The 57,671-nt window shown below is 65.1% G+C and carries 43 protein-coding genes and 2 pseudogenes (1 of these 45 running past the window's edge); 26 read left to right on the plus strand and 19 right to left on the minus strand.

Going from position 1 to position 57,671, the window contains the following annotated elements:
- From RT2_RS17430 to RT2_RS17440, 3 genes are all read right to left on the minus strand, one after another.
- On the minus strand, positions 1–398 hold a 398-nt coding region (locus RT2_RS17430), incomplete at its 3' end, for an acyl-CoA dehydrogenase family protein (RefSeq protein ID WP_174556726.1).
- Positions 399–445: 47 nt separating this feature from the next.
- Positions 446–1,261 (minus strand): SDR family oxidoreductase, encoded by an 816-nt coding sequence (locus RT2_RS17435; protein WP_072846067.1) that lies wholly within the window; start codon positions 1,259–1,261, stop codon positions 446–448.
- Positions 1,262–1,380: 119 nt separating this feature from the next.
- Complete coding sequence (locus RT2_RS17440; protein WP_072846068.1) at positions 1,381–3,180, minus strand: acyl-CoA dehydrogenase; 1,800 nt, start codon at positions 3,178–3,180, stop codon at positions 1,381–1,383.
- A gap of 114 nt (positions 3,181–3,294) precedes the next feature.
- Between RT2_RS17440 and RT2_RS17445 the strand changes: the two genes are divergently transcribed.
- Positions 3,295–3,927: a TetR/AcrR family transcriptional regulator gene (locus RT2_RS17445; protein WP_072846069.1), complete on the plus strand. Its 633-nt coding sequence runs from the start codon at positions 3,295–3,297 to the stop codon at positions 3,925–3,927.
- 89 nt (positions 3,928–4,016) lie between these two features.
- On the opposite strand, the gene RT2_RS17450 is transcribed toward RT2_RS17445, so the two are convergent.
- Together RT2_RS17450 and RT2_RS17455 are read right to left on the minus strand one after the other, a co-directional pair.
- Positions 4,017–4,754: a polyprenol monophosphomannose synthase gene (locus tag RT2_RS17450; protein ID WP_072846070.1), complete on the minus strand. Its 738-nt coding sequence runs from the start codon at positions 4,752–4,754 to the stop codon at positions 4,017–4,019.
- 153 nt (positions 4,755–4,907) lie between these two features.
- Entirely contained in the window at positions 4,908–5,321 is a 414-nt protein-coding gene (locus RT2_RS17455) for a hypothetical protein (protein WP_072846071.1), read from the minus strand.
- 202 nt (positions 5,322–5,523) lie between these two features.
- Here RT2_RS17455 and RT2_RS17460 point away from each other — a divergent pair, with 202 nt between their 5' ends.
- The 4 genes from RT2_RS17460 (at position 5,524) to RT2_RS17475 (ending at position 10,634) form a co-directional block, all read left to right on the plus strand.
- Positions 5,524–7,161: an amidohydrolase gene (locus RT2_RS17460; RefSeq protein ID WP_072846072.1), complete on the plus strand. Its 1,638-nt coding sequence runs from the start codon at positions 5,524–5,526 to the stop codon at positions 7,159–7,161.
- Positions 7,162–7,486: 325 nt separating this feature from the next.
- On the plus strand, positions 7,487–7,969 hold the full coding sequence (locus tag RT2_RS17465; RefSeq protein WP_072846073.1) for a hypothetical protein: 483 nt from the start codon (positions 7,487–7,489) through the stop codon (positions 7,967–7,969).
- Positions 7,970–8,152: 183 nt separating this feature from the next.
- Complete coding sequence (locus RT2_RS17470; protein ID WP_072846129.1) at positions 8,153–9,316, plus strand: 3-ketosteroid-9-alpha-monooxygenase, oxygenase component; 1,164 nt, start codon at positions 8,153–8,155, stop codon at positions 9,314–9,316.
- A gap of 679 nt (positions 9,317–9,995) precedes the next feature.
- Entirely contained in the window at positions 9,996–10,634 is a 639-nt protein-coding gene (locus RT2_RS17475) for a GAP family protein (RefSeq protein ID WP_072846074.1), read from the plus strand.
- Positions 10,635–10,676: 42 nt separating this feature from the next.
- Here RT2_RS17475 and RT2_RS17480 read toward each other — a convergent pair whose 3' ends face one another.
- The 3 genes from RT2_RS17480 to RT2_RS17490 all read right to left on the minus strand — a co-directional run bounded on the left by RT2_RS17480 (position 10,677) and on the right by RT2_RS17490 (position 12,410).
- A complete protein-coding gene (locus tag RT2_RS17480) occupies positions 10,677–11,231 on the minus strand; it encodes a TIGR03086 family metal-binding protein (RefSeq protein ID WP_072846130.1) in 555 nt (184 codons plus the stop codon).
- 273 nt (positions 11,232–11,504) lie between these two features.
- Positions 11,505–11,984 carry an SRPBCC family protein gene (locus tag RT2_RS17485; RefSeq protein WP_072846131.1) on the minus strand — a complete coding sequence of 160 codons (480 nt, stop codon included), beginning with the start codon at positions 11,982–11,984 and terminating at the stop codon, positions 11,505–11,507.
- 96 nt (positions 11,985–12,080) lie between these two features.
- Positions 12,081–12,410, minus strand: a complete 330-nt coding sequence (locus RT2_RS17490; RefSeq protein ID WP_072846075.1) for a UBP-type zinc finger domain-containing protein — start codon at positions 12,408–12,410, stop codon at positions 12,081–12,083.
- Between the two features lie 65 nt (positions 12,411–12,475).
- On the opposite strand from RT2_RS17490, the gene RT2_RS17495 reads away from it, so the two are divergent.
- Positions 12,476–14,074 carry a Na+/H+ antiporter gene (locus RT2_RS17495; RefSeq protein WP_072846076.1) on the plus strand — a complete coding sequence of 533 codons (1,599 nt, stop codon included), beginning with the start codon at positions 12,476–12,478 and terminating at the stop codon, positions 14,072–14,074.
- Between the two features lie 46 nt (positions 14,075–14,120).
- Here RT2_RS17495 and RT2_RS17500 read toward each other — a convergent pair whose 3' ends face one another.
- Positions 14,121–15,101 (minus strand): LysR family transcriptional regulator, encoded by a 981-nt coding sequence (locus RT2_RS17500; RefSeq protein ID WP_072846077.1) that lies wholly within the window; start codon positions 15,099–15,101, stop codon positions 14,121–14,123.
- A 124-nt stretch (positions 15,102–15,225) separates the two neighbouring features.
- On the opposite strand from RT2_RS17500, the gene RT2_RS17505 reads away from it, so the two are divergent.
- Positions 15,226–16,497, plus strand: a complete 1,272-nt coding sequence (locus RT2_RS17505) for an MFS transporter (RefSeq protein WP_072846078.1) — start codon at positions 15,226–15,228, stop codon at positions 16,495–16,497.
- A gap of 68 nt (positions 16,498–16,565) precedes the next feature.
- Here the strand turns inward: RT2_RS17505 and RT2_RS17510 are convergent, their stop codons facing one another.
- Positions 16,566–17,852, minus strand: a complete 1,287-nt coding sequence (locus RT2_RS17510; RefSeq protein WP_072846079.1) for a PucR family transcriptional regulator — start codon at positions 17,850–17,852, stop codon at positions 16,566–16,568.
- Positions 17,853–17,986: 134 nt separating this feature from the next.
- On the opposite strand from RT2_RS17510, the gene RT2_RS17515 reads away from it, so the two are divergent.
- From RT2_RS17515 to RT2_RS17525, 3 genes are all read left to right on the plus strand, one after another.
- Positions 17,987–18,238, plus strand: coding sequence for a hypothetical protein (locus RT2_RS17515; RefSeq protein WP_072846080.1), 252 nt, complete (start codon positions 17,987–17,989; stop codon positions 18,236–18,238).
- A 128-nt stretch (positions 18,239–18,366) separates the two neighbouring features.
- Positions 18,367–19,716 carry a spinster family MFS transporter gene (locus RT2_RS17520; RefSeq protein ID WP_072846081.1) on the plus strand — a complete coding sequence of 450 codons (1,350 nt, stop codon included), beginning with the start codon at positions 18,367–18,369 and terminating at the stop codon, positions 19,714–19,716.
- Between the two features lie 32 nt (positions 19,717–19,748).
- Entirely contained in the window at positions 19,749–20,609 is an 861-nt protein-coding gene (locus tag RT2_RS17525; protein ID WP_072846082.1) for an alpha/beta hydrolase family protein, read from the plus strand.
- 164 nt (positions 20,610–20,773) lie between these two features.
- On the opposite strand, the gene RT2_RS17530 is transcribed toward RT2_RS17525, so the two are convergent.
- Together RT2_RS17530 and RT2_RS17535 are read right to left on the minus strand one after the other, a co-directional pair.
- Positions 20,774–22,282 (minus strand): carboxylesterase/lipase family protein, encoded by a 1,509-nt coding sequence (locus tag RT2_RS17530; protein WP_072846083.1) that lies wholly within the window; start codon positions 22,280–22,282, stop codon positions 20,774–20,776.
- The gene (locus tag RT2_RS17535; protein ID WP_217635628.1) at positions 22,279–22,872 is read right to left on the minus strand and encodes a TetR/AcrR family transcriptional regulator; all 594 of its coding nucleotides are present in this window, start codon (positions 22,870–22,872) and stop codon (positions 22,279–22,281) included. The genes RT2_RS17530 and RT2_RS17535 overlap by 4 nt, the downstream gene beginning before the upstream one ends.
- A gap of 188 nt (positions 22,873–23,060) precedes the next feature.
- On the opposite strand from RT2_RS17535, the gene RT2_RS17540 reads away from it, so the two are divergent.
- Together RT2_RS17540 and RT2_RS26530 are read left to right on the plus strand one after the other, a co-directional pair.
- Positions 23,061–24,572, plus strand: a complete 1,512-nt coding sequence (locus RT2_RS17540; protein ID WP_072846085.1) for a long-chain-fatty-acid--CoA ligase — start codon at positions 23,061–23,063, stop codon at positions 24,570–24,572.
- Positions 24,547–24,822 (plus strand): annotated as a pseudogene (locus RT2_RS26530) (acyl-CoA dehydrogenase family protein); the annotation flags it as partial. The gene RT2_RS17540 and the pseudogene RT2_RS26530, both read left to right, overlap by 26 nt.
- 307 nt (positions 24,823–25,129) lie before the next feature.
- On the opposite strand, the gene RT2_RS17550 reads toward RT2_RS26530, so the two are convergent.
- Positions 25,130–25,771 (minus strand): hypothetical protein, encoded by a 642-nt coding sequence (locus RT2_RS17550; RefSeq protein ID WP_169888425.1) that lies wholly within the window; start codon positions 25,769–25,771, stop codon positions 25,130–25,132.
- Here RT2_RS17550 and RT2_RS26910 point away from each other — a divergent pair.
- From RT2_RS26910 to RT2_RS17580, 6 genes are all read left to right on the plus strand, one after another.
- Complete coding sequence (locus RT2_RS26910) at positions 25,770–26,147, plus strand: RipA family octameric membrane protein (protein ID WP_425439076.1); 378 nt, start codon at positions 25,770–25,772, stop codon at positions 26,145–26,147. The two genes, RT2_RS17550 and RT2_RS26910, sit on opposite strands and share 2 nt — an antisense overlap.
- 341 nt (positions 26,148–26,488) lie before the next feature.
- The gene (locus RT2_RS17560; RefSeq protein WP_072846088.1) at positions 26,489–28,243 is read left to right on the plus strand and encodes an FG-GAP-like repeat-containing protein; all 1,755 of its coding nucleotides are present in this window, start codon (positions 26,489–26,491) and stop codon (positions 28,241–28,243) included.
- Positions 28,244–28,255: 12 nt separating this feature from the next.
- On the plus strand, positions 28,256–28,708 hold the full coding sequence (locus tag RT2_RS17565; RefSeq protein WP_072846089.1) for a HEAT repeat domain-containing protein: 453 nt from the start codon (positions 28,256–28,258) through the stop codon (positions 28,706–28,708).
- 84 nt (positions 28,709–28,792) lie between these two features.
- On the plus strand, positions 28,793–29,677 hold the full coding sequence (locus tag RT2_RS17570; RefSeq protein WP_072846090.1) for a GlcNAc-transferase family protein: 885 nt from the start codon (positions 28,793–28,795) through the stop codon (positions 29,675–29,677).
- Positions 29,674–30,303 (plus strand): 2OG-Fe(II) oxygenase, encoded by a 630-nt coding sequence (locus tag RT2_RS17575; RefSeq protein WP_083577453.1) that lies wholly within the window; start codon positions 29,674–29,676, stop codon positions 30,301–30,303. Before RT2_RS17570 ends, RT2_RS17575 begins: the two co-directional genes overlap by 4 nt.
- Entirely contained in the window at positions 30,300–30,581 is a 282-nt protein-coding gene (locus RT2_RS17580; RefSeq protein ID WP_072846092.1) for a hypothetical protein, read from the plus strand. The genes RT2_RS17575 and RT2_RS17580 overlap by 4 nt, the downstream gene beginning before the upstream one ends.
- Before the next feature lie 114 nt (positions 30,582–30,695).
- Here RT2_RS17580 and RT2_RS17585 read toward each other — a convergent pair whose 3' ends face one another.
- A complete protein-coding gene (locus tag RT2_RS17585) occupies positions 30,696–31,196 on the minus strand; it encodes a hypothetical protein (protein WP_072846093.1) in 501 nt (166 codons plus the stop codon).
- Between the two features lie 144 nt (positions 31,197–31,340).
- Complete coding sequence (locus RT2_RS17590) at positions 31,341–31,697, minus strand: hypothetical protein (RefSeq protein ID WP_072846094.1); 357 nt, start codon at positions 31,695–31,697, stop codon at positions 31,341–31,343.
- A 1,025-nt stretch (positions 31,698–32,722) separates the two neighbouring features.
- Here RT2_RS17590 and RT2_RS17600 point away from each other — a divergent pair.
- Together RT2_RS17600 and RT2_RS17605 are read left to right on the plus strand one after the other, a co-directional pair.
- Positions 32,723–33,975, plus strand: a pseudogene (locus tag RT2_RS17600) (IS3 family transposase).
- A gap of 373 nt (positions 33,976–34,348) precedes the next feature.
- A complete protein-coding gene (locus RT2_RS17605; RefSeq protein WP_083577454.1) occupies positions 34,349–35,821 on the plus strand; it encodes a cytochrome P450 in 1,473 nt (490 codons plus the stop codon).
- Between the two features lie 740 nt (positions 35,822–36,561).
- Here RT2_RS17605 and RT2_RS17610 read toward each other — a convergent pair.
- Positions 36,562–40,881: an NACHT domain-containing protein gene (locus tag RT2_RS17610; protein WP_139191303.1), complete on the minus strand. Its 4,320-nt coding sequence runs from the start codon at positions 40,879–40,881 to the stop codon at positions 36,562–36,564.
- Between the two features lie 773 nt (positions 40,882–41,654).
- Between RT2_RS17610 and RT2_RS17615 the strand changes: the two genes are divergently transcribed.
- The gene (locus RT2_RS17615; protein ID WP_072846096.1) at positions 41,655–42,383 is read left to right on the plus strand and encodes a hypothetical protein; all 729 of its coding nucleotides are present in this window, start codon (positions 41,655–41,657) and stop codon (positions 42,381–42,383) included.
- A 137-nt stretch (positions 42,384–42,520) separates the two neighbouring features.
- Here the strand turns inward: RT2_RS17615 and RT2_RS17620 are convergent, their stop codons facing one another.
- Both RT2_RS17620 and RT2_RS17625 read right to left on the minus strand, forming a co-directional pair.
- The gene (locus tag RT2_RS17620) at positions 42,521–42,763 is read right to left on the minus strand and encodes a hypothetical protein (RefSeq protein ID WP_072846097.1); all 243 of its coding nucleotides are present in this window, start codon (positions 42,761–42,763) and stop codon (positions 42,521–42,523) included.
- A gap of 438 nt (positions 42,764–43,201) precedes the next feature.
- A complete protein-coding gene (locus RT2_RS17625; RefSeq protein WP_217635629.1) occupies positions 43,202–47,782 on the minus strand; it encodes an NACHT domain-containing protein in 4,581 nt (1,526 codons plus the stop codon).
- A 667-nt stretch (positions 47,783–48,449) separates the two neighbouring features.
- Here RT2_RS17625 and RT2_RS17630 point away from each other — a divergent pair.
- From RT2_RS17630 to RT2_RS17645, 5 genes are all read left to right on the plus strand, one after another.
- The gene (locus RT2_RS17630; RefSeq protein WP_139191305.1) at positions 48,450–49,196 is read left to right on the plus strand and encodes a helix-turn-helix domain-containing protein; all 747 of its coding nucleotides are present in this window, start codon (positions 48,450–48,452) and stop codon (positions 49,194–49,196) included.
- A 691-nt stretch (positions 49,197–49,887) separates the two neighbouring features.
- Entirely contained in the window at positions 49,888–50,703 is an 816-nt protein-coding gene (locus RT2_RS25965) for a hypothetical protein (protein ID WP_169888426.1), read from the plus strand.
- Complete coding sequence (locus tag RT2_RS25140) at positions 50,700–52,685, plus strand: integrase catalytic domain-containing protein (protein WP_169888428.1); 1,986 nt, start codon at positions 50,700–50,702, stop codon at positions 52,683–52,685. Before RT2_RS25965 ends, RT2_RS25140 begins: the two co-directional genes overlap by 4 nt.
- Positions 52,682–53,698, plus strand: coding sequence for an AAA family ATPase (locus RT2_RS17640; protein WP_083577457.1), 1,017 nt, complete (start codon positions 52,682–52,684; stop codon positions 53,696–53,698). Before RT2_RS25140 ends, RT2_RS17640 begins: the two co-directional genes overlap by 4 nt.
- Positions 53,695–56,283, plus strand: coding sequence for a TniQ family protein (locus RT2_RS17645; RefSeq protein WP_072846101.1), 2,589 nt, complete (start codon positions 53,695–53,697; stop codon positions 56,281–56,283). The genes RT2_RS17640 and RT2_RS17645 overlap by 4 nt, the downstream gene beginning before the upstream one ends.
- Before the next feature lie 244 nt (positions 56,284–56,527).
- On the opposite strand, the gene dnaB is transcribed toward RT2_RS17645, so the two are convergent.
- Positions 56,528–57,671: the 3' portion of a replicative DNA helicase gene (gene dnaB, locus RT2_RS17650; RefSeq protein ID WP_072846102.1), read on the minus strand. 248 nt of this gene lie beyond the right edge of the window; the window shows 1,144 of its 1,392 coding nt (coding positions 249–1,392); its start codon lies off the right edge, out of view; the stop codon is at positions 56,528–56,530.

A 57,671-nucleotide genomic window follows, 5' to 3' on the forward strand; every position in this document is an offset into this window, starting at 1 on the left:
GACGCCATCGTCCCGTCGAGCAGCGGCTTGAGGTACTTCTCGTGGTGCTCCTCGGTCCCGAAGAGCTGGAGCACCTCCATGTTTCCGGTGTCGGGGGCATTGCAGTTGCACGCCTCGGAGGCGAGGTGGCTGCGACCCATGATCTCCGCGAGGGGGGCGTACTCCAGGTTGGTCAGGCCGGGCCCAACCCCGGGGTGCGGGTGGAAGAGATTCCACAGCCCACGCCGGCGGGCCTCCGCCTTGAGCTCCTCGAGGACGGGCGGCTGGAAGTGCGGGTCACCGGACTCACGCATCTGCCGCTCGTAGACCGCCTCCGCCGGATAGACGTGCGTGTCCATGAAGTCGAGCAGGTCAATCCGGTACTTCTCTGCACGGTCGGAAATGTCGAACATGGACATCTGAACTCCTTTGGATGGAAGGAAAATTCGGCGAGTGGCGACGGCGGTCAGTCGCCGAGCAGGGTCTGCTGGTAGCGCCGCATCCCGCGCAGCCACCGGTCGTAGTCGGCGCCCTTGTGTCGGTACATCTCGAGCACCTGCTTGTGCGGCAGGATCAGGAATCGCTCGTCCTCGACGGCGGCAAGCACCACGTCCGCGACGGCGTCGGGTTCGAGCACGTCGCCCGCGGCGGTCACCGCCCGCGTGGCCGCCATCCCCAGCGCGTCCCCGGATTCCTGGCCCTCGTAGAGGAGCTTGGTGTTCACGCCCATCGGGCACAGGCAGCTGACCCGGATTCCCCGGTCGCCGTAGGTGACATTGAGCCACTCCGCGAAGCCGACGGCGGCATGCTTGGTCACCGAGTAGGTGGCGGAACCGATCTGGGTGAGCAGCCCGGCCGCCGACGCGGTGCTCACGAAGTAGCCCTCCCCCCGGTCCAGCCACTGCGGGACGAGCAGCTGGGCGGCACGGATGTGTGCCCGCAGGTTCACGTCGATCGACAGGTCCCAGTCGCTCTCGCCGGCATCGAGTCCGGTCGCCCCGGTGATGCCGGCGTTCGCGAAGTACATGTCCACCGGGCCGAACTCGGACTCCGCGAGGGCGATGAGCCGAGAGATCTGGGCGGTGTCCGAGACGTCCGCGCCCGCGCTGACGGTGGTGCCCGGGTGGGCGGCGTTGACCTTCTCGGAGACCGTCCGCGCGGCCGCCTCGTCGAGGTCCGCGACCACGACCTTCGCGCCGTCCGCGGCCAGCCGGGCGACCAGGGCACCGCCGATGCCGCCGCCACCGCCGGTGACGATGGCAACCTTCTGCGCGACCTTCATGAGATGTCTCCTCTTTCGCCGTCCGCCGGAGCGCTCAGCTCTGTATAGTTGAATCCGCCGTCAAGTTCAATAGATGACCGGTCCTGGGCCCACGCCTTCGCGAACCAGGCCCCACCGCTTCAGAACCAGGCGGCCTCCATGTCCAGTGTGGTGCGGTCGAGGCTGTCGAGCAGGTCCAGCTGCGGGCCCGCCTTGGGCAGTTCGTAGCGGTAGAAGAAGCGCGCGGCCTGCCGCTTGCCCTCGTAGAAGTCGCCGTCGGCGCCGGCGGCGGCCAGCACCTGCTCGAGCCAGATCCAGGCGATGACGATGTGACCGGCCGCCTCGAGGTAGATCGACGAGTTCGCCAGTGCCACAGCAGCGTCCCCGTCGGCCCAGAGCCTTTGGGTGGTCCCGACAAGTCGCTGCAGCGCACTCGAGAGTTCGTCGGCGTACCCGGCGGCGTCACCGCCCGCCGCGCGGGCGCGCTCGACCGTGGCACCGATCGTCTCGGCCAGCAGCGCCAGGCCGGCCCCGCCCTGCATCACCACCTTGCGGCCCAACAGGTCCAGGCCCTGGACGCCGTGCGTGCCCTCGTGGATCGGGTTGAGCCGGTTGTCGCGGTAGAACTGCTCGACGTCGTAGTCGCGGGTGTAGCCGTAGCCCCCGTGTACCTGGATCGCGAGGCTGTTCGCCTCCAGGCACCACTGCGACGGCCAGCTCTTCGCGATCGGCGTCAGCACGTCCAGCAGCAGCGTCGCCCGGGCCGAGTCCGCGGCGTCCGTGGCCGTGTCCTGCTCGTCCACGAGCTTGGAGCAGTACAGGCCGAGCGCCAGCGCGCCCTCGACATACGCCTTCTGCGCCAACAGCATTCGCCGCACGTCCGCGTGACGGATCAGCGGCACCGGAGGCGAGGTGGGGTCCTTGTCGTCGGCGGCCCGGCCCTGGGTCCGGGTGCGGGCGTACTCGACCGACTGCAGGTACCCGGCGTAGCCGAGCGAGATGGCGAGGAAGCCGACGCCGATCCGCGCCTCGTTCATCATGTGGAACATGTAGGACAGGCCCTTGTTCGGCTCCCCGACCAGGTGGCCGACCGCACCCGCCCGGCCGCCCGGCGTGTGGGTGCCGTCGCCGAAGTTGAGCAGGGTGTTGGTGGTGCCACGGTTGCCCATCTTGTGGTTCAGGCCCACCAGGGTGACGTCGTTGCGCTCCCCCAGCCCACCCTCGCCGTCCGGCAACACCTTAGGCACGACGAACAGCGAGATGCCCTTGACGCCGGCCGGCCCACCCGGGATCTTCGCCAGCACCAGGTGCACGATGTTCTCGGACAGTTCGTGGTCTCCGCCGGAGATCCACATCTTGGTCCCGGTCAGCCGGTAGCTGCCGTCCTCCTGCGGCTCGGCCCGGGTGGTGATGTCCGCCAGGGACGAGCCGGCCTGGGGCTCGGACAGGCACATGGTGCCGAAGTAGCGGCCCTCGAGCATCGGACGCACGTAGGTGTCGATCAGCTCCTGGGAGCCGTGCGCGACGATGAGGTTCGCATTGCCGACCGTCAGGAACGCGTACGAGGAGGTGCTCGCGTTCGCCGCCTGGAACCAGGCGAACGCGGCCCGTGCGACCACGGTCGGCAACTGCATGCCGCCGAGAGACTCGTCGAACTGCCCGGCGACGAGCCCGGCCCGCCCGAACACGTCCAGCGCCTCCTTGACCTCCGGGATCAGCTCCACGGTGCCGTCCGGCCGCATGGTCGGCTCGTTGGCGTCGGACTTCTTGTTGTGCGGCGCGAACTGCTTCGTCGCCATGTCCGCGCACAGGTCCAGCACCGCGTCGAAGGTGTCCTTCGAGTGTTCCTCGAATCGCGGCCGGGTGGTCAACCCGGTCACGTCCAGCCACTCGTAGAGCAGAAAGTCGAGATCTCGACGCGAGAGGGCGGGCGTGGTCATGGGGAGGTCCTTCCGGCGGCGGGTAGCTGTCCTACTAAGCGCTTACTTAGTATCCCTGCGTGGTGCATGATGTCAAGAGATCACCCACCGCCACGATCACCGAGGAATTTCGCCATGACCCCAGGACCGGCCCCCGCCGCGAGCCTCGACGAGTCCGTCGCAGCACTGTTCCCCGACGTCACCTCGGACGTGGCCCGGCGCCTGATCGCGTCCGCCGTCGACTGCTTCGCCACCCGCGGCTACCACGGCACGACCACCCGGGACATCTCCGAGGGCGCCGGCCTGAGCCCCGCCGCGCTCTACGTGCACTTCAGCACCAAGGAGCAGGTGCTGTTCCAGTGCAGCCTGGTGGGCCACCAGGGGGTCCTCACCGCCATTCGTGCCGCGGTCTCGGAGCACACCGCCCCCGCCGACCGACTGCGTGAACTGGTGCGCGCCTTCACCCTCTGGCATGCCCGCTACCACACCATGTGCCGGGTCGCTCAGTACGAACTCTCGGCCCTGACCCCGGAACACCACGAGACGGTCGCGGTCATCCGTCGCGATACGGAACGGTTTGTGCGGGAAGAGATTCAGCGGGGAGTGGACAGCGGGGACTTCGTCGTTCCCGAGGTGTCCAGCGCTGCGCTGGCGATCCTCTCGATGGGCATCGACGTGGCCCGCTGGTTCCAGCCCGGGCGGGCGGATCCGGCCACTCTCGCCGATCACTACGCGGCGCTCGCCACCGCGATGGTCACCGGGACCTGACGTCACCGGGCTCTCCAGACGCCGAACGGGCGGTTACCGGGGAGGCCTCTCGGCCGCTGTCCCGGTAACCGCCCGTTCGGGGTGGTCGATCAGTTGGTGCGCTTGCCGAACCGCAGCTTCCACGGCACCAGCGCGGACTCGAGCTGCACGCCGAGGCTCATCTTGGACACGCCGATGCTGCGCTCCTCGAACTTGATGGGGACCTCGGCAATGGTCATGCCGTGCTGGACGGTGCGGTAGTTCATCTCCACCTGGAAGGCGTAGCCGTTGCACTGCACCGACTCGACGTCGATCGCCCGGAGGGTCTGCGCGTGCCACGCCTTGAAGCCCGCGGTCGCGTCCTTGACGCCGAGACGCAGGATGGCGTTGACGTAGAAGTTCGCCCACGCCGACAGCGCCTTGCGGTGCCACGGCCAGTCGCTCGCGACCGCGCCGCCCTCGACGTACCGCGACCCGAGCACCACCGCCGCGTCCGTCGTCGTCAGCTTCTCGACCATGGCCGGGATCGCCGTGGTGGGGTGCGAGAGGTCGGCGTCCATCTGGATCACGATGTCCGCACCCTCAGCCAGCGCCCGGCTCATCCCGGCGACGTAGGCGCGCCCCAGGCCGTCCTTGACGGTCCGGTGCAGCACCGCGACGGGAATCGGACCCTCGGCCGCGAGGGCGTCGGCGACGTCGCCGGTGCCGTCCGGGGAGTTGTCGTCGACGACCAGGACATGCAGGTTCGGGAGCCGGAGCGCCGCGAGCAGGTCCACGATCTTCGGCAGGTTGTCGCGCTCGTTGTAGGTCGGCACAACGACGGTGATCTTCGGGGCGACGCTGTTCATACCAACCTTCATTTGATCTGTGATCCCGACTGTCGTGAGGTGCTACGACGAGTGCGGTCGCGAACAAATCACAAATCCTACTACCGGGTCCACCCCGGAATGCCAGCCAGGCGGCCTCCGGCCCAGGTGGGCGGGCGACCTGCTGGGTGTTTGCTACCCGATTCCGGGGATGAATCCCGGGTAGACGAAGTGACCCGGGCCACCGCCGGGCAGGTTCGAGCCGGTCGAGCCGGGGAAGTCGTACGCGAGCTTGACCAGCTTGTGCGGGTTCCCGTTCTGGTCGGCCTGCCAGCAGTCGGTCGTGACCCCGTGGAAGCCCTGGCACACGATGCGGGTGCTGGTACCGAACGGCGAGGTGAGCCGGTCCGCGCTGACGAAGGGATTCCAGTAGTCGAGGTCGGTCGGCATCAGGAAGGCCTTGGTGTCGTACGGGACGATCGGGCTGGGGTACGGCGGCGGCGTAGGCCACTCGTCCGCCGCAGCGGTGCCTGCTGCCCCCAGGAGGGCGGTGGCGGCGACGGCCGCGGTCGCGGCGATCCGGGCGGCGCGGTGGGTGGTGATGCTCATGTCAGACCTCTCCTCGACGGGTGTTCGGTCGGTCGATGTGCCCCACTGAAGCCCAGGACGCCCGAAAGGCATCGACACAGGACACATCGCCGGGAGAGTCGAAGGAGTTACACGAGGTGATCGACGCCGGTGCCGCCGCGGAGGCGCTAGCGTCGAGCGAACCGGGGAACCGACCGCCGCTGCGACACCAGACGAGGCCGCCATGCACAGCAACCGGACCGACGCCGCACCCGCCGACCTGGTGCTGTTCGGCGACGTCGTCACCATGGACGAGGCGCGGCCGCGGGCGCGGGCGGTGGCGGTGCGCGACGGCCGGATCGCGGCCGTCGGGGAACGCGCCGAGGTCGAGGCGCTGATCGGGCCGGCCACCACGACCGTCGACGTCGGCACGGCCTGCGTCCTACCCGGGTTCGTCGAACCGCACGGACATCCCCTCGAGGAGGCGATCGTGCTGGGCCCGGCCGTCGTCGACGTCCGGCCGGTCACGATGCCCGACGCCGACGACGTCGTGCGCGCCGTCCACGACGCGGTCCGCACCGCAGGTTCCGCGGGCGCTTTCCTCAACGGTTGGGATCCACTGTTGCAGAAGGGCTTACCCGAGCCCAACCGCGTCTGGCTCGACGCGGTCGCACCGGAGCACCCGCTGGTGATCATGCACAACTCCGGCCACGTCGCCTACTTCAACACCGCCGCCGCGACGGCCGCCGGGGTCGATCGAGACACCCCGGACCCGGTGGGCGGCTCGTACGGCCGGGACGCGGCGGGCGAACTCGACGGCGCCGCCTACGAGACGCCGGCCGTCTTCGCGGTCGCGGGGCACGCGATGACCGTCGGAGACGACTTCCCCGCGCTGGTGGCCGCGGAGTGCGCGCGCCTGAACGCCGCCGGGATCACCACGATCGGCGAGATGTCGTTCGACCCGCGAATGCGACAGACCCTCAACGCAATCGCCGCCACCGGCGCCCTGACGACACGGCTGCGCCTGTACGAGATGTCCAACCCGGAACGCACCACCGACGCCACTCCGGGCGAGGGCGACGACCTGGTGCGTCAGGTCGGCATCAAGGTCTGGTCGGACGGGTCGCCCTGGGTCGGCAATGTCGCCACCAGCTTTCCCTACCTCGACACCGCGGCCACCCGCGCGCTCGGCATCGCCTGCACCCACGGCCACGCCAACTACACCGGCGAACAGATCCACGACATCAGTGCCGCCTACTTCGACAAGGGCTGGCAGATCGCCTGTCACGCCCACGGCGACGACGCGATCACGATGGTGCTCGACGCGTGGGAGCAGATGCTCCGGGAGAATCCGCGCGACGACCACCGACTGCGCCTCGAACACGTCGGCGCGATGCGACCCGACCAGTTCCGTCGCGCCACCGATCTCGGCGTGACGGTCAGCATCTTCGTCGACCACCTGCACTACTGGGGCGACGTGCTGGTCGACGACCTCTTCGGCCCCGAACACGGGAGCACCTGGGCCGCAGCCGGTTCCGCACTGGCGGCCGGCCAACGGTTCTCGTTCCACAACGACGGTCCGGTCACCCCCGCGAACCCGCTGCGGAACATTCACGACGCCGTCAACCGGCTCTCGCCCAGCGGTCGTGTCGTCGGCCCGGAGGAACGAATCCCGGTGGACGCGGCGCTGCGCGCCCAGACCGTGAACGCTGCCTGGCAGCTGCAGAGCGAGGACGTCGTCGGCTCCCTCTTCCCCGGCGCGCACGCGGACCTCGTCGTCCTCTCGGGAAACCCGCTCGAGGTGGATCCGGCCACCCTCGCGGACCTACGTGTGGTCGCCACCGTCTTCGAAGGTCGGACGGTCCATGGCCGGCTCGGCTAGTCCGACCCGGGCGGCCGAACACCCCGAATTGGGCAATCCGGACGCACCTTCCGGGCAAACCGGACCTACCGCCCAGGCAAATCGGACGTCTCGAACTGGACGGTCTTTCAGTGCCCTTACCTGCACTTTTGCTGCCGAGGGCGGCTGTTGACAGCCGCGCCCCGAGCAGTCTTTACTGAGCCTGCCCTCACCAAGGGAAGGCTTACCATCTCGTGCCTCGGTACGGGGGTTCCGGCAGTTCGACCGCTGATCCCCGAGGGCTCCGGCACGAACACCATTCGCCGCGTGCGTGGGGCGCGGCGACGATCGAAAAGGAACTCATCACATGGCTTCACAGCTCGCGCGGCGCATCGGCGCCGCCGGTGTCATCGCAGGATTCTCGGCTATCGCGCTGATCGCGAACCCGGCCCTCGGCTCGGCCACGGTCACCGGCTCCTCGACCGTCACCACCGGCACGACGACCGTCACCGTCGCGCTCCACAACATCGCCACCACCGAGGCGATGAACCACTGTGAGGCCCAGATCTTCCCGTTCGACGCCGCGGTCTACGACAAGACCACCCGGGTCGACGAGATCAAGTATGCCGGCTTCACCGGCGGCGAGGCCACCGGCACCTCCATCGAGCTGCCGGCCGGCACCTACGCGGTGATCACGCAGTGCAAGGAAGGCGCCAGCACCAACCCGTACGTCAAGCTCGGCGAGCCCGCGAAGGTGGTCCTGACCGGCACGCCCACCACGACCCCGGGCGGCGGCAGCGCAGACTTCGGCCTGGGCGACCTGCTCGGCCTGCTCGGCTTCGACAGCTAGTCGACCATCAGCTGAGTGGCCGGTGTCCGCAATTGCGGACACCGGCCACCCAGCGCCCGTTTCACCGTCGGACCCTCCCGGTGACCGGGAGAACTCACCAACTTCCCCAAAAACCGCTGCGCCGTCACGGAACATGTCCTCATCACATCCATGTGCAACACGCACGAGAGAGATGAGGTCACGATGACGCTGCAATCCCACTCCGACGCCGACCAGGTCAGGGTCATCGAGGCGGCGGCGGCCCCGACCCGGTTCGCCCGTGGCTGGCACTGCCTCGGTCTGCTGAAGTCCTTCCAGGACGGAAAGCCTCACGAGGTCAAGGCATTCGGGACCTCGCTGGTGGTCTTCGCGTCCGAGTCCGACGGCAAGATCAACGTCCTCGACGGGTTCTGCCGGCACATGGGCGGCAACCTCGCCCAGGGCACCGTCAAGGGCGACTCGATCGCCTGCCCGTTCCACGACTGGCGCTGGGCCGGCAACGGCAAGTGCAGCGGCATCCCGTACGCGCGCCGGGTGCCGCCGCTGGCGAAGACCCGGTCCTGGCCGACCCTCGAGCGCAACGGTCAGCTGTTCGTCTGGCACGACCCGCAGGGCAGCAAGCCCACCGACGAGGTGACCATCCCCGAGATCGAGGGCTACGGCACCGACGAGTGGACCGACTGGACCTGGAAGACGCTGCTGGTCGAGGGCTCGCACTGCCGCGAGATCGTCGACAACGTGGTGGACATGGCGCACTTCTTCTACGTGCACTACGCCTTCCCCCGCTACTTCAAGAACGTCTTCGAGGGACGCGTCGCGACCCAGTACATGAATTCGACTCCGCGGCACGATGTCTCGGTGGGCACCAGCTACGACGACCCGAACTCCAGCCTGCGATCGGACGCCTCGTACTTCGGCCCGTCGTACATGATCGACTGGCTGTTCAGCGACGCCCGGGGCACGACCATCGAGACGGTGCTCATCAACTGCCACTACCCGGTCTCCGACAACTCCTTCGTGCTGCAGTACGGCGCGATGGTCAAGAAGCCCCAGGACATGTCCGACGAGGAGGCCGCGGATCTGGTCAAGCAGTTCGCGGAAGGTGTCGAGATCGGCTTCGAGCAGGACATCGAGATCTGGAAGAACAAGTCGCCCATCGACAACCCGCTGCTCTCCGAGGAGGACGGCCCCGTCTACCAGCTGCGCCGCTGGTACAAGCAGTTCTACGTGGACGTCGAGGACGTCACCGAGGACATGACCGCGCGGTTCGAGTTCGAGATCGACACCGACCGGGCCGTCAAGAGCTGGGAGGAGGAGGTGGCCGAGAACGTCGCGAACGGTGTCACGCCGGTGCAGGTGGACGCCTGACGTCCACGCGGCACTTCGACCCGGCGCCAGCCGAAGTGAGCACGATGCAGGGCATCCGCGCCGCGAGATCGGATGCCCTGCAACAGAACTTGATCCGAAGGCAATCGGTCTACGAACATGCCCTGCTCTTGCGCCACCCAAACGGGGAGGCTCACGAAGACGGGAAATACCCCGACCGAGAGTTCTGTCGTGGATCCTGATTCTGGGTTCGATCCCTGTGCGGCCTCAGATGCTCCGCCGCACGCTGCGGCAGACAATGCGAGGAGACCGGAAAGACCGATCGCAGCGGCCTTCGTGCGGCGGCGACTCTTTGGGCAAGAACATGGAGATTCCGCCATCCGCCTGTCGGTCCGCACATACCGGCCGTTCCCACCTGGCCCACCGACGCATTTCCGCCACCGGTGTCGTTCGCCGCCGGAAACCTCATCCCCGGCCCTACGCGTGTCCGAAACCTCGGGCGTCAGCCACCCAGTGCCCGTTCCACCGTCGAACCTTCCCGCCAATCGGGAGAACTCACCGACTTCCCGCACAGGCTCCGCGCAGTCGCGGAACGGCCACCACCGGTCAGGTTACGACTGCGCGTAGATTTCGGGGCTGACACCTCCGGACCTTCGGGCGTGCACGTCGAAGGGATCCTCCGCTGCTACTCCAGGCCATCGGGTCCTCGCTGCCGGCGGCGTTGGCGATCGCGCTCAGTCCGTTTCCGGTGATCGGCGTGGTGCTGCTCCTGGCCGGCCGGCATGGTGGCCGCAACGGCGTGCTGTTTGCTGTCGGGTGGGTCGCCGGCCTCACGGCGGTGGCCGCGCTCGTGCTGGCGACCCTCTCCGGCGCCGACGACCCGGACAGCACGTCGGCGGCCCTCGCCGACTGGCTGCGGGTGTTCGCCGGAGCCGCCCTCATCGCGGTGGGGGTGCGCAAGTGGGGGACCCGACCGCGCGCCGGCGACGAGGTCGATCCCCCGGGTTGGATGGCCTCGCTCGGCGACGCAACGGCGCGACGCTCCCTGATGCTCGGCGCGTTGCTGTCCGGCACCAACCCGAAGAACTTCGTACTGACGGCGGCGGCAACCGCCGAGATCATCGAAACCGGAGTGCACGGCGGCGATCTCGTCATCGCGGTGATCGGCTTCGTAGCCCTCGGCTCTTGCATCGTGGTCGGCGCGGTCATCGCGCACTTCGTCGGCGGGCAACGCGCGGCGTCTTTGCTGGACTCCGTGCGTGAGTTCATGGTCGCGAACAACACCGTGATCATGGTGCTGGTGCTGCTCATCCTGGGCGCCAATGTTCTCGGCGAAGGGCTAGCGGGGCTTGGCCGTTGACGATGTCCGCCTCGTCCCCAGGCGTCTGACGCAGGGGAGCGCTCAGCCGGGTGTGCGTCCCAGCAGTGCCACGAGCCGGTCGATCGGCGGTGCGGTCGGCGCGACCGGCTGAGGCGGCGCAAAGGGCGACCTACCGTCGGGTATCGAGCCGACGGCGGCCACGGAGAAGTGCCACGCCCGCTCGGCGATCCCGTCGTCCCACTCGACGTCCTGCCCCGACGCGGTCGCGATGTCCCAGCCGTGCACGAGAACTTCCACCGCACCCAGCCCCAAGGCGACCGCCGCGGGCACCGTCCCGAAGGGGACGGTGACAGTCTTGTCCGCCGCTCCTGGCGCGCTCACCCCGGCGACCAACCGGGCGGCCGCCCTCCGGTATGCCTCGAGTTGGCCGGCATTGGCTCCGCCGGCGGTCTCGTCCGGCGCCGCACCGAACGCGTCCGCGTACCTGGTCAGGGATTCGACGAGGTGTCGAGCCACGTCACCGGTCGACCACGACTGGCACGGCGTTTCCCCACTCCACTGGCCCTCGCGAACCCCGGCGACGATGGTGTCCGTGATGGCGACGGCACCGATCAGATCGTCGACCTGAGTAGTCATCATGACCTCCTAGGGGTGCACGCATACTTGAAGCTGGAGACGGCCGACCCGCAGAACTGGGCCTCATCCACCCAGGAGCGCTGCCGAAACACCCTCCAAGAGAAGCGCATGCGTGAGGATGCAGGTAGGTCTGACCCGGCACGGGCACTGCGGCGCCAGGCTCAGGACTTCGTTGTCGGCCTGCCCGCCACTTGATTCGATCCAGCAGGCTTTCCGTGACGAACATCGGTCGCGTCGCTCGCTGGTCCGACCGCCCGTCAGGCGGCCTCCAGTTCACTGTTCTGGCGTCTGAGTTTGCTTTCCGCTCGCGCCGCCGTTGTGAGCTTCGATGGCCTCGACGGACTTCCTGAACGGCTTTCCCAGGACGCGGGTGCCGAAGACTCCGAGCACGCCCGCGAGAAGCCGTCCCCTGAGGTTCTTGCCGTCGCGGACAATGACCACATCCACCTCGGTCTCACCTGTGGGCTGCTGAGTGAGGGTGTAGGTGTGGCCCGAGGCACCACCCCACAGGTTGGAGTCCGTGGTCCTCATCACGACGCGATGGGGGTCGGTCCAGTCGTAGTGCAGGGTTTCCCAGATACCGTTCGAGCCCTCCGTGACATCGGCGTCATGGGGGCCCTCGTGATGCACTTTGAGGTAGCTGTCTGCGCTGTTGCCGAAGATTTCCTCGCGACCCGGCCCGAAGTCGGTGAGACCGGCAAGGACCTGCTCGGGCGTCGCGGTGGTCGTCTGGTGGAGATGGATCGTGGTCATGGCGGCTTCCTTGACACTGGGGTGATCCGCTCCGGTCCTGAAGGCCGGGGGAGGTGACATCTCCAGCACACCACGCGTCGTGGTGGGCGTCCAGGGTCAGCCCATCTCGGCGTGCCGGTAGCACCAACGCCACGCCTCGCCCGGCTCGTGCGAGCGCATGACGGGGTGTCCCGTCTGCTCGAAATGCGCGGTCGCGTGCCGGTGGGGACTCGAGTCGCAACATCCGACGTGGCCGCAGGTGAGACAGATCCGCAGGTGCGCCCAGTTCTGCTCACCGAGCGCCGCGCATTCCTCGCAGAGGCCGGGCGTGCGCGGCTCAGGGTCCGGTCCGGTGGCCGCGGCGAGTTCGTTGCAGGACCCGGCGGTGGCCGGACCCGGGGATCCCGCTCGGATGCGGTCAGCCGCGCGACGCAGAGCTCTCTTCATCACCTCCCATCCTGCATGCTGCAGGGTGGGATATCTACACATCCGACCGCTGGACGGAGACCGCCGTGAACGTGGCCCTGCTCGCCGTCGCGGTGGCGGCGTTGCTTACCGCCGCCGTCGCGCGGCGCTTGAACTGGTCGGCGCCGCTGCTGCTGGTCCCGGTCGGATTGGCCGGGTCGCAGATCCCCGGACTCCCGGACACCGCCCTCGATCCCGATCTCGTGTTGTACGCAGTACTACCGCCGCTGCTCTACTCGGCCGCGCTCGACAGTTCCTCGCTTGCGATGCGCCGCAATGCGCGCTCGATCGGGCTGCTCGCGGTCGGGCTGCCGCTTGCAACCACCGCCGTTGTCGGGGTCGTCGCGTACCTCACCATTCCCCAGTTTCCGTTGGCCGCCGCGCTGGTACTCGGGGCGGTCGTGGCCCCGCCGGATGCGGTGTCCGCCAGCGCGATCGGACGGCGTCTCGGCCTGCCGCGACGGATCATGACACTGCTCGGCGGCGAAAGCCTGCTCAACGACGCGACCGCGCTCACCGCATACCGTGTCGCACTCGCCGCCGCGGTCGGCACCGGGGTGACCCTGGCAGAGGGGGTGCGCACCTTCCTCGGTGCCGCGGTCGGCGGCACGCTGATCGGCATCGGTGTGGGAATCGTCGTGGCCGCGATCCGTTCGCGGCTCTCGGATCCGGTGATGGAGAGCGGGATCGGGCTCCTGGTCCCATTCGTCGCGTACCTGGCGGCCGAGGAGGTGCACAGTTCCGGCGTGATCGCGGTCGTTGTCGCCGGCCTGTATCTGGGCCAGCGGTCGACTCGCGCCGGGTACGCGACTCGCCTGCAGGACACGGCGGTGTGGAAGGCCGTCGATGTCGTCCTCGAATCGTTCGTCTTCCTACTGATCGGACTGCAACTCCCGAGCGTCGTACAGGGGCTCCACGGCCGCAGTGCTGTCGAAGTCGTCGGCGCCTCCGTCGCCGTGCTCGTCGCGGTCATCGCCGTCCGGCTGCTGTGGGTCTACCCCGCGACCTACCTCCCCCGCCTGCTGTCCGCGCGGATCCGCGAGCGGGAGCCGGCACCGCCTCCCCGCGGGGTGTTCGTGGTCGCGTGGTCCGGAATGCGCGGTGTGGTCTCACTTGCTGCCGCATTCGCGATCCCGCTGACCGTCAATTCGGGCGACCCATTCCCTGAGCGCGACATGATCCTGTTCATCACCTTCGCCGTCGTGGTGGGCACCCTGCTCCTGCACGGGTTGACCCTGCCGTGGCTGATCACCCGACTGGGGGTCGACAACGAAGAAGAACGCCGCAAGGACGCGCTGGCCCTGGCCGCCGCACAGGACAAGGCCGCACGGGCCGCAACGGAGGTGCTCGACAGCCTGGTCGCAAGCTCCGACGGAGACCCCGCCGCCGTCCGGGAGCGAGCCGCGGAGATCCTGCGTACCTGGAGCGAGCACCGCGCCCACGCGGCATGGGAGCGGCTCGGGCGCAGTGAGGCCGAGTTGGGCGAGAGCCCGTCCGCCGCGTTCCGCGCCCTGCGTCTGCAGATGCTGGACACCGAGCGAGGCATCTTCATCGCAGAGCGGGACAACGGGCGAATCGACGACGAGGTACTGCGGCAGGTGCTGCGCGAACTCGACCTGGAGGAGGCGACCCTGAACCGGGAGTAGGTCCCGGACCGTGCTTGTCGGACACCCCGTCGTCTCGATCCAGAACCTACCGTCGCCGCACCTTCTCCTCCGCTGGATTGTCGCCGTCGATACGGCGTGGGGTCGTTGCCCAGGACGGGCGCCAGGTCGTCTCCGGAGGCGGCGCGAGGCTTCCGAAGTGGTTGATGATCTTCCGTAGTCCGGGGTGCGGATTCGTTCTGGGGAGGATGAGCGAAAGCGGGTATGCGAGTGTCGGATTCACGATCGGGATGCGGCGTAGGTCGTGGTCCGTCGGCCAGATGTACCGATCGCGTGCCCCGACGAGGGTGGCCACGTCTGCGGAGTCCGCGAGGGTTTCCAGGAGTACTTCGTCGCCGAAGTGCGGGCCGGCCGCGTCGATGCTGAGGTCGAATTCGGTGACGAGCTGGTCGTAGAACTCCGCCCATTCGGTGCGCGGCGCGATACCCGGCACCCAGATCCGATGCCGGCGCAGCTGTGGCGGCGCCAGTGTTCGTGCGGAGGCAAGAGGATGCCTCGGGCCGACAAGGAGTTCCAGCGGGGAGTCGAACGCGTGGATCATCTGCACCTCACGTGGCAACGTGGCCGGATCGGTGACCGTGCGGAACGAGGCGTCGATGTCGCCGGCCTCGACGGCGGCGACCGCCACGTGTGGGTCGTTGACCTTGAGGGTCACCACGTCGAGGTCGGTTCCGGGATGTGACCGCCAGTAGTCGTGCAGGACGACGGCCTGCGCGGACCGCAGACCGAGGACGTCGATCCGAAGGGCCCGCGAGCCCGGCCTGATCGCGGTGACGGCGCGATCGACACCCGTGACGATGCCTCGTGCGTGGGGCAGAAACGCCTGGCCGTCGAGAGTCAGCTCGACCCCCCGGGCGGTACGGGTGAACAAGCGGACCTCGAGCTCCCGCTCCAGGGTCGCGATCCGCTTGGAGACGGCCTGCTGCGTGACGCCCAGCTCGTTGGCCGCGTGTTGCAGCTGTCCCAGCTCGGCCGCCCGGACGAACGATCGCACTGCCTCGGTGTCCATCGGCTCAGCCTATGCATGCCCAACTGTTCGTTGTGGCTCGCCGGGAAACAGTTGTTTGATCCTGCGTCGGTACCGCTGCTGTGATCTGGCGGACCCAAACATCGGTTGCCCTCGGAGGAGTCACGTGCGCGTGCAGTTGGGAAGCAGCTTCGGCTGGCTGTGGTCGGCGTACGCCGTCAGCACCTACGGCACGTGGATCGCCTTCGGAGCGTTCCCGCTCATCGCGGTGCAGGTGCTGCACTCGCCGGCATTCGCCGTCTCGCTCCTCGAGGCGACCGGGCTCGCCGTCGCGGCGATCGTGGCGGTCCCGCTCGGGCCGTGGGTCGAACACCGGGCGAAACGCCCGGTGATGGTCGCGACCGACCTGGCCCGGTTCCTCGCGATGGCGAGCATTCCGATCGCGTACTTCCTCGGCTTGCTGACCTACGGCCAACTGCTGGTCGTCTCGGTCATCGCCGGAGCCTCGAGCATCGTCTTCACCGCCGCCTCCGGCGCGTACCTGAAGCACCTCGTCCGCAGCGATCACCTCCTGGTCGCGAACGGACGATTCGAAGGAACGAGCTGGGTGGCGACCGCGGCCGGCCCGCCCCTCGGCGGCGCGCTCCTCGGGCTGCTCGGCCCGGTCGTCACCGTCGCCGTCGACGCCCTCAGCTTTCTGCTGTCCGCACTCGGGGTCCGCCGCATCCGCGGAGACGATGTCGCAGCGCCCCGCGATCCGGCCGTCAGGTTCCGTGCCACCGACCTTCTGGACGGCTGGCGATTCATCCTCGACGACCGCGTCCTGCGGCGCCTGTTCCTCAACTCGGTGACAGTCAGCGGCCTGATCATGGCCACCGTCCCGCTCCTGGCCGTCCTCCTGCTGGGCGAATACCAATTCCCCGCTTGGCAATACGGTCTCGCCTTCGGGATCCCTGCCCTCGGCGGGTTCGCGGGCGCCCGCCTCTCCACGCGCCTGGTCGCCCGCTACGGTCGGCACCGGGTCATGACCCTCTCCGGCTGGCTGCGCTCGATCTTCCCGCTCGGACTCGCCTTCACCCAACCCGGCACATCCGGACTCCTCACGGTGATAGTCGTCGAGGGCCTGCTGATCACCTGCATGGGCATCTTCAACCCCATCAACGCGACAGAACGCCTGCAACGCACTCCCCCCGATCACGCCGCTCGGGTCCTCACTGCATGGAGTGTCAGCAGCAAACTCGCCCAGGCCATCCTCATGGTGGCCTGGGGCGTCATCGCAACACTCACCGACTCGCTCACCGCGATTACTGCCTCCGGCGTTCTGCTGGTCGCCACCCCACTCCTGCTACCCAAACGCACACACATGCCTGAACCCGAGGCCGCCGCATCAGCCGAAGGCGTCCGGGCCGCACCCGAGGGGATTCGAACGGCCAGTTGAGCCGGCCCGGACCCGGAAGTCCATCGCGCCCACGACTGGTCCGGGGGTGCGACGCCCCCGGCGGAGGTCTACAGCGGGCGGGCAGTTCTCGAAGCTCGAGCCGCCTGAGCCACATCCGCCACCCGCCTCGCCGCCACTGCCGCAACGAGCCGCACCAGGTCCGGTGCTGTGCCGACGTCCAGGCCGGTGAGTGTGGCGACCTTCCGCAGCCTGTAGACCACCGTGTTCGGGTGCACGTGCAACGCAGCAGCCGCGGCGGACCTGTCGCAGCCCGCATCGAGGTACGACTCCAGGGTCTCGAGCAAGACCGGTCGGGACTCCAACGGCGACAGAAGGTCCGCAAGCAACGGCGTCGCTGCGCTCGGCCGGGTCAGGTGATATTCGAGCGCGAGGTCCCGGAGTCGCACGGTGCCATTGCCGCGCCCGCAGCGGCGGGCGACGTCGAGGACCTCCTGGGCCTGCTCGTACGCCTGTGGCACTTCCTGTGGCGCGGCCACCGACACTGCCGTCAGGACCTCGGCGCCGATCGTCCGTTCCATGTCCCGCAGGTTCCGGCTCAGTTGCGCGTACTGAGGGCTGTCCTGCCAGTCGTCCACTCCCGGGTCGGGCTCGAGAATCGGGATCAGGACACCGCCGCCGCTGCTGGTGAGCATGCTCAACGCGTGGTCTCGGCCGACGTTGTCCAGCTCGCGCTGCAATCGCCGTACCTTCCGGCGTTCTGCCACCACAGCATCGATATCGGCTGACCGCTCGTCCGGGTGAGGTTCGACGTGGAGCGAAAGCACCCAGTACAGGCGCGGAAGATTGACACCGAACCGCTCCGCCGCTCCCGTTGAGTTCGATCCGGACGTCAACTCCAGGAACAACTCTCGCCGCGCTGGGTCGTCCTCGCCGTGAACCGACGGATCGGAGCCGTAACCCGCCAACACCGCGGTGGTGGCTGCCCGCAGGTGCTTGTGCAGCAGCGCCCCGGCCCGCGACAGGTCAGTGGTGTCCTCGGGTCCGGCGAGGTCACCAATCAAGTTCCACCAGTGCTCCACAGCGAGGTGATACGCGTGCAGCACATCCGCCAGCGGAACCAGCTCCTCCGCCCGCCTCCGCGCCGATTCACTGATCTGCATCAATCCCTCGTCGCCCGTCGCCTGCGCCGACCGCAGGCTCGAGATGAGCGCCTCGAAGTTGCACAGGATGATCGCCGCGACGTCGCTGCGTACCGCTTCTTCCGGCAGCAACCGATAGAACGGCACCTGCCGCCAAATCAACGCGATGGTCTCCGCCACGATCGTGTGGGTGCGCTGGGCGAGCTGATCGGCGACCGGTCGGCCGCCGATAACAATGATTTTGTCTACAGGCACAACACTTCTCCGATAGTCGGTTCACTCGAACAACGACGACCTGTCGCTTTCCGGTGAGTATGTAATACGCGTCACTCCCGGATCGACAAATTCGACCGCATGGAGCCCGCCCGCCGACCACAGGAGGTGTCCCCGTGCGTTCCGTGATCCGAACCGTCTGCACCGCGACTGCCGCGGCCTGTCTGCCGGCCATCGACGCCAACCCGTTCACCACGGCACTCCGCTGCCTCAACCCGCTTCCGGAGCCGTCCGGCACCTCGTGTTCCGACACTTTCACCGCCCGTGGTGTCGACCGGCAGCGCGCACCAATCGACCAGATCGCCCCGCAGTGGGGAACGACGCTCGACGCGAGCCGGGGCGCACCACGCGGCCGCCGTGCCCGCTGAATCCGCTGCGCCACTGCACCCGACCGCACTGGGCATACGGGCGAACGGCGCCTCCGTCGCCGAACCGAACCACTGATCCTCCCTCCCCAGCCCACTCACCACCCTTCCCTTCGACACCGAGGACTCCCATGTCGCTGCGTCAGACCGTGACGGGCACCCCAGCCCCGGACACCGGCCGCACCACAATTCTCAGCGGGGCGCTGGTCGCCCTGTTTCTCGCCAACCTTCTCAACTTCTTCGACCGGTCGATCCCCTCGGTCGTCGCCGAGCCGATCAAGAACGAATTCGCCCTCAGTGACCTGCAGTTGGGCCTGATCACGTCGGCCTTCACCCTGGTGTACGCGATCGCGGGACTGCCGCTCGGGCGCCTCGCCGACCGCGGAAACCGGCCCGGAATCATCGGTGTCGGACTGCTCGTGTGGAGTGGTCTGACCGCAGCCACCGGCGCCGCGGGCAACTACATGTTGTTCATCCTCGTCCGACTCGGCGTCGGTGTAGGAGAGGCCGCCTTCACCCCGGCGGCCAACTCGATGATCGGCGACCTCTACCCGGCCGATCGCCGTTCCCGCGCCGTCGGCGTCTTCATGCTCGGACTCCCGATGGGGCTGATGCTGGCCTACTTCACGGTCGGCAGGATCGCCGAGACCTTCGACTCGTGGCGGGCACCGTTCTTCGTCGCGGCGGTCCCGGGCGTCATCCTCGCACTCGTGATGCTCCGGATGCGCGATCCCGAACGCGGTGGTGCTGAACAGGTCTCGATCACAGAAACCGGTTCGGTCCCGCGGCCGATCCGCCTCCTGCTGTCGATCCCGACGCTGCGCTGGCTGATCCTCGCCGGCTTGACCTTCAATTTCGCGGCGTACGCGGTCAACTCCTTCACCGTCCCGCTCCTGATGCGGCAGTACGAACTGAAGCTGACGTCCGCGGCCGTCGTCACCGGTGTCGTCGTCGGGCTCACCGGGTTGTTCGGCCTGTTGCTGGGGGCCCGCTACGCCGACCGGGCCTCGGCCACCTCGCCGCGCGCCCGGCTGATGATCGGCGTCATCACCAGCGCCGGCGCGGCGCCGCTGACCGCGTTGGCGCTGATGCAGAACGGCGGCAGCGTTTTCCTGTTCGCCCTGTTGTTCTCGCTCGGCTGGCTGCTTGCCTACGGCTTCTACATCAGCGTGTATCCCGCGATTCACGACGTCGTCGTTCCGCAGCTACGTGCCACAGCCACCGCACTGTTCTTTGCCGCGATGTACCTACTCGGAGGATTTGCCGGACCGGTTGTGGTCGGCGGTATCTCCGACTGGTTCGCCCAACGTGCGGCACGCAGCGCAGGCGTGCAGGGCGTGTCGCAGTTCGCGGGCCAGGGGCTCAACTCCGCGCTCTACCTGGTGCCGGTGATGCTCGCACTGACCGCGGTTTTCATCTACCTCGCTACCCGTCGGGTGGATGTGGACTCAATTCGTATGCGGTCCAGTCTCGCCGACTGACCGTGCCGATCAACTTCGAAAGGTAGACCTTCATGCGAAAATCCCTCAAACTGTTCGCGAATGCTGCAGCGACGGTTGCGCTGTGCGCGACACTCGGGCTCGCGGGCCCGGCCGGAACGGCGGCCGCCGAGGCGCCCGGCATCCCGAGCGTCGGGCACGACTGGGCGGGTGCAGGGCCGTACACGCCGAACGTCTCGATCGGGCTGGTACATACTCTGTACTACCCGCGTGAGCTCGGCGCACGCGGCGAGAAGCACCCCGTTGTGATCTGGGGGAACGGGACCGGAGTGCTCCCCGGTGCGTACACCTCGTTGTTGCGCCACTACGCCAGCCACGGATTCATCGTGGTCGCCGCCAATACCCCGGCGAGCAACTTCGCCGTCACCATGCGGTCGGGAATTGACCTCATCGCGGGCAAGGCGTCCAGCCCATCGAGCGTCTTCTTCGACAAAGTCGACCTGGAACATATTGGTGCGGTGGGGCACTCACAGGGCGGGTCTGCAGCGATCAATGCCGCAATCGACGACCGCGTCGACACCGCCGTCGCGATCCAGCCAGGCCCGCTCAACGATGTCGACCTCATCGACGAGCCCGTTCTCTATCTCGCCGGCGAGGCCGACGCAATCGTCTGGCCGGCGGTGGTGCGGGCGATGTACGAGGACGCCGATCACGTGCCCGCCGAGTATCTGGAACTGCGTGGCGCTACGCACTTCGGCACATCGATCTCCGGCGGCGACATGCGCGGACCGAGCACGGCGTGGCTGCGGTACTGGCTACTCGACGATCCGAACGCCCGCACGGAGTTCTTCGGCGCGAGCTGCGGATACTGCTCTGACACCCAGCAGTTCTCGGACTTCGATCGCAACGAGTTGGCCCGGCAGATCCCGGGCTGACGGTCAAGTCCCGCACTGGTGGCACTGTGTGCGCTGCGCACAGCGGATGTCACCCCGTCGAAGGCATGGTCTTCGACGGGGTGACGAGCGCATCGATCAGCGGTGCCGGTGCCTCGTCGCGATCGCCGGCACGTGGCCGAACTCGACGAGGCAGGCAGCCGTGGTCACCGGATCCCGCGCCACAATTGCCGTTGCGGTGCATGTGGATCCGTCTGCACGGCGGAGACGGTGTCGAAGCACATCGTCGCTCGGTCGCGAACGGTGTACGGCGCCCAGCCGGGGTCGCCGTGTGTCGCGAATGCGATCCACGCGGCATGCATGGTGTCGGCCAAGTCCTGCGGCGGACGCATTCCCACGACGTTCTCGAACCCGCCGAGGCCGAGATTGTCGAAGACGAACGGGATCTCGGCGGTATGGCAAGCGCCCAGCCGACCGTCGAACGTCGGTGGTTGCCAGCTGAATTCGTAGACGTAGGTGCGTCCACGGCCGTTCTCGGAATGCGCCTCGGCCAACCGGATTGCCGGTATCCGGTAGAACCAGTCGGTGCCGACGGCCGCGAGCAGGTCCCCGGGGCCGGCATGCGGATCGGCGTCCCGGTAAACCGCCAGCGCGACCTCGGGATCGAGTCCGTACGCGGCGACCGCGCCCCGCGACAATTCGGGTGTCACCGCGTCGATCGCGCCGACTGGAACCAGGAAATAGCGGAACTCCTCGGTGTTGCATCCGATCAGTACGTCGACGTCGCCGCCGGCGCCGGAGGCGATCGCCTCGGGCGGCACGACCGGGAGTAGTTCGCCGTCCACCACGGGTTCGAACGGCATGAGGTTGCGCGTCACCTCACCCCACCGCCGCGGATCAGGGTCGGCCGACACCGCGGCCCGCAGTTGTTGCTGGGCGGCCAGTACCCGGTCCGCGGGCACAGCGGCGAGGGCTTCCGTGGTCGGTGAAATCCCCAGCAGCGCGGCCAGTTCGGCCGAGATCCGGTCGGCGGTCTCGGACCGTATCGTGTGGTGGGCCGCACCGCTCTGCAGGATTGCACGCTGGAACAAGCCTTCGGCTTGTGGGACGGCGAGCAGCGCGCCGATGCTCATCGCGCCTGCCGATTCGCCGAACACCGTGACTTCCTCGGGATTGCCGCCGAAGGCTGCGATATTGTCGCGGACCCAGCGCAACGCCGCGATCTGATCGCGCAGGCCGAGATTCGTGGTCTGCCCGCGCAGATGCCCGAACCCGTCGATGCCGAGCCGGTAGTTGATGGTCACCAGGACGACACCGTCGCGGGCGAATGCGGTGCCGTCGTAGACGGTCGCCGAGCCGGATCCGTTGGTGAACGCACCGCCGTGGATCCACACCATCACCGGCGCCGTGCCGTTCGGGTCCGGGGTCCACACGTTGAGGTTCAGGTAGTCCTCGCCCGGGATGAACACTTCGGAGATCAGCGCATCATATGGGGGCGCGTACGGGGAGGCTGGTGCCGTGGGCCCGTACCCGCTCGCGTCTCGCACGCCGTCCCACCGCGGACATGGCTGGGGTGGTGCGAATCGTCGCGCACCAACCGGTGCGGCCGCATAAGGAATGCCCTTGAACGAGACCACACCCGTGGCCTCGTCCGAACGGCCGCGGACCGCTCCGGCGGCGGTGGCGACAACCGTGCTCTGCACGGCGCGCGTCATCGCACCGCTCCTTCGTCCGCTCCGGCGATACACAGGGCGTAGCGAACATAGTTGTCGGCCACCTCGTCCGGGGTGAACGGCTCGTCCGGCCCGAACCACTGCGCCACCTGCATGGACATCCCGCCGATTGCTATCGCCCCCAGTTGGAGGCTCTCGATCCGGAAGACGCCGTCGCGGACACCGAGTTCGAGCGTATCGAGCAGCAGTCGGCTGCACGACGACCGCAATTCCAACGCGGGGGCGGCCAACTCTTCCGGTAGCGCGTGTAGCTCCGAGTTCGTCACGACGGCCAGCAGGGGGAACTCGGTGTGCAGCAGCACATGTGCGCGGACCAGCGCCGACAGCTGGGCCACCGCGGTGGGCTCGGCGGCAGCGAGTGCGTTCGTCAGCCGTGCATGCAGCTCGCGGTGTCCGATCAGGACCAGCTCCGCCAGGATCTGTTCCTTGGACCGGTAGTGCGCGTACAGGCTCGCCGAACTGATCCCGACCTCGCCGGCGATCTTGCGGATGGATACCGCGCTGTATCCGGATTCGGCGAAGAGTGCCAGTGCGGCTCGAAGTATCGTCCCCCTCGTTCCGGCAGACGTCACGCCCTCAGGTAGTTCGACGGGCCCTGCGGCCACCCGCCGCGGTTTCCATACCGACACATCCACGCGAGACTCCTTCGTTCGGCTCCGATTTTGCTTTCCTAACGATCGATCGGTTGACATCGTACGGGAGGTGGATCGATAGTTAGGCACTTCACAGTGACAACCGATCGATCGGCAGGTCTACAAGCGTGACAAATCTGGCAACCACCCTGACGGCCTCGGCCCGGCGGCACCCCAACCGGATCGCGGTGATCTGCGGCGAGCAGCAACTCACCTACGCCGAACTGGAGACGGCCAGCACCATACTGGCGCTCGAACTGCGTGAGCGCGGGGTTCGATCCGGCGATCGCGTCGCCATGATGGTGCCGAATGTCCCGATGTTCGCGATCGCCTACTATGCGATCCTGCGGTCCGGCGCGATCGTGGTGCCCATGAATCCGCTCCTCAAACCCCGTGAAGTCGCGCACCAACTCGCCGACAGCACGGCGGCGCTGTTGCTCGCCTGGCACGAGGCCGCAGAGGCGATTCCCGGCGCGGCGCTTGCTGACGTCGAATGCGTTACGGTACATACGCATTCGACACTGAACCGGTCGCCGCTGCATGATGGCCAGGCCGCCGTGGAGCCCCGCAAACCCTCGGACACCGCGGTCGTCCTCTACACCTCGGGTACCACCGGCAAGCCGAAAGGCGCCGAGCTCACTCATCACAACCTCATGCGCAATCAGGAGGTCACCAGCACCAACCTGCTGAAGCTCACCGAGGACGACGTCGTGTTCGGAGGCCTGCCGCTGTTTCACGCGTTCGGGCAGACCGTGACCCTGACCTCGGCCATCGCCCACGGCGCATGCCTCACGCTGTTACCCCGATTCGACGCCACAGATGCACTGCAGGTCCTGACCCGCGACCGGGTCACGGTATTCGTCGCCGTGCCGACGATGTACGCCGCGCTGCTCGCGCACCCCGACCATGCCGACTATGACCTGAGCGCGCTGCGGGTCTGCGTGTCCGGCGGCGCGGCGTTGCCGGTGGAGACGCTGCATGCCTTCGAGAAACAGTTCGACACAACGATCCTCGAAGGATGGGGGCTGTCGGAGACCTCACCAGTGGCGTGCTTCAACCATCCGGACGCGATGCGCAAGGCCGGCAGTATCGGTACGCCGATCGACGGCATCAGAATGAGAGTCCTCGGCGAGGACGGGCGGGAAGTGGCCGTTGGGGAGGTCGGCGAACTCGCGGTGCACGGCCACAACGTCATGAAGGGCTACTGGCGTCAGCCCGCCGCCACCGCGGCAGCGCTCTCGGATGGCTGGTTCCGGACTGGCGACCTCGGCCGGGTCGACACCGACGGGCACTACTGGATCATGGACCGGAAGAAGGACCTGATCATCCGCGGCGGATTCAACATCTACCCACGCGAGATCGAAGAGGTCCTCTACGAGTGCCCCGACGTCGAAATGGCCGCCGTCATCGGCATTCCCGCGCCCACCCTGGGCGAGGAGATCGGCGCTGCCGTCGTGCTCCGGCCCGGCTCACGAACGACGCCCGCGGAACTGCGAATCTTCGTCCGCGAACGTGTCGCGCCCTACAAGTACCCGCGGCACATCTGGCTGGTCGACGAACTTCCCAAGGGCGCCACCGGGAAGATCCTCAAACGCGCGATCGCCATACCCGACGGTGTCATCGCTGCTGTCTCGGCATGAGAACAGCCACGCCGGCGAGGGGCCGGAACGACCGCCGCGGGGTGATCTGCGAGTCGCTCAGTCGGCGATCGGTTCCCTCGTCACACCGGGCACCCGGTCAACCTCTGTTGCCGTCTCCTCGGGGTCAGTGGCCGAGCGCGCGCTGGAACTGATGTGCCGACGTGCGCAGTCGCGGGCCACATTCGGCAAGCCGATCGCTGACAACGCCAACATTCAGGACTCGATCGCGGAGGCGCGCGTCGACATCGAGGGCGATGCGCACGACTACCTCCGGCAGTCCCAGCGAGCGGATGCGGGCAGCGTGCTCCTCCGGCGTCATGCCTTCCAATCACCTGCATGAACCTGAGGCCGCTGCTCGTCGTGTCGGCATTCGTCCGATCGGGGTCGCCCACCACCGTCGGTGTGGTGGCCGCGCCCGTTCCGTCGGTCACCGCTGCCGACGCCTCTCCCTCAACCTACTGGGCTCGCAGTCCGTCCTGGTGGCCCCGTCGTTTGCCCCCTGCGAACCGCATTCGTCGCCCTCAACCTGCGTCATCCCGCAACCCCTGCGAGCGCAGTTAGAACCCGCTGAGTTTGTTGCTGACATCGTCAGCGACCGCTAATCCGCATTCGCGCACCGACGTTGTGAACTCTTGCTGTTTGCGAGTGGCGCGCGCCGTGAACTCATCGGCGGTTTCGCCATCTCTCGGTTCGACTCGGGTGGACAGTTCGAGGAAGTCCAGGTCCGCCACTTGCCACCTCTCCATGTCGACATCGAGCTTGCCCAGCCGCAGATCGGTCCACTTCGTCGATGCGATGTGTCCCAACGCCACCAACTGATCGACATGCAGCGGTGATTGGGCGCCGGTTTCCAGAAACTGCCGTTGAATACCGTCGAGTGCCCTCGCGGCATCATCGCCGGCCGTGACCGCCTCGAGTAGTGAGCCCTGCGTTCGGCTACTCACCAAGGATGCGGCCAACACGCGGCGCGGACCCGACCAATCACCTTCGATCCGATACTTCAACTTCACCCGGCCGTTGTGGACGTCGTCAATTTCAGTCTCCACGCCGCGTGTTGCCTTGACCTTCGCGACACCTGGACCGGGCTTGGGCCGTCGTGTCCGGCGTGCACCTTTCTGTGGGTGAGCCACGGCGCGATCGACCGCGTCCTCCGGAACGGCCGCATACGGCTCGGCCGTGCGATGCCCCTTGCTCGGCATGCTCCCGGCGCGAGGTCCGCCAGCCCGGACCTGTGGGGCAAGGTCACCGAGGCGATGGACCGCGCCGCCTTCGGGAAGACCCCCGCAGGACAAGGCGTGGTGGCTGGCGATCCCCCTGGCCGCAATCCTCGGTCAGTGCTTCGCCTGGTTCTACCTGGTTCGCAGCTACCGGCTCCTGAACAGGGCCAACTACCAGATCGTCGGCGCCCTTGAGGAACGACTCCCGGCCTCCCCCTTCTGGCGTGCCGAATGGTGGGCCCTGGGTGATGGGAACGATCGGTCCCGGTACTGGCCCCTGTCCGACATCGAGCAGTGGATCCCCATTCTCTTCGCGCTTGCGTACATCTCGGGGTTCCTCACCGCTGTACTCGCCTGAGTTCCTGCGTCGGACTCTGGTTGCACGCGAACCCTTCCACTGATTGCAGCGACCACCGACAGGATCGGGAAAGCGCGGCCAGCCCGGCGGACCTGTCAGCCGTCCCCGCGGGCCGGCGCCCTCGATGTGTGTCTGTCCCTGCGTGCTCGGGCGAAACGGCACGGTTTCCGATGGCCTCGAGCCGGGCCGCGTCGTGTAGATCGAAGAAGTCGAGTAGTCCACTACTCATGTGCGTGGCGCCGACTGCGACGACCATGAGACAGGCAGTTGTCGTCACCGCAGCCGGGGCCGGGTCTCGGTCGCACGAGCTGTGGTTGGGTTCTCGAGGGAAGGTGTTTCGAATGTCTCGGAACGACGACTTCGACGGCGATGGGCATGCAGAACTTCTGATCTCCAGCCCATGGGGTTTCGGCTTGCTGGAGATGGACGCCAACACGATGCGCGCACCCGTGATGGCCCCCAACGGAACCCGATTCGGTGGCTGGAACCTGCAGACCGTCGACAACAGGTTCGGCCCTGTAGGCGACTTCGACGGTGACGGTCGCGCCGAGATCGTGTTTTCAAGCCCGTGGGGGATCGGAATCCTCGAACAGCGTGCATCCACGATGACCCCACTGATGATGGCCCCCAACGGGACGCGTTTCGGTGGCTGGAACCTGCAAACGAGTGACAACAGATTCGAGAAGGTGGGGGACTTCGATGGTGACGGGCGCGCGGAGCTGCTGATCACCAGTCCTTGGGGAATCGGAATCCTCGAGCTGGCCGGCAGCACACTTGCTGCCCCGATGATGGCGCCGAACGGCACGCGTTTCGACGGTTGGAACCTGCAGACGAGTGACAACAGGTTCGGTCCCGTCGGGGACTACAACGGGGACGGTCAAACGGAGATCCTGGTGTCGAGTCCCTGGGGCATGGGAGTGCTCCAGCAGCGCGGCAACACGATGCGTGCACTGATGCTGGCACCAAACGGCACCCGTTTTGGTGGCTGGAACTTGCAGACCAGCGACAACTACTTCCGCATAGCCGCCGACTTCGACGGGGATGGTCGTGCGGAGCTGCTCGTCACCAGCCCTTGGGGCATAGGGATTCTCAAGTTTAACGGCACCACCTTCAGGCCTGTCCTGATGGCGGCCAACGGCACTCGACTCGGCGGCTGGATCGTCGACACGGCCAGCAACATGTTCGGTCCCGCCGCCGACTTCGACGGCGACGGACGCGCGGAACTGCTACTGACGAGCCCCTGGGGGATGGGAGTCCTCAAGCTGAACGGTAGTACAACGGCGACGCCCGTGATGGCGGCCAACGGAGTTCGGCTCGGCGGGTGGGTTGTCGACACGCGCAACAACCGTTTCGGCCCCGCCGCGGACTACAACGGCGACGGCCGTGCGGAGGTCGTCGCCACGAGCCCCTGGGGACTTGGTGTCCTGTCGCTCAACGGGACGGCGCCCGCGTCGCCGGTCATGGCACCCAACGGTACCCGCTTCGGCGGTTGGAACCTGCAGACCGTGGACAACCGCTTCGGCGGCCGCCGACCGTGTTTCGACTTCGTCGTCGTCCACTTCAAGACTCTCGTGGCACCGTCAGCGGCCGTGAACACGTTCATCGACAGCCAGTTCAAGGAGATGGAACAGCTGTTCGGGGACGTCGGGGTCGCTGTCTATCAGGGCACGACCGAAGATCTCAGTGGTACTGCTGCCCTGTCGGCAGTGGTCGATCTGGATGTGGGACCCTGCCAGCTGGGTCAACCGACAGCCGAGCACAACACACTGTTCGCCAACCGCAACGGCGCCGGCGCCAACGACCTCGTGGTGTACGTCGTGCGGTCGCTGACCAATGCCGCGATGGCTACCAACTTGCTGGGATGCGCCACCCATCCGGCCAACCAGCCGGGTGTGGCGGTTGTGCAGTCGAATGCTCGGTGGTTGCTCGCCCACGAGGTCGGCCACGTGCTGGGACTACGGCATTGGGCGAATCCGCCGGCGACGAACAGCCGGTTCCTTATGTTCCCCAATGTCGGGTGGACTGATGCGCCACCGGACGTCGTCCAGTCGGAGGTCGCGACAATGGCGGCATCCGCCTTCACCCGACCCTTCTAGAGGAGGGAAACCATGGCGAAAGGAATCGAGGAGCTCCGCTCCCAGCTCGGTGCAATTGAGCCCGACGAGGACATGTACGCCGACCTCGGGCCGAGTGACGTACCACTCCTCGAAACTCTGCTCGACGACGACGAGGCATGGATGGCCACGCGGGCGGTATACGCGCTGACACGGATTGGTACACCGCAGGCGCTGGAGGTTCTCCAGGGTGTCGCGGCTCACGAACGCGGGGAAGTACGCGTCGCACTGGCTGTCGTCGCCGGCAGGCGGATCCCGGCCGCGACCGCCGACCCGATCCTCACCAGGCTCCTCGACGACGGAGATGTCGGGGTGCGGAAATTCGCAATCAAATCGGTGTCGGACGAGCATGGTCAGGAGGTGAAGGACCGGCTGGCGGCCATCTCGGCCTCCGACGACGTACTCCGAGGACTTGCACGTTCCCAGGTCGAGCACATGGGCAACTGAAGTCGAACCCGGCGGCGAACGCGAAGTGCTGTGGGATGTCGCCGCATGGATCAATGACGCGACAGACGCGTGAGGTGATGTGGTGTGTCAACCCGGGGTTCCGACAGCCGAATCTTCGTGCAGATTCCTGCATATCGAGACAGTGAGCTGCCCGCCACACTGCGTGACCTTTACCACAAAGCGGCAAGGCCGGAATCGCTGAACACGACAGTCGTCTGGCAGCACGCGGCCGACGAGCGCCTGCCGGCCGACGTGACATCACTTCAGGGTGTCCGCGTCGTTAACATCGACGCCCTCGAGAGCCAGGGATGCAACTGGGCGCGCTCGATCGCCCAGGAATATTGGGACGGTGAGCCGTTCACGCTGCTGCTCGACTCGCATCACCGGTTCGTCCGCCACTGGGACGACGTTGTCCTGGAGATGTATCGCCAGCTCCGATCGGATGGTGTTCGCAGGCCACTGCTGACCGGATACCTACCCGCGTACGATCCGGACCGGGAGCCGGGCGGGCGCCGCAAACGTCCGTACCAGATGTCGCCGCTGGCACGGGAGGACGGGATTCTCACGCGCCTGACCAGTTACCCGATCCCCTTCTGGACGACCCTGAGCAGGCCGCTCCCGGCGGAGTTCCTCTCGCTGCACTTCGTGTTCACCGCGGGCGCCTTCAACGAAGACGTCCGTTTCGATCCGAGGATCTACTTCTTCGGCGATGAACTCGTAACCGGGCTCCGGGCATTCACTCATGGCTACGACATGTTTCATCCGCATCGGATCGTCGGGTGGCACTGCTACAACCGCGCCAGCCGAATTCCGCACTGGGATAATCATCCGAACTGGGGACGACAACACCGTGAGTCGCTTGCGTTGATGCGGAATCTGTTTCTCGGACTGCCCACCACCGTAGATCTAGGTGACGAACGCAGCGTGGCTGACTACCAGGACTTCGTACTCACGGAGCTGGTCGTATGACAGCAACGTGCAGTGAGTCGGTGCTCGACGAGTTGCGCGCCAACCGACTGGTTTGGGTGGACGAATTCGTCGACGCGCGAACCTGTGAGTTCTTATGCAGCGAACTCGATTTCGCATACTGGCATCCCAGCGTGGTGGTTCGGCGGGACGTCGACGGCGCGCTCGTCTCGTATCGGAGCGAGCAGCGCGTCAGTGAATCCACCGACGACCGATGGTTCAGTGACGACCTGCTCGCCGAACTCGGAAGGATCGAAGGTCGGGTCTGCGGCCTGCTGGGGACCGGCCGCCGCACACTCGAGCGTTGGCAGGCGGTGCGGTACCGCAATCGTGGACGATTTCGGTTGCACCATGACGCGGGTCTGTTCGCCGACGATCCCGAGGGTGAGCGGGTGACGACGATCCGGCTGCACCTATACACCCCTGGCGCGGGCGGGGCCACGGTCTTTCCGTACCTCGGTGTCCGTGTCGGTGCCGTCGCCGGTCGGCTTGTTCTGTGGCAGAACCTCCGGTCCGACGGCTTGGCAGACCCGGACATGCGACACGCCGCGCAGCCGGTCCGTCGCGGGCGCAAGTCGGTACTCACAACGTGGGCGCGCCAGCACCCCGGCCAGGGAAGGGTGTCATGATCACGGAGAAGAAATTCGTCGACCGCATAATCGCCGAGTACGGCCCGCTGCTCGACTTGCGCGAGCGACCGCAAGTGATAGCCGAAATCCTGCGCAAGTATCACGGCATGGTGGCGAGCCCCGACGGCGGAAGCCCCCCCGGCGGTGTCGGCCCGCCCACCAGCGTGCAGCTGGACGAACCAACCAATGCCGAGCTGATGCGCAAGCTGCTCGAGATCAGCCGGTCGCTTGCGAAGCTGCGCAAGGCGCTCGACGAGCGTCCATCCGACCCGCACTGAAGCACGAACGGATTGCCACCCGCATGGTTCTGGGGCGGAGTGGCGCCGGCACTCGATGCCGAGGCACACGGTCGGTATGGGCTCCCGGACTAGGTCCCGTTGTCACGGCGGGTGCTACTCGCCGTCGGCCCGCCCGTCCGCGTACTGCGTGACCACGCGGTCACGCCATTCGCGGAAGTCGTCGAACTTGCCGGCGAGCGCCTGCCACAGCTCGGCAGCGCTGTTCACCCAGTCCATGTCCTCCGGGTCCGGCACATCTTCCGGGGCATGGTTGGCGCCGGCGACGACATAGGTCGGGTTGCCCTGCGGATTGACGATGAGGAATCCCGCCGCGACGCACAGCTCATAGATGAATGTCGTCTCCTCCTCCGACAGCGAGGCGTGATCGATCCCACCGCTCAGCGGCTCCTCCTGATCGAGCGGGTCGAGGTACAGGTCGGTCCAGTGGCCGTCGAACGAGAGCGCCTGCCCGTCCGCATCGACGAGAAGCGAACCTTGGCCGTCGCTGTCCATCGCGCGCAGGCCGCGCGCCTCGAGGAAGGCGGCGACGGCATCGCGATCCGCGTCGCGCTGCTCGTCTCCCTGGACGCGGACGAAGATCAGCGAGAATCCCATGCCCGGAATACTGTGTCGTCGCGTGTCCCTCCGCAAGGAAGACAATGACGGTCGCGGACGATGCCCTGTTCGCACAGTGCGAGCTACCGAGACGGCTCCACGCAACATCCCATCGGCCGGCGAGTTCGGCCGGGGCTAGGCCGATTACTTCGGCGGTCGTCGATTACCCCAGACGGCACCTCGCTGCGGATCCCAGAGCATCAGGCCATGGCTCAGTGCCACCTCCATCAGGACGCCTGTGTAGTGCTCAACCGCCGAATGCGGGGCATGGATGACGATCCATGTGGTCTCGCCATCTCGACCCGAACTCGCGATCAGCGCGTTGTCAGGATCCGTCGCCTCGTCCGAGAAGAGGGCAGCGATCTCCGCAAGGACCGCCTCTGCGTCGAAGTCCCCCATCGCCGGATGTCCATGTTCCTGGGTAATTGCATGCCAGGCGTCGAGGACCATAGCGGTCTTCGTCGTCGCAGCCCGTTTCCAGATACCGAAGTCGTAGCTCATTCACACTCCAATGAGCGTCACTGTCCTGCTGGCGATCCAACCATCGAACTCCCGCCGGAAACAGGCGCGGCACTCTTGGTTCATGCTGCCGCACCCTGCCTCGACCGGCTGACCGGAAGTGACCGCAGTCGCCGGCACCGCGGGTAGAAGTGGGACGCGCGGTTCATGAACGCCGCCAGGGGAATCGGCGTACCGCGGTGCGGGCATGGCTCCCAGTGCGGCCATAAGGATTCAGCAACCCGGCAGATCGCAGAGCACCCCGGTACGTCGCGCTCTCCGGCGCACAGTTGCGGGTCACCGTCGACGACGGGCTGCGTCTGACCGCTCTCGTCACCAACACCACCTACTGCGACGACCATCCGGACCGCGAAAGAACCTGGACTGCAGAACCTTCCGATACACGGAATTCGCGTTCGAGGGCTGCCCAGCCCGACTGGGGGAAACAAACGGTCATGGCTGCAGTTCTTTTCGATCGCCGGGCTCATCGCCCGGCACGCCCTCCGCATCCATCTGAGATATTCCGCGTAGACCTACTGACCGCCGGACTCAGGCGCCTGGGAGGAGGAGCTGCCTGTCGAGTTGCAGCGGGGATTAGCGGGACGCGCTGCCCAACCTTGACGGATTCCCGTCGGGTCGTGCGCTGTCGCTGATGTGGGCCTGCGGCGGCGGTCGAATGCCTTGCGATGCAGCGTCGGACAGCGTCCTTTCCTCTTGCTGTCGGCGGGAAAGGCCGGTGGCCGCCCACCCCTACTGGGGACGGGCGGCCACTGTGTCTGCGCGTGTGCGGTGTTGCTGGTGGGTCAGGAGGTCCAGCTCATCATTTCGCTGCTTATTAGTATTTCTTGTGGTTGAAGGGACCGGATCTACTTGTCGAATCGTCCTGGGACTTTCAAGATCTTCCACGACACTTGTCCCCGAAATTCCGCGCGAAGATGTCCTTTTCCACAGTCCTGCCCCGAGTCGGGGCCACATCATGAACCGTCCCGGGTTTGATGCCGCTTACCTTCTTGTGAAGGATGCAGACCATGCCCAAGCATTACCCCGCCGAGCAGCGTGAGCGAGCAGTGAAGATGGTCCTCGACCACCGCGACGAGTACCGATCCCTCCACGCCGCCTGCCGGCCATCGCACCCAAACTCGGCATCGGACCCGAATCCCTGCGGAACTGGACGAAGCAGGCGCAGATCGATGCTCAACAGGTTCCGGAAGCAAGCACCGAAGAGCAGCAGCGGATCAGGGCCCTCGAGCGAAAAGTGCGAGACCTTAAGGAAGCCAACGAGATCCTGAAGACAGCCTCGATTTTCTTCGCGAGGGAACTCGACCCTCGCCGCCTCTGATCTGCCAGTTCATCGACGACATGCGTGCACAGAACTACAGGGTCGAGTCGATCTGCACCGTGCTTTCAGAGCGCGGCGTCAAGGTCGCCCAACGCACGTACCGGACCTGGAAACCCGCACCACCGTCGGAACGGGTCGTGACCGACGCGTACCTGACGAACGCACTACTGGGCACCATCGACACCGCCGAGGGGCTTTACGGGCGGCGCAAGATGACCGCCCACCTGCGACGTAACGGCTACCAGGTCGCCGCTTGCACCGTCGACCGGCTCATGAGCGACGAGGGCCTGTCCAGCATCGTCCGCGGCCGCCGGCACCGCACGACAATCCCGGGCGGTAAGAACAGTCGACGAGCCCCGGACCTGCTCGATCGGGACTTCACCGCCGAGGCTCCGAACCGGAAATGGGTCACCGACTTCACCTACTGCCGGACCTGGGCAGGGTTCGTGTACGTGGCGTTCGTGATCGACTGCTTCTCCCGGGCGATCGTCGGCTGGCACGCGGCGACCGTGAAGGAACCGGCCATGGTCACGACGGCGTTGAAGATGTCATGTGGCGCCGAGACCACGGCGGCCATGCCGTAGATGACGGTTTGATCCATCACCGCGATGCCGGCAGTCAATACACATCAACTCCCTCGCGGAAACCCCTGCGCTGGAAGGGATTGTGGCGTCAATTGGCAGTGTCGGAGACGCGTACGACAATGCGTTTGCGGAGTCGACGATCGGCTTGTTCAAGACCGAGGCCGTTTCCAAGCGCAGCCCGTTCCTGCCGGGGGCGATCAAGACAATCGACGACATCGAATTCGCGACGATGGGGTGGGTCGACTGGTTCAACACTCGCCGGTTGCACAGCACCCTCGGTTGCATCACGCCCGATGAATTCGAGGCGATCTACTACGCTCAACCATCGACCCTCCAGCCGGAGTTGTCGCCAGCATAGGAGCGGCAAGAGCCCGGGACGGTTCATGGTGCGGGCCGATGGGAACCTACACGGCATACCATGCAGTCTTGTGTCGCAGACTTTTTCGACGCAGTATGCAAATTGTTCGCGGCGACGACCCGCGCGTTTCGCGCAAGTCCAGGTCGAAGTCGACTGTCGGAAGGCGCGGCGCTTCGTCAGCCGGATGCCGCTCACATCGGGAAACTCCCGCAGGTTCTGAGAGGTTCGGTCCCACCCAACGACTCCGAGGCGCAGTGCAACAGTTGTCGCGCACCGAACTGGGGTAGTCGACTACTCGCGTCGTGGCGACAGGGGAAGTGAAAGATTGACGAATGGCTGCAGATCCCGCTCCCCGCCAGGAAGGGAACACGTCATGAACAAGCAACACGCCGCACCGCCGCAGCTGCCGGCAGAACACACCACACCGAATCCCGCTAGGTCTCGGAATCGACGTGCGGTCGCGCACAGCACCAGCACCCTCCCCCACCCGCCGCACCGAATCCCCATCTTGGGAGACCTACTCACCGCGGATCCCGCCAGGCCCACACAGAACTTCGTGGACCTCACCCGCCGCCTCGGCCCGATCTTCGACACGAAGATCTTCAACCAGCACCTGACGGTCGTCTCCGGGCCGGCCCAGTACACCGAACTCTGCGACGAGAAACGGTTCGGCAAGCACATCGGCTTCAGTATTCAGGCGGCCCGGGAGCTAGCCGGCGACGCCCTGTTCAGCGCGTACAGCACCGAATCGAACTGGTCGAGGGCACACAACATCCTCATGCCCGCCTTCGCACTGTCCGCGATGAAGTGCTACCACGACACCATGCTCGAGACAGTGCGAGGGCTCATCGCGTACTGGGATGAACGGGCCCACGACGGCACCGTGGACGTGCACACCGACACGAGCAAGCTCACCTTGGAGACGATCGCCCGCATCGGCTTCGGCTACCACTTCGATCCATTCACCAGGACCAAGCCCGACCCGTACGCCGCCGCCGTGTCGCGCCTCTTCGCGTTCCTCGGCCGCTCCGCCTACCGCATCCCGGTGCCATGGATGGAAGCTATCGTCCACCGCGGCGAGATCCGCCAGAAGAACTCCGACATGACCTACGTTCGGCAGGTCATCGACGACGTCATCCAGTCCCGCCGCCAGGACCCGGGCGGTCAATTCGATGACCTGCTACAGCTGATGCTCACCACAGCCGACCCCGAGACGGGACAGTTCCTCGACGACGAGAACGTACGCAACCAGGTGTTCACCTTCCTCAACGCCGGACACGAGACCACTTCCGGCACACTGTCGTTCGCGCTACACCTTCTCGCGACCCATCCCGATGTCGCGGACCAGGCCCGAGACGAGCTCCACTCGTTGTGGCCGGCCGACACCGACCCGGACCCCGAGTTCGGGGACATCCACAAGCTGCGGTACCTGCGGCGTGTAGTCGACGAGACGTTGCGGCTGTGGCCCATAGCCCCGGGCTTCTTCCGCGAACCGAAGCAGGACACCACCCTCGGCGGGTACACGGTCGCGGCCGGCCAAGCGATGTTCGCCCTGACCCTGCAGGTGCACCGGGATCCGGTGTGGGGCGAGGATCCGTTGGCCTTCGATCCGGATCGCTTCCTGCCCGAGCGCACCCGTAGTCGGCCGGCTGGCATCTACAAGCCGTTCGGGACCGGGATGCGCTCGTGCATCGGACGCCAGTTCGCCCTGCACGAGACCGTGCTGGCCCTGGCACTCATCTTGCATCGGTACGACCTTGAACCCGAACCCGGCTATCAGCTCGAGGTCGCGGAGGAATTCACCCTCAAACCCGTCGGCCTCCGACTCGGGCTGCGGCGGCTGTGATGGGGTAACTGCGCCAATCCAAGGAGCTCACGATGCGCACGCACGCCCAGCGCGCGGCAACGAAGGGCTTCCTCCCACGCGTCAGTCCAGTCGCCGGCCGTGTTGCAGCGCGCCGTGCAGGAGGTCGTGAATCGTGAGATTCGGCCCTTGGTCGAGGGGGACCTGTCCAGGCTCCACAGCCTGGCGATCCGAGGTGGAAATTCGTTGGCATGCGGTGCCGCAGCTCAAGTGGCTTCCGTTATCGATATGCCACCCAAAACGACATATAGGACGAAACCATGGCAAATAGCGGACTGATTAGTCCGGAGAACGTCATCTAGCTCCGGAACCTACAACAACTCGTGCCGCCGTCGTCAGATCTTGAGATTCTCACCTGTGCAAATGCATTGGTTGAGACGGATTCAACCCAGATCAATGAGACGAACACGACTAGGCAAGGCTTACCTCACTTTCCTGATGTGGCGTTGACGCCAAGTCGAAGACCAAGAGCGTGTCACGACCTCGGATACCGAAGGCCGTGCGCTGCCACGAGATGAGGCCTCCGAGCGAGAAACGTTTCGAGCCTGCTCGGTCTACGCATGGGCTCGGCCTGCGGCCTCGTTGACGACGGCATTGAGGTCGCAGACGACCAGTCCGGTGCCTAACCACGTCCCGCATGAGCCAGCCACGAAAGATGGTAATTGTGGCGTCATCTCACGGGCGTCGGTAGGTACTCCGTGTCCCCGCGCCAGCGGAGGCTCCTAATCGAGGCGCTGACGTGAGGTCCGGGTTTCACCAACCTTCCACGTTCCGGATCCGTACAGAACAGCGGTACTGTCGAATTCAGTCCAGTCGCCAGCCAATTTTGGGCGGGAATTACTGGAACTGAAGAGTTCCTTCTCTCCCAAATGGCCGAAAATGATCGACCAGTTCGCTGCGGCAAGAACGCCCACGAGCCAGTCATAGCGGACGAGTAGCGCGGCGTGGTTGTCGTCGGCGGTATCAATGTACTGGGCAGCGACACCACCATCCACGTCAAGCCAGCGCCGTGTGTGGGGCAGCCAGGTCAGCTGGCCTGTGTCGAATAGTTCGAGCGATGGCATCCAGGCATGAACAGCATCATCGATTGAGCAATCGAAAGTAACTGACTCCCAACAGTATTCGTTCCAGGAAGGGTAGACATGGCGAGGAACCTTCGTGCCGCCGTCTCCTGCCTCCCACTGCTGTGGATAGTCGTTCGCCGCCGCGCCCCAGGGCATCTCACCGAGATATGCCACGGAGGTCGGGCTGAGTCCTTCCGGCATCCACCTGCCCATCAGGGAGTTCTCCGACAAAAACTTGTACACCGATGCCGTGCTAGATTTCCGGACCAACCAGCTGTAGATGTGGCCCCACTGTTCGCGACGACTGCGGTCGGGATCCTCACCGCCGAGTGGATCCTCTTCCTCCCATCGGTGTGTCGAGTGGAGTACGACCCACTCGACGCCGTCTGGACAGGTCCGCCGTAGTTGTGACTCCATCTCGACGATGCCATCGGGGCTGGCCGCCCAGTTGGAGTCCGCGGGCGGGTCTGCTCGACGGTACTGAGGCGCGTCCGGGAACCACCACTGGGATGTGTCATCACTGGGGAACGTCGCGTCGAATCGTGTCTGCCGGTTGGTGCTCGACAGCAGCGGCGCCGGCGGCAGCGTTGGGTCGATATCACGTGCATGGATCTGCCATGCCCCCCGGTAGACGTCATCGTTACCACCCCGTTGGCGGCGAGGATGATAGTTGTCAGCGATCCGCGCGAGCAGTTCGCGCAGTGCGATCCACTGATACTTCTTACCGAACCGCTCTGGTTTGTGGCCTTCTCGGCCGCGGGAGGAAATGGTTGCGTCGAACTCCGCGAACAACTGTGGGGTCCAACCCAGTTCGAGCACCCGCCGAAAGATCCATTCCTTTGCCGCGTCGTCCGGAAACTCTGCGCGAGGCGATGAGCTGGCGGCAATCTCCAACAGTGGAGCGTGTTCTTCGCGCTCGACCTCGCTCCCGTCGCCCTGATATTGGGCCAACTTCTGTCGTATGGCCGCGAGCACCCCATCATGATCGCGAGCGCTGGCGCCGCCAGCCGGCGGGGGCGAAGGATAGGGCTCGTCCAGGGAGTATCGACTGAAGTGACGGACGTCGGGGCCGATGATCTTCACACCGAAGTCCCCATACCCGCAGATCGAGCCAAGGATGCTCCAGTAGTCGTGCTGTGTGGGCGCAGGATTGGCACGCGGCCGATACGCGGCGAACAGCTCGCTCTCGGTGGGCGCGTCCAAGACAAGCGTGGATCGCACCGCATGAGGAAGCTGCTGGGCGTCGGTGTGTTCGAAAATCGCTGTGCGTACACACCATTCCACGGCGCCGTTCAGCGCATCTCGAACCAACAGGTCGGGTGCTGTGCGCGTGGCCACCGCCGCCGCCATGCGCCGTATGACATTGACCGCCCCCTCCGGATTCGATGTTCCTGCCGTGATGATTGCACCATGGGTGATCACACTCAGGCGTTCGAAAATGTAGGGGTCGTCGACCGCGGCAAACCGTTCGTACAGGTTCTCGAGAACGCCCAGGCGGTGCGAAAGAAGCCGCGAAAGCGCTTTGGTGATGTGGTCCCGCATCGGGCGGTGGGGCGTCCCAAGCATCCAGACCAGGACGATCGCGACTCTCTCGACGACATCGTGCGGATGGCTCTCGTGGTCTCGCTTGGTGACCCACCGGATAATTCTGCCGAGGGCGCCGGTATTCATGTTGTGGTACAGAGCGATTCCCCAGGTGGCGTCACGTTTGGGCATCGCTGTCTGATCGAGACGGCGGTGTAGGTAGTCGATACCGAGTCGACGGCCAGGACGAACTGACAATTCGACCAGCGTTTGCGCCGCCAGCTCACCCAACGAGGGCGAAAGGCCTTCCAGCTGCTCGAACAGTTCGATCGACTCAGCGGCAATCGCATCGCTTCGGCGCACGGGCAGACTGCGTAGAAACGCCTTGTTCCATTGCTGCCGTTCGAAGGGATCGAGGTTCCACGTCGCGGCAGTGAGCAACTCGATGCCAAACCGCTCAGGAACGAGTACCGATAGGGCCTCGATCACACCGGCTGAGGATTCACTGACAACGGACATACACGGGTCCACGGTCAGCTGCGAGGCAGTTGTGACCGCAGAGAGGATCTCTTCGGCGATCATGTAGTCGGCGAAGCGTTGATAGCTGAGCTTAACGGCTTCGACCTCGACGAACTCGGTACCGTCATCTAGGTATATGAGATCAACCGACAGCAACCCCTCCGACAAGAGTTCCCCGAACAGAGTCCGTGGCCACGACTGCAGATGCGGCGCAAGCGCAGTGATGCGCTCCTTCACTTGCATTCGTGGAATCCAATCTCGCCCTTCAGCGGTGAACTCCCGCGCCATCAAGCTCATGCATCGCTGAACCAGGCGATCGGCTTCATCCAATTCGAGGCTTTCGGAAACCTTCCGGTTGACCATATCCAGGTAGCGGTCGAACAAGACACTGACGGTGATTTCCGGCTGGATCGTCGACGGGTTCCAGCCGTGCTTCACAGTCTCGCAGTACAGCTTCAGAAACAGCGGATTGGACATGTCCTGCCCGACCAGCGGCAGCTGTGGTGCCGCCAGTTTGTAGTGGGCAAAGAATGTCTCGGCCGCCAGCGTCTCGACACCAGCGAAACCTTGATGCTCGATTGTTGGCAGGTCTGCAGCCTGAGCGCTGAGCACGATGTCTCGATAGGTTGTGCGAACAGACAGTGCCACCACGATCCACGGAGCGTGGTGGCGGGCTTCGGAGAGAAGGGCGGTGAGCTCGGTCTGCCAGCCGCGAGCCTGGTCGGACTCGTTGATTCCGTCGATCAACAGCACGAAGGGACGACCGTATGCCTCAGCGGCTGATGCCATGGCTTGCAGCATCGCCATCCAACCTTGGTTCTCCATGCCAAGCCTTCGCGCGACCTCGCTGAGAACTTCGCGACCGGACAGGCTCTTTCCCATAATCAGAGCCGTAGGTTGACCCTCGCCCAGCAATCGATAGGCGGCGTCGACGAATAGATGAGTTTTTCCTTGGCCTGCGTCTCCGGTGACTATCAGCGCATTTTCATAAGCCGCCCGTGCCATCGCTGATCGGAGATGGTCCTCGATCTCGAAGACTCGATCGAGCAACATGTTCGCCGCGAGTCGCACGGATGAATTGGCATTGTCGTCGAGTCGGTTCACCTCACTTGTGCATCGCTGCAGCGCTTCACAGAGTTCGATGGGGCTCTTCATCGCATCACCGTCGGCATATTTCGCAAGCTCCGCACGACACGTTGCGGTGGTTTCCGACAGCTCCTCGCTGATGGTCGTCGATAGTGCGTGCCGCAGTTTGTTTGCGGCGACATTGAACGAGGTCTGTAAGAATTGTCGATCGCGCCGGAATCGCGGGGTGCGCGCCAACCCGTCGAAGGCTGCCGAGATCGGCATCTCGATGTGCAGTTCGCCCGAGTAGCGGGGGCCTGCGGCATCTCGCGCGGAGTCGACGCGCTGGCGACACCACGACAGTGAAAGCACATCTTGATCCCAGAAGAACCATGCACGCCCACGATTGCTCGGGTTGTTCAACCGGCTCAGCAGCTCACCACCGGACCACAGCAGAATCTCGATGCGCTCGGATCCGGGCACTTTTGTCCCGCGGTCGTCGCGCCACCGCTCGAATTTCTCCACCGCTGAGTACCCGACACGGGCACCGCCCTTTTTGGGGGCGACGTCGGGCAGGTCGAACGGGATACAGAACGTCAACCGCACACAGTTCGGGCGTTCGGCGGTGACCGTCATCAGTGTGTCTGTCGCGAGCTTTAGAAAATCGTCGATCCCGAAGGTGTATTTGACCTGCCATCCCCACTCAGAGTCATCTTCGTGTCGAATGAACCACTCGTACCCCCGGTCCGGGTTGCCGACCTTCCACAGGATGGCGCCGTCAGGTGTTGGGTCGCGCAGCTGGTAGCACAACTCCTCGAACGCATCGGGCTGCGAGCCATTCCAAGGGCGGATAGTGCGAAAACTCCCCATACTCAGCACTCTCGATCACCGCCGACGTAGCTGAGACGACCGATCCGAACGACGTTGAAACCCATGTGTGGACTGTAGCGAGCTAGTCCTGCGCGGCATGCCGCTCGAGACGCGTTGGCGATCGGTAGTTTCACGACGCTGGTGATTCCTAGATCGCTGGGAGCGTGTAGGCATGCACGCCAGCGCGGCCGTGCGTCTCGACGTGTCTGCCCAGTGCCTCATTGAGCATCCCTCGGCGGGGCGCCGGGGGCGAGCGGCGAAGTCCCTTGAACTCCATATGCGGATCCACCGATGCGGATGAGCATTCCGGTCGGGTTCGAGCCCGGGTTCGAGGAGTTCGTCTCAGCTGACGTCGCAGGTCGCCCGGAACCGGAGCGGAGCTGGAGGAAGCGGGCTCAGCCGACGATCACTGCGTGAGCCGGAAGATGTCCTCGACGGCTCGCGGGCACCGCTGCGGGCCAAGGCATCAAGGCCACGCTCCCTGCCGACCTCGCCGGACTAGTCGTCCCGGACCACTCCGTCGGCCCTGTGCTGTACGAGCGCCGACGCTAGGTCTACAGCAACACCACTAGGGCTACATCCCCGACGACTGACCGCAAACCCGACCGCGACTGCGCAGTCGCGGTCGGATCCTCCGAGGCGTAGCGAGAGCGATTCTGAACCTCCGCCCGGATCCAAAGCAGGCCCCGATGGCCCGCCCGGACGACTACCCGGTTGCCGCAGGCCAATCACTTGACACACCACTGGTGCTTCATGAGGCAAGATCGTCGACCATGAGTGAGGCGTCGGACACCGGTCGGGACGAGACACAGTCGTGGTGCAGCGCCATGAGGTGGGTCCACTGGTGCTTCGTCGCGGGTGTGGTTGCAGTGGCAATGGTCGGCGTCATCGCTTTGTACTTCGCCGAGCAGCAGCCTCTCGCCCTCGACCTTGCGGCGATCGCCGGAATTGTGCTGTCGGCGGCCGGCGTGGCTGGCGCTGTGGTTATCTTTTCTCGTCAGGCGGCACAAGCAAGACGCGAGAGCTACCACCACACCCAGTTCATGCAGCGAACGGACTCATCTCTTCGAGAGCTGACAACCAGCGAACGTTTCAAGACTGAGGTCGGCGAAACCGCTGCCCGCCTCGACGAGGCCGAACCGAGCGACCAGGAAGCACAGGGCCCCGCCGACGCCAGATTCGAAGAGCCCGCGGAGTCGCTGGGTCTGAGAACTAGCAACGACAGCATCGTGTACGACCCCAAGAACGTGAGCCTGTGGATGCTCGCGGCCGTCGTCGACCACTGGAACAGCCAGGGAACCACTGGTCGATGGGATGTGGGCGCACTGAAGGGCGCTGTGAAGAGGCGCAGTGGAGGGAACTCCTCCTGGTACCTCGTATTCGAGGACCCCGACACCGACAGACTCGACTACTACCGCGTCAGCATGGGCGGCCGCGGCAAGTCGGGACCCACGGTGACGCCCATGACGGTGACCGAGACAGTCGCAGCTCTGAACAAATAGCCCAGGTTCTCGTGGATCCTTGCTGCTGAACCGGACCAGGCCGCTTCGCCAACTAAAGGGAGCGGACGATCCAGGCAAGGGCCGATTTCCGACTCACCTTGCCAACCTTCTGCGGTGACGCTCAAGGTCCGGGCGAACTATGTCAACATGCTGACCGCGATCGCTATGGTCGCCGCCAGCTCGACCACACCCAGCATCACCGCAGTCCAACCGATCCAACTGCCGGTCTCGTGTGGTCGGCGATCTGCTTCGAACAGGCCGAGCAACCCGAAGGCGATTGCTGGGACGGACAGACCGACCAGAGCGCAGAACAAGCCCACCAGCACTGATGTGTTGGTCCGTTCCGCGAAACGGAGTTCCTCACTGGTCGCTGTCGTCACGGAGTAGACATTACTTCGGCGAGCATCCGGGGAAGCGTTATGGCGCGAAGCCGCTCACCCAAACTCCTCCGGGTCACTTCACGTCGATACATGGCCTCCCGGAACCTGGGAGCCGACTGCTGGTAACGCCCTCCTATATCAACCAAACCACTGCATATTGCATCCGAGAAATGAGCCGCCGCAGAAACCGAGGGCGACACCGCACGAATTGATGAACAGCCCGAGGATCGCCCACCGCAGGTCGAGCAACGAAGCGCCTGTTCCGCCACGGCTCGAATCTGTTCAGGTCGGCGACGGCATCGGCGTGAGCTTGTGCGGAGGCTTTGGTTCCGTACCCCGACTAGTGTCGCGTCAGGAATCAACGGGGCGCCATGCCGGCGAGCCGGCATCGATCACGTCATGCTCCTCGGTACGGGCCTTGGGTCATGCCCGCGACAGCTAGTTGCGCACGGCTCCATCAATTGCTCGATCGACTCCGTAGACACCGAGTTCGAGCAGGCGATCAAGGATATCGAGTAGCGCCGTGACGCGCCCTCGGTCGCGAGTCTGCGCCAACCCACGGACCACTAGATCCGAGATGTAATGAGCATGCCCGGCAGCACCAGTCCTGATGTCGGCCACATCATCACCATGGATGTTCAGAAAGTGGTGCGCAGCTAGGTCGACGAGATCGTCGACCTTGTCCGGCGCTTCCTGCAGCGTGATGAGCAGTTGCGGGGTCGCGTGCACGTAGCTTGGTGACGCGATCAAGTCAGCGAGGAACTCGGCGTAAGGACGCAGGTCGTCGCCACGCAGGTGGCCAGCCAGGGTGCCAACCTTCTTCCGAACCTCATCGTCATCGTCATCCATCAGGCGGCGCAGAGTGGACAGCACGAGTTCTGAATCGGCGGATCGATCAACCCTTGCGGCGCAGACCTCAGCCAGCCCGCCTCGAACTTCCACATCGCTGACCAAGGCTCGCTCAACTAGGGCTGGACGACCCCATTGCAGCGCGGCGAATGCCGCCATGCGACCCCCTGCCCTCCGAACCTCGACATCTGTTGAGCTGAGCATGCGATCGATAACCGGATCGATAACTTCTGGATCGGCGTTGCCGATGTAGATCATCAGGTCGTCCAACTTGTCCGAGGCGAGCAGGAGATCGTCGGCGTCGATAAGACGTTCGAAGGCTGCATAGGCCGTTGGCCGTGCATGCCGTAGGCAGGCCGCGATGGTATGGGCGACACAAGCGCGGACACTCAGTACTGGATCGCTCGCCAGCTCGGCGAGGTGCGGGGCTACGAGTTCGGTGCGCGTGCCATCAGAGTCGTGGACCAGGAGGTTGCCGAGCGACTCGGCCAACGTTCCTCGTGAGGTGTTGAATCCGTTCTGGAACAAGTCACGTCCGGGTTGGTGGTCGTCTCGGCGTACGAAGACGGGCGAGTTGTCGACAGGGTCAGGAGCGTGCAGCGCCCGGTCTAGGACCATCTCAACGATGTCGAAGGGTGTCTCGTCATAGAGGTGACGGACCGCCCAGCCAAGCCAGCGGTCACAGTCGTCGAGGCCGAGGCTCATGACGTGACGGATCGCGTCGAAGACAGCGTGCTGCCCTTCCTCTGGAAAAGATGCTTCTCCGAAGCCCCACAGGATCGCAGCGGGATAGGCTGCGTTGGTCTCGGGCGTCAATTGCATGGCCAATCCAGCGAATCGAAGAGGGTCCTCAGCCGTGCGCGCCTTCAGCTGCTGGGCCAACTCGCGCGCACCGCCTACCGCGCTGCCGCAGTCACGGTCGTCGTTGTCGTGCTTTGCCATGGCCTGCAGCCACTGCGCGTTGCTCATCTTGCCTGTGGCTGGGCCATCAATCGGCGACCCGACCGCGTAGATGGTGACGCCGGTCGGTGGCTCGGGCAAATCGCGGTCGAACTTGCGCTGGTACTCCTGTATCCGTCGAAGCCCCAACGGTGATAACCGCCTGCGGTCGAGCGCTGATAGGAATTTGAAGGCGGTGTAGCCGAACGACTGGAGCCTGTGATGGAGGTCGGAAGATTGGTATGTCGCGGGAAGGTCTCGGAGCTGCTCCTCTAGCTGCAGGTGGACCTCATCGCTGACAATCGGCGCGATGGCCTCAACTACCTCGCGCGAGAGCCATTGCAAATCGGATAGGTAGCCCGCTTCCAGGCGGTTGCCGCCTTGGAGAATCAGCTCAGCTGCCCACGGGGCAAAGGTCACGCCCCCAGTAATCAGGGCGCGATACAACAACGACTGCGCCGCGCCGTGGTCGTTAGCGGCCAGGAGCTGCAGCATCGACTCGATGGTTTCCGGCGACGTCTGCGCCCACTCTCCGAGTGCATCCGCCGTCCCGTCGTACAACGCGTCATCGACGTCGACGTACCTCGGCTCCGTTCGAAGCCTCAGGCTGAAATGCCGGTCGCGAAGAAGATCTTGCTCGTGGCGCTCGTAGTGTGTGGCCTCCATGACTGCCAGCAGATGCGGCACGAACGCCTCGGCGAACGCTTGCGGCTCTGCTTTGCACGCTATCTCGATCATCTGAGTAGCGCCGTACTCACGAATGCCAAGGAGGACCACCTTGCCGTCGCTGCCAAGCACCAGAGCAGACGGGCTCTCAACAAAACAGGCCTTGAGCATCTCGATTGCCCAGAGTGGCTGGTGTTCCGCAAGCTCGTGTGCCGAGAGCCAGAAGTTCTGATCGGCTGGGTTGATCTCGCCGGCGCGGACTGCGTCCAGCAACAGCTCGAACAGCTGCCGGTGATGGTGCAGGTCGGCGCGCTGCGTCACCCTACGGAGCCAAGCCACGTAGTCGGGTGACTGGTTCCGCGACATCAGGAGGCCAGCCACCTCGGCGCAATGCTCGGCGCCGGCGTTACCCATCCAGTTAACGCTCCGATCGCGTAGTGCGACTTCGTCGCTGTCCAGCCACCTCTCGATGTGACCCTGGGCGTAGAACGGGCCGAACCAGGTAGGGCGTGCGAGCTGCAGAAACAGCCGTTTCGTGAGCGTGGATTCCCTCTCGGCAAGACGCAGCACAAGTTCGACATCCTCGAGCGTCGGAGCACTGACGTTCACGAATACGGCGACAACCGTCTCCTTAATGTGGAAGCGAACATCTGCGCTGCTGAGGACCGCCTCGACCTCCGTCCGGAACCGATCGGGATCTCGCTCACGGAGAAGCTCGAGGATCTGCCGCACCTGCGCGCGTCGGAACAGTTCTTGCTCCTGGGCGCAAAGGAATTCGACTATCGACTGCTCTCGTGACAGCCACTGGCGGGCGAATGTGAAGTCGAAGAACGTCTCGTGAAAGAAGGAGACCCGGTCGTCTTCGATCGCGATGACCTGTTCGGAGGCGAGAACCCGCGCGTGTTTGATGAAGTCGCCAGGACCGAGGATCTCGACGGGGATGGACAACGTCTGGTTGTCGCTCGCGGTGTTGGCGATCCGGGCCAGCACGTCGTTGAACAACGTTCCGGGCCGTCGCTCCTCGGAGGTCTGTTCTTTGCGCTGCCAGAATGCTTCGAAGAGCGATCCTCGGGAGGTGAAGTTCAGGGCACCTGGCTGGTCGGCGATCGTCTCGAGCAGGACGAGGTTGAGCGGTGACCTGAGGAGTGCACGTTGCGTAGCAGTAAGCAAGTCGGGATCGAGACCCATGGCTGAGACAGCGTCCGCCGCCGCTTCGTCTGGTAGCGGCTCAACGGTCAGGCGCTCGACATCGTTCCGCGTATCGAGTTTGCGGATGCGGTGGTCGTTCTCGACGTCGAATAGTCGGCAGGCCAAGATGACGCGCACCCCGTCAACCGCCGTTGCTTCTTGAATGAGATCGGCAATGACGTCGTAGCGCTCCGAGAGGCGACCGGACGCTAGCGACACGGCGTCGAGTTGGTCGATGATCAGGAAGGCCTCGCGGCCGTCTGCCGCCTGTCGCAGCGCCGCAACCGGCGAGGTCGAGAGGCCCAGCTGAATGCCCAGTTCGACGGTCGAACCGAAGGCGCCACGGCGGTCAAGCCGGAACGCCAATACCTCGGCGTCCTGTGCCTCGAACTCGCGCGCAGCCTGGTAAAGCACAGAACTCTTGCCGCCACCGCCAGCCCCGACAACGAGTGCGAGACGGGTTATTCCCATCAGTTCGACGAGGTCTGCAGCCTCTGTCCTATTGATCGGCGGCGTGAGTAGCTCGCGCTCGATCGTGCCTCGCCAACTCTGGGTCGTCGCTACGACCTGCTCGTGGGAGGTGCGTTGTGCCACCGAGTCGCGCGCCGTGATGCCCTTGCGGGCGAGACTGGCGAGCAGCTCGCGTCGAGTCAGACGCTTTCGGAGATTATCGAGTAGGACGGCGCCAATCGCTGTCGCAATGAGGTCGCCCGCGGCGCCCTCCAAGCTCACATCAGCGAGCATGGTGTTGGTCATGACTAGCTGCTCTTCGACCTCGATCTCGATCCACATACCGCGCAGGGCCTGCCAGGCCCCCTCAGAGCTTCCGAAGACATTCGCCGCAGTCAGCTCATCGAAGATTGGTCTCAACTCGCGCGTGAGCTGATGCGCAACGAACAGCTGTGCGTCCGCCGATTGCCGTGACAGGCCAGTCATGACCCGAAGTGCCCCGCTCGGAGTCATCGAACTGAAGTGGAACTCACGTCCAGCGGCAACGTGGCGAGCAGCTGCCGCCAAGACGCCGCGACCTCTGAGGGCTGCGATCGTCCAGTGATCGGTGATGTTGTTCTGGCGCTTCACCTGGGTCACCGCGATGTCGCCGTGCTCGTTGACGTAGGTGAACTCCGAGCCGTCAGCCAGTTCAGGGTCGATCTCCTCGAGCGTGAGACTGCGGCGCTCGTCCTGGATGCAGAGCAGAGCGTGACGGATGGCCCAGGCCAACTCGTATTTATTGCCTAGCTTGTCCGCGACGCCACCACTGGCGCCGGCCATTCGGGGCGGTGCCGGATGCTGTGGCGTGGGAGTTGCCGCGCTGCTCGACTGTTCGGATTTCTCGATCTCCCCTTCAGATGGATAGGGACGAGGAGTGCCGGTCACAGCAACAGGCTAGTTCCGCCCGGCGACATTCGCCGCCGCGGCCCAATTCCAGTGTTCGGCACACCGTTGACCGGGCTTCCGCCCGGACCCGCAGTCCGGTTGCGGCCACTCTCCCGATCGACGGCGCGAATCCGTCACCGGAACAGGTCTGGCGTGTCATATGTCTCCTCACCCTGTGTCAGCGCGAAGAGGCGTACTTCCCCGACACAGGATCGAGTGTCCCGAAACCTTGGTTGTGACGAACCCCGCTAGTCGGGCTTCATGGCAGATCCACCCAGCTCACACCGTCCCAGAAGTTTGTTCCAGAACAGGGTGCCGAAACCCTGATTCAGAACTAACTTCGGACGAGTGCGCGGTCGATCTCACGCTGAACCGTCCAGTTGCACCTGCCGCGGCGTCAACCAAACAAGGCACGCCCAACATCTGGGTCCTCGAGTCCGAGCGCCGGTTGCACCGGTCCTCTGCATGAGGCCGTCAAGTCCCGTCCCGTCGCAGTTCCAGGTCGGGCGGTATCGATGATGGGACTGCCCCAGTTCGGTTCATTCATCAACCGATCCAGGATGCAATCTCCACAGTTGTGACCTGCGCTGACTGCACCTAGATGCCTGATGTCCGCTGCATAGACTTGCTGCACGGTTAGATTCACAACTTGGCATGAGGAGATCCGATGGCTGCGACGAGTAGGCGCACCGGCCACGATGACCCGGCCGCCCGCCGAGTGCGACTGCGTCTTGTCGCCAACCTCACCGAGGACGACGCCGCTGCCGTCCGTACCGCCGCCGCTCTGTCGCCCGAACAGACCGGCCTCCTGATGCAGCGACTGATCGCGAACCACAAGGTCACCCTCGTCCCGGCACCGGAACGGAAATCCGACAACGGATCCGACGCACTGCTGCCGGCGTTAATCGAACTGCTGGCCAAGGCCAACCCCGACGAGGTTGCGCGGGTCGCATCCGCCGTGACCACCGACGACGACCTCGACTCCGCTGCGTGGGGTCCGCATCCCGCCGCGGCAGAGGCTCTCGAGGCCGTCCTAGGAGACCTCCACGACCAGTACGGTGCCCGCCAGGCCCTCGCAGACAGTGGCCTGACCTGCAAGCAAGCCGCTGCCCTGCTCGGTGTTCGGGAACAGGCGATCACCGCGAAGATCGACGAGGGCAAGCTGATCGGAATCAAGCGCGGCCGCGAGTGGCGACTGCCGGCGTGGCAGTTCGTCCCCGACAACGCCGCCGGCATCGTCCCCGGCCTGGACGAGCTGCAAAAGGTGTTCCCCGGCGGCCCGGTCAGCCTGTCGGCGTGGATGGCCGCCCCCAGCGTCGAGTTCGACGGGCGCACCCCGCTGCAGGATGTGCTCGCGCACGGCCCCGACCGAGTCATCGCACACGCTGCACGCCTCACGGCCTCCGCACGGTGAAGTCGCTCGGCGCCCAGTCGCGACCGCACCTCGGCTCATCCTGCCCTCGAACCCGACTGAACCAATCCGGTCAGCCAGCCTCGGGCCGGCCAAAGAAGTGCACGTTATGGCCGTCCTGGATTGCTCGAACCTCGACCTGCCGAGCGTGCTGGGCATACGCATCTACCTGATCTTGGTTGCGCGATCCGAACACATGACGTCTAAAGGACTACAGAAACCCTGCGTCGACCTGTGGCGGGAACCCGACCGACGACGTAGATTCACATCAATCGGATCTGCTCGGCACAAAAATTACATAGCAGATCCGATTTCCACAGAGCCCCTTCCTGCTCGTTGCAGTCGGATCACCCACCGACACAACCTGTCAGCGGAAGGAGTGGCTCACTTGAATGTCACCGCCATGCTCACCCCGGAGGCCACTTCGTGGTGCGCCAGAGCAGGGGGAGGTGCGCCGACGGCCAGCCCTCGATCCAAGTAAAAAGCCGGCCTTGCCGGGCCGGCTTCTAACTCGTTCAGCGGGTGCAACCGCTGTCCTATCTCATTCGATGAAAGTCGAGGCTTTCGTATGTCTATTTCACCGTACCCATCGGAGCCTGTCAACACAGACGAGACTGCCGACTCGCCCGAACCAATACCGACCAGTCAGCCGGGCCAAAGCACTGAATATCCCGAGGTCGCGGCGGGTGTGTCGGTGAGCGCGCGGCGCGGCGTACGCCGCTACCAATCCGAGATTGCGAAGCTTCTTGCCAATCCGCTCGACCGAAAGACGACACTCGAATCTCTCTCGAACCCTGCGGTTCGCCGGTCCGCTATCAGTGGGTGTCTCGCCGCCACATGGAACGGGCACCGAGTAGTGATCAAGCGGCCGAGTTTCCTTGCGAGAGTCCCTTTGGACCAGTTGCTTCCGGTCCGGCGGCTCGGTTCGAATCCGGATGCACGGTCGAACCTCTGCATTCACACGACCCGACGAGGCTCGGTCCCGCATGTGGTGTGGGCCGAGTCGAAGCTTGAGGCGCTGTGGATGGTCGAACTCGATCGCCTTCACGGTGACTACGAGTCCCAAGCATGTGCGCTGGTATGGCCTGTGGGTGAGCGGATGGTCATCCAGTTCCCGGACCTCGTCGTACGATCGGGCTCGACCACAGCGATCTGGAGTGTGCGCAGCGCTCGCAGGCGCTCGGAGTACGCGTCGTTCATGCTCAGCGTTCTGATACCAGAAACCGCAGCAGCACATGGACTCTCATATCATCTCGCCGGCGACATATCCTTGCAGCGTGCCGCAAACCTACGGGTAATGGACGCTTTGCGATGGAAGTCCTCCGTCACCTCACAGTCCGGATGGGCCAACGTCGTGGCCACCCGGCCTACCACGCTCGGCGCAGTCGTCGAGGCCGCGGGCGGCGGCGCGTATGGTCGCGCCATTGCACTGCGCGGTCTCGCGCAAGTTCACTACGACACCGATCTCGAACGCCCCTTCGGCCGCACGAGTGCGGTGGTGTGGCGATGAAGGCGGACGAGTTCGGCCCGGGGTCACTGCTCGAGATTGACGGTATGACCGCAGTCGTCGAGAGCATTGCCGTCCGAGGGGGATCGGTGGCGGTAACGGTACGTGAAGAGGAATCTGGCGAGCTTCATGAAATCTCGCTCGCCGACGCGATCCGATTGGTTCGGTTGTTCGCACGAGTCGCCACCCCACGAGTGTCGGAGCCGGGAGATGTACTAGACGATCTACCCGACCATGCCCGATCAACTGCGTTGGATCGTGCAAAGCACGTGCGGCAGATCATCTTCGGCGATCCAGATGACTCAGACCGACGATACTCGAAGGTATCGACGACCGAGCCTCAGCGGCTTGAGGCCAAGGCTGCAGAACTCCGTGGGGTACGTGGGTACTCACGAGCGAATCTCTACCGATTCGTCGCTGCGTTCAAGTCCGGTGGCGTACGCGCTCTCGCGCCATATCAACCTGAGGGGCCCACAGGGGCCGATCCTCGGCGGGGACTCGGTGAAGCCACTCTCGACGTGGTCCACCGCGAGCTCATGGGCCTCGCTCGTCATGGGTCCACCATCAACGTGCAGGCTCGGATAACTCGGATTCGGCGAGCGCTTTCCTCCGATGGGATCGATGACCCCATGTTGACCCCAGGCCGACTCGAAGCAGTAGTTCGTGCGATCTCGAAAGATCTCAGGCTGGGCTCGACGGCGAAGACACGACGGCAGTTGCTCGCCCGCGCGGCACGCGGCAATCGACGAGCGGCCCCTGCATTCCCCGGTGAGCGCGTCGAAGTCGACTCGACCTGGATGAACACGCTCGTTACCTGCCCGCAGACGGGTCGCGAGTTCCGCCCGTGGATCTGTGTTGCGGTCGATATCGCCACCCGCCTGACGACGGTCCGAGTTACACCCGGCACTCCATCTGGTCGAGATATTCGGCTCCTGCTCTTCGATGTCATGGCGCCACTCGTGCTTCCCGACCACCCGCGACCGCACCTGCCCATTCTCGGTGTGCCCCAGTCGGTCAGCGTCCCTGGATTCGAGATTGGGACGCTGGTTACCGACAATGGCGCCGAGTACGCGAATCGCGGCATCGTTGATCTCTGCGCCCGCGTGGGCATCTCCATCGAGCTTGGTCGCACGAAACGCGGCATGGACAAACCGCATGTCGAATCGGCGAATCGCATCCTCGACATCATGCAGCAGGACCTTCCCGGCTACGTAGGACGATCGGCAGAACATCGAGGCTCGGCCGTTAATCCCGAACTTTCACTGGCAGCGCTGCAGGAGATCTGCCGGGAGTGGGCCGCAACCGTATACGCCCACCGCCCTCATTCGGGGCTTCCCACCCTCACGAGCCCTGGGAAGTACTACACCCCGATGCAAGCGTATGAGGTCGCAATCCGGCGCGGCGGCCGCATCGACGTCAGTCCGCACCCTGACGACATCTTCGGGTTCCTCGAGAGCAGGGAATGCGCGATCTCCTCCGACGGTGTGCACCTGGCCGGATTTCGATACTTCGGCGACTGCTTGCGTGATGCAGTCAACGAGCGAATCACCCCAACGTCGAGGCTGGGAAATCGGCGCCGCTTCTACTTGGACACCTACGACAGGTCTCGAATCTTCTTCCGGGACGATGACGGTCGTTGGCACACCCTGTTCGCGATTCACACCACCGGGGAAGCGATCCCGGCATTCAGTGATGTACTTGCCAAGGACTTGGCCACACACCTTGGTGGGCTTCACGGACGTCGAGTTCGCGGAGACGTCGCAGTCGCATTCTCCGAGTTCATCGACGACTGCGCAACGCGACACCCAATCAAATGGTCCAAGGATCGACACCGAGTAGCCGATGCCCTCCCCGACCCAATCGGGAGTACCGGTAGCGCCGGTATCCCAGCCTTGCCTGAACTCCAGCCCCCGCCTGAGGATCTTGCACTGTTCGGTCACTGGACTGACCTCGACGACGAGGACGACACGGAGGACTGGTCATGATGAGCTATGCGGCCGACAGCGCGCCAGCGGTGCTCCAGAACCGGGCCGACTGGCCACGTCTGTATCGGCGGGCTCCCATCGACCGTCCGCCCTGTGGCCTCGACGGCGACCCCACGCAACTGCAACGGTGGATCGACCGCCTCACCCCACTGGAAACACCGGACATCGCACGGATCGAGGCGGCCATGCTCGAGGTCATTGCCGTCAATACCGACCGTGGTGGCGGCGCTCGGCGCTGGCTCGGCATCGACGGTCCACCGATGGCCGGCAAGACGCATGCGACTGCCACAGCGATGCTGCGAGTCCACGACCATCTACTCAAGTCGCCACCCCCACCGATCGCGAGAGGCGTTCGAGCTGAGCACATTCCGGTGGTTTATGTCTCGGATCAGGGGGCGAGCTGGTCACGACTGATGCGCTCGATCGCCGGATTCGTGGGCTTGCCGCAATCGAAGTCCGAAACCGGACCCGACATCCTCACACGGCTGCGAGAGGTCCTTCCCCTCCTGGGTACCCGACTGATCGTTGTCGACGACGCACACATGCTGCGCAGGGTGGGCGCGGCGCGTGACCTGACCGACTCGCTCAAACTCACCCTCGACGCACTGCCTGTCAGCTTCGTCTATGTCGGCGCCGGCCTGCACGACAGCGCCCTCCTCCGCCGAACAGACTCCGCCGGCGGCGGATACTCTGCGGCCCAGCAGATGGCTGGCCGAATGAATCGCTGCGCACTCAATTCCTTCGACCCCACAGTCGACGCGGACATCAACCGCTGGCACCGGCGGCTGCATCCATTGATAAAACGCCTCGAACAGATCAAAGGCTTCGACTCCACCGAGTTGCGCAGTAGTGAATTCAGCCATCGCCTATTCCACATCGCCGACGGCCTCACCGGCGCATCGATCGACCTCCTCAAGGACTGCAGCAAGAAGGCCATCGGAAAGAAGCGAAGCCCGCAGATCTCCGACCTTGACGGCCTCGAAGCACTCGCCATCGAAGGAGCACACCCATGATTCCGATCGTTGCCGACCCGAACGAGGGCGAATCGCTCGACTCCTGGCTCGAGTACCTCGCCGACCTGAATCACTGTCGGCCTCGGGACATCTCAGGGAGAATCGACAAGAACCCCAGCCAAAGTGCCTGTCTTAGCAATGTCGCAGACGGCCCAGTTCTGACACTACTGTCGGCCACCACCGGGATACCAACATCCACTCTCGAACGATGCACCACACAGGTCTACGAACAGTTCGGCCTCCGCACCTCCGTCCGCGCCTACCAAGGATCGGGGACCTGGTTCATGCGAAACGACAGCGGCTACTGCCCCACCTGCCTTCGCGAAGACGACCTACGGTGGCAACTGTCCTGGCATGTTCGATGGACATCTGTCTGCACGCGTCACCTCACAGTGATCTGCGACGCGTGTCCGCATTGCGGAGGCCGGATACGGGCCACCACGATCGCCCATCCTCGCCGTACCTCGTCACCCCGTTCGAACTGGCGAGCCAAGCAGTGCCCCTACGGATGCTCGACCGAGACACTTGCCCAAGCCGACGTCACCGTTGTGGACGAAGGTTCGGAAGCAGTTCGCGGCCAACAATGGATCAACAAGGTCATCAAGGACGGAGAGGCAACCTGCGCGTACACGCAGGGCCGCCGCGTAAGCGCCCAGACGGTATTCGCCGATCTCGCCGTCCTCACCCGGCATGCGTTGTATGCCCTGACGCCGAAGGGAAAACTAGCTGGGACCGAGAGCGATGAGACCGAGGCAACCAGATCGAATTCTCGACTGTTGAGATTCGTCACCAGTGCCGACTTCCTGGAAGCCCGCGTGATGGCAATGGAGGTTCTTCACGAGCCGGACAGTCACCACTCCTGGCTCACTCGCGACCGAGTAAACAGGATCATCCAACGCGACGGACGTGGACAACGACTCCGCATCTCCGCTCCTCTGAGACGCACCCTCGGGCTACACAGCCACCTACCCACGTACGTCAGTACGCAACCAGAACGCGACGCAATCGGACGGCTACGAACCCAACATGCCACCATCGGAGTTGAGTACCTCGTCGAGTCAGCAATCGACCAGATGAACCTGTCCGCCTCCTTGTGGCCGACAGTGCGAGTTCAAGCCCCGAAACTCCCACCCCGCATCGAACGCAGCTTCGCGATCACCGGACCGATCCTGCTCGCGGGTCTCGGCCGACACCCGCACTGGTCAAGACTGGCGCGAGAGTTTGGGCTCGACGCTGACGAGCCAACCCTGCGCAGAACCATGGCTCAGCTCATCACGAATGAATGCGGAAGCGACGCGCTCGACTACCTTCTTGAGCTCCATGCACACCTGGGCGCCTATCCACCGCCGATCGACTACCGCAGGCGCCGACGATTGTTCCCCAACCCCACCGGCATTTCCGGCAACCGAGCCCGGTCCCTCGCTCGGTCCGCCGACGCGTACCTCACCCATGCCTTTCGATGGAAGATCGACAGGTACATCTGGCAACTGCTCACCGGCAACGATCCCTTCGTCACAAATGGAGTTGCTCTCCTTCACGGGCCGGCTGCGTATGCGTACCGGAAGTTTGTCCACACCATGCAGGATCCGCTACGAGCACATGCCGGGGAAGTCGCACAACGACTCCTACTGCGGCATCGCATTGGAGAGCCAGTGACGTACCAGCCTCGTTGGGACCATCAACAGCGCTGCTGGTCACCAGAAGGCCACTGCGACCACTACTTACCGGATACCGGACGCAACGACCTTCGACGAAGCAGCCTGTCCCTTGCCGCGGCTGTCTCCACGGCAGGCGATGCCGAAGAACTGGTACACCTCGCGCTCGCGGGCGAGCCCATCCTTGCCCGCAGACTCACGAGGTTCATCGACACCGCACACTTGCCGGATCTCAAGTCCGCAGGCGATGTATTGGGGGTGCAGCCGCTTCAGGTCACAAAGGAGCGCTCGTACTTGGCGGATGGCCTTGGTGATGATCTCTACACTGCAACGCTCCCGAAGATGCTGTCGTCAGCTGGATCCGAACTCCTCGACCTTGCTCGCCCCCACCGCGACCGCCTTCGTGAGATCGGACGAGACGCACCTGGCCGGCGCGACCCAGCCGACGGCCCGAACAGTGCTGTAGACGAAGCGCAGTACCAGCGAAAAACCCGCCGCCGCTACCGACCCACCGCCAACGGCATACCCGAACAGCATTGCCCCATACCAGATTCCCTGCCTGACAACGAGATCACCGCACTCATGCGCCAATACCCGATGCTCAGCACTGCAGGAGTCCGAAGACTACTTCGCCCACGTGATCCGGCACCGAAATCACTTGCCGACCAGGGAACTGTCATCAATTTTCAGTTCGGGCATGCCCTGTACTATCCGGCGTTCCAGTTCGACACCCGCACCCGCTACGTTCGCCCTGTCGTCGGAGAGATCAACGAACACTTCGGCACGTCCACCGGTCCACTCGCCGTAGCCCGCTGGTGGTTCGCGACGCAAGTCACAGAAACCGACGGGAGATCACCGGCGGAACTCGCGATCGAAGGCTCTCACGACGACGCTCTCCGACGGGCATGCCGGATGCACGACGACTGCTAGGTCAAGTTCAGACCGGGCGGGCCGTGCTATGCGGCCCGCCGATGCGTGTTGAACACGCCTTCCACGTCCAGCCCGGGGTTGCAGCGCGTGCGGATCCACACGCGAGCTCTCGTCGACCCGCGAACTGAACCCACGACTTGTCACATGACGGCAGTCTCAACAATCCGTCAAATGTCCGATTTTTGTCTCAACATCTCAACATGTCCGATTTTTGTCTCAAGTTTCGGTGTCTGCGGCAACTCGCTCAGCCCCGCGCCATGTCCACGAACCGCGAGTAGTGAAGCTGGTGTGCCACAGTGATTGTCGCGGTGGGACCACCACGGTGCTTGCCGAGGATGATGTCCGCCTCGCCGCCGCGCGGGTCGTCCCGCTCGAAGGCGTCGGGCCGGTGCAGGAGCATGACCATGTCGGCGTCCTGCTCGAGCGAGCCGGACTCACGGAGGTCGGAGACCTGGGGGCGCTTGTCCGTCCGCTGTTCCGGACCACGGTTGAGCTGACAGATCGCCACCACGGGGACCTCGAGTTCCTTCGCCAGCAGCTTCAGCGAACGGGAGAACTCCGAGACCTCCTGCTGGCGGGACTCGACCTTCTTGCCCGACGTCATCAGCTGCAGGTAGTCGAGGACCACCAGCTTGATGTCGTGCTTCTGCTTGAGCCGGCGGGCCTTCGCCCGGATCTCCATCATTGTCAGGTTGGGGGAGTCGTCGATGAACATCGGCGCCTCGCTGATCTCGCTCATCCGCCGTGCCAGCTTGGTCCAGTCCTCGTCGGTCATCTTTCCCGACTTCATGTCCGACAGCTTGATCTTCGCCTCGGCCGAGAGCAGTCGCATGACGATCTCGGTCTTGCCCATCTCGAGCGAGAAGATGACGCTGGGCATCCCGTGCTTGATCGAGCAGGACCGCATGAAGTCCATGCCGATGGTCGACTTACCGACACCGGGCCGCGCCGCCACGATGATCATCTGCCCGGGGTGCAGCCCGTTGGTGATCTCGTCTAGCTCGCTGAAGCCGGTCGGCACGCCCAGCGAGATGCCGCCGCGGGTGGCGATGGAGTCGATCTCGTCCATCGTCGGCTGGAGCAGCTCCTCGAGCGGCACGAAGTCGTCGGAGGTGCGGCGCTCGGTGACCTCGTAGACCTCGGCCTGGGCCCGGTCCACCACCTCGGCCACGTCCTGGCCCTCGGAGCCCGCGTAGCCGAACTGCACGATGCGGGTGCCGGCCTCGACCAGCCGGCGCAGGATCGACTTCTCCGCGACGATCTCCGCGTAGTAGCCGGCGTTGGCGGCGGTGGGCACGGTCTGGGTCAGCGTCACCAGGTACGGCGCACCGCCCACCCTGCGCAGCTCGCCGCGACGCTCCAGCTCTGCCGAGACGGTCACCGGGTCC

Source organism: Rhodococcus tukisamuensis NBRC 100609 (genome assembly GCF_001894985.1).
Taxonomy (GTDB): Bacteria; Actinomycetota; Actinomycetes; order Mycobacteriales; family Mycobacteriaceae; genus Rhodococcus_G; species Rhodococcus_G tukisamuensis.

Excerpts from the sequence above, each read along its gene's own strand:
- RT2_RS17435 (WP_072846067.1), bottom strand. The coding sequence starts at position 1,261 with ATGAAGGTCGCGCAGAAGGTTGCCATCGTCACCGGCGGTGGCGGCGGC.
- RT2_RS17440 (WP_072846068.1), bottom strand. The coding sequence starts at position 3,180 with ATGACCACGCCCGCCCTCTCGCGTCGAGATCTCGACTTTCTGCTCTAC.
- RT2_RS17445 (WP_072846069.1), top strand. The coding sequence starts at position 3,295 with ATGACCCCAGGACCGGCCCCCGCCGCGAGCCTCGACGAGTCCGTCGCA.
- RT2_RS17450 (WP_072846070.1), bottom strand. The coding sequence starts at position 4,754 with ATGAACAGCGTCGCCCCGAAGATCACCGTCGTTGTGCCGACCTACAAC.
- RT2_RS17455 (WP_072846071.1), bottom strand. The coding sequence starts at position 5,321 with ATGAGCATCACCACCCACCGCGCCGCCCGGATCGCCGCGACCGCGGCC.
- RT2_RS17460 (WP_072846072.1), top strand. The coding sequence starts at position 5,524 with ATGCACAGCAACCGGACCGACGCCGCACCCGCCGACCTGGTGCTGTTC.
- RT2_RS17465 (WP_072846073.1), top strand. The coding sequence starts at position 7,487 with ATGGCTTCACAGCTCGCGCGGCGCATCGGCGCCGCCGGTGTCATCGCA.
- RT2_RS17470 (WP_072846129.1), top strand. The coding sequence starts at position 8,153 with ATGACGCTGCAATCCCACTCCGACGCCGACCAGGTCAGGGTCATCGAG.
- RT2_RS17480 (WP_072846130.1), bottom strand. The coding sequence starts at position 11,231 with ATGACTACTCAGGTCGACGATCTGATCGGTGCCGTCGCCATCACGGAC.
- RT2_RS17485 (WP_072846131.1), bottom strand. The coding sequence starts at position 11,984 with ATGACCACGATCCATCTCCACCAGACGACCACCGCGACGCCCGAGCAG.
- RT2_RS17490 (WP_072846075.1), bottom strand. The coding sequence starts at position 12,410 with ATGAAGAGAGCTCTGCGTCGCGCGGCTGACCGCATCCGAGCGGGATCC.
- RT2_RS17500 (WP_072846077.1), bottom strand. The coding sequence starts at position 15,101 with ATGGACACCGAGGCAGTGCGATCGTTCGTCCGGGCGGCCGAGCTGGGA.
- RT2_RS17520 (WP_072846081.1), top strand. The coding sequence starts at position 18,367 with ATGTCGCTGCGTCAGACCGTGACGGGCACCCCAGCCCCGGACACCGGC.
- RT2_RS17525 (WP_072846082.1), top strand. The coding sequence starts at position 19,749 with ATGCGAAAATCCCTCAAACTGTTCGCGAATGCTGCAGCGACGGTTGCG.
- RT2_RS17530 (WP_072846083.1), bottom strand. The coding sequence starts at position 22,282 with ATGACGCGCGCCGTGCAGAGCACGGTTGTCGCCACCGCCGCCGGAGCG.
- RT2_RS26910 (WP_425439076.1), top strand. The coding sequence starts at position 25,770 with ATGCTCCCGGCGCGAGGTCCGCCAGCCCGGACCTGTGGGGCAAGGTCA.
- RT2_RS17550 (WP_169888425.1), bottom strand. The coding sequence starts at position 25,771 with ATGCCGAGCAAGGGGCATCGCACGGCCGAGCCGTATGCGGCCGTTCCG.
- RT2_RS17560 (WP_072846088.1), top strand. The coding sequence starts at position 26,489 with ATGTCTCGGAACGACGACTTCGACGGCGATGGGCATGCAGAACTTCTG.
- RT2_RS17565 (WP_072846089.1), top strand. The coding sequence starts at position 28,256 with ATGGCGAAAGGAATCGAGGAGCTCCGCTCCCAGCTCGGTGCAATTGAG.
- RT2_RS17575 (WP_083577453.1), top strand. The coding sequence starts at position 29,674 with ATGACAGCAACGTGCAGTGAGTCGGTGCTCGACGAGTTGCGCGCCAAC.
- RT2_RS17580 (WP_072846092.1), top strand. The coding sequence starts at position 30,300 with ATGATCACGGAGAAGAAATTCGTCGACCGCATAATCGCCGAGTACGGC.
- RT2_RS17585 (WP_072846093.1), bottom strand. The coding sequence starts at position 31,196 with ATGGGATTCTCGCTGATCTTCGTCCGCGTCCAGGGAGACGAGCAGCGC.
- RT2_RS17590 (WP_072846094.1), bottom strand. The coding sequence starts at position 31,697 with ATGAGCTACGACTTCGGTATCTGGAAACGGGCTGCGACGACGAAGACC.
- RT2_RS17605 (WP_083577454.1), top strand. The coding sequence starts at position 34,349 with ATGAACAAGCAACACGCCGCACCGCCGCAGCTGCCGGCAGAACACACC.
- RT2_RS17610 (WP_139191303.1), bottom strand. The coding sequence starts at position 40,881 with ATGGGGAGTTTTCGCACTATCCGCCCTTGGAATGGCTCGCAGCCCGAT.
- RT2_RS17615 (WP_072846096.1), top strand. The coding sequence starts at position 41,655 with ATGAGTGAGGCGTCGGACACCGGTCGGGACGAGACACAGTCGTGGTGC.
- RT2_RS17630 (WP_139191305.1), top strand. The coding sequence starts at position 48,450 with ATGGCTGCGACGAGTAGGCGCACCGGCCACGATGACCCGGCCGCCCGC.
- RT2_RS25140 (WP_169888428.1), top strand. The coding sequence starts at position 50,700 with ATGAAGGCGGACGAGTTCGGCCCGGGGTCACTGCTCGAGATTGACGGT.
- RT2_RS17640 (WP_083577457.1), top strand. The coding sequence starts at position 52,682 with ATGATGAGCTATGCGGCCGACAGCGCGCCAGCGGTGCTCCAGAACCGG.
- RT2_RS17645 (WP_072846101.1), top strand. The coding sequence starts at position 53,695 with ATGATTCCGATCGTTGCCGACCCGAACGAGGGCGAATCGCTCGACTCC.